44 protein-coding genes and 2 pseudogenes are annotated in these 57,493 nt (G+C 40.3%); 16 read left to right on the plus strand and 30 right to left on the minus strand.

Features of this window, described 5'->3' with window-relative positions; all coding sequences use genetic code 11:
* Positions 1-152: IS3 family transposase (locus HMPREF9957_RS12745; RefSeq protein WP_000499236.1), on the plus strand; the 152-nt coding region annotated here is incomplete at its 5' end.
* Positions 153-453: 301 nt separating this feature from the next.
* Here HMPREF9957_RS12745 and HMPREF9957_RS13615 read toward each other — a convergent pair.
* From HMPREF9957_RS13615 to malQ, 3 genes are all read right to left on the minus strand, one after another.
* Entirely contained in the window at positions 454-660 is a 207-nt protein-coding gene (locus tag HMPREF9957_RS13615; RefSeq protein WP_000265675.1) for a hypothetical protein, read from the minus strand.
* Between the two features lie 243 nt (positions 661-903).
* Positions 904-3,162 carry a glycogen/starch/alpha-glucan family phosphorylase gene (gene glgP, locus HMPREF9957_RS09110; protein WP_000950149.1) on the minus strand — a complete coding sequence of 753 codons (2,259 nt, stop codon included), beginning with the start codon at positions 3,160-3,162 and terminating at the stop codon, positions 904-906.
* A gap of 25 nt (positions 3,163-3,187) precedes the next feature.
* Positions 3,188-4,705: a 4-alpha-glucanotransferase gene (gene malQ / locus HMPREF9957_RS09115; protein ID WP_000747304.1), complete on the minus strand. Its 1,518-nt coding sequence runs from the start codon at positions 4,703-4,705 to the stop codon at positions 3,188-3,190.
* 553 nt (positions 4,706-5,258) lie between these two features.
* Here malQ and HMPREF9957_RS09120 point away from each other — a divergent pair.
* The 5 genes from HMPREF9957_RS09120 (at position 5,259) to HMPREF9957_RS09140 (ending at position 10,718) form a co-directional block, all read left to right on the plus strand.
* Positions 5,259-6,530 carry an extracellular solute-binding protein gene (locus HMPREF9957_RS09120; protein ID WP_000095473.1) on the plus strand — a complete coding sequence of 424 codons (1,272 nt, stop codon included), beginning with the start codon at positions 5,259-5,261 and terminating at the stop codon, positions 6,528-6,530.
* Between the two features lie 109 nt (positions 6,531-6,639).
* Complete coding sequence (locus HMPREF9957_RS09125) at positions 6,640-7,932, plus strand: sugar ABC transporter permease (RefSeq protein WP_000414962.1); 1,293 nt, start codon at positions 6,640-6,642, stop codon at positions 7,930-7,932.
* 1 nt (position 7,933) lies between these two features.
* A complete protein-coding gene (locus tag HMPREF9957_RS09130; protein WP_001065648.1) occupies positions 7,934-8,776 on the plus strand; it encodes a sugar ABC transporter permease in 843 nt (280 codons plus the stop codon).
* Between the two features lie 145 nt (positions 8,777-8,921).
* On the plus strand, positions 8,922-9,722 hold the full coding sequence (locus HMPREF9957_RS09135; RefSeq protein ID WP_000938254.1) for a DUF1189 domain-containing protein: 801 nt from the start codon (positions 8,922-8,924) through the stop codon (positions 9,720-9,722).
* A gap of 9 nt (positions 9,723-9,731) precedes the next feature.
* Complete coding sequence (locus tag HMPREF9957_RS09140; RefSeq protein WP_001145441.1) at positions 9,732-10,718, plus strand: LacI family DNA-binding transcriptional regulator; 987 nt, start codon at positions 9,732-9,734, stop codon at positions 10,716-10,718.
* Between the two features lie 28 nt (positions 10,719-10,746).
* Here the strand turns inward: HMPREF9957_RS09140 and HMPREF9957_RS09145 are convergent, their stop codons facing one another.
* The 12 genes from HMPREF9957_RS09145 to hisS all read right to left on the minus strand — a co-directional run bounded on the left by HMPREF9957_RS09145 (position 10,747) and on the right by hisS (position 19,087).
* Positions 10,747-11,688, minus strand: coding sequence for a YitT family protein (locus HMPREF9957_RS09145; protein ID WP_000806276.1), 942 nt, complete (start codon positions 11,686-11,688; stop codon positions 10,747-10,749).
* A complete protein-coding gene (aspS, locus tag HMPREF9957_RS09150) occupies positions 11,666-13,429 on the minus strand; it encodes an aspartate--tRNA ligase (RefSeq protein ID WP_000830863.1) in 1,764 nt (587 codons plus the stop codon). Before aspS ends, HMPREF9957_RS09145 begins: the two co-directional genes overlap by 23 nt.
* Positions 13,430-13,583: 154 nt before the next feature.
* Positions 13,584-13,814 carry a hypothetical protein gene (locus HMPREF9957_RS09155; protein ID WP_000832195.1) on the minus strand — a complete coding sequence of 77 codons (231 nt, stop codon included), beginning with the start codon at positions 13,812-13,814 and terminating at the stop codon, positions 13,584-13,586.
* 17 nt (positions 13,815-13,831) lie between these two features.
* Complete coding sequence (locus tag HMPREF9957_RS09160) at positions 13,832-14,473, minus strand: CPBP family intramembrane glutamic endopeptidase (protein WP_000771203.1); 642 nt, start codon at positions 14,471-14,473, stop codon at positions 13,832-13,834.
* A gap of 9 nt (positions 14,474-14,482) precedes the next feature.
* On the minus strand, positions 14,483-15,181 hold the full coding sequence (locus HMPREF9957_RS09165) for an ABC transporter permease (RefSeq protein WP_000488845.1): 699 nt from the start codon (positions 15,179-15,181) through the stop codon (positions 14,483-14,485).
* Complete coding sequence (locus HMPREF9957_RS09170; RefSeq protein ID WP_000621675.1) at positions 15,174-15,998, minus strand: ABC transporter ATP-binding protein; 825 nt, start codon at positions 15,996-15,998, stop codon at positions 15,174-15,176. Before HMPREF9957_RS09170 ends, HMPREF9957_RS09165 begins: the two co-directional genes overlap by 8 nt.
* A gap of 10 nt (positions 15,999-16,008) precedes the next feature.
* On the minus strand, positions 16,009-16,752 hold the full coding sequence (locus HMPREF9957_RS09175; RefSeq protein WP_000728781.1) for a DUF3169 family protein: 744 nt from the start codon (positions 16,750-16,752) through the stop codon (positions 16,009-16,011).
* 11 nt (positions 16,753-16,763) lie between these two features.
* Entirely contained in the window at positions 16,764-16,952 is a 189-nt protein-coding gene (locus HMPREF9957_RS09180) for a hypothetical protein (protein WP_001046131.1), read from the minus strand.
* Positions 16,939-17,127, minus strand: coding sequence for a hypothetical protein (locus HMPREF9957_RS09185; RefSeq protein ID WP_001057637.1), 189 nt, complete (start codon positions 17,125-17,127; stop codon positions 16,939-16,941). Before HMPREF9957_RS09185 ends, HMPREF9957_RS09180 begins: the two co-directional genes overlap by 14 nt.
* A complete protein-coding gene (locus HMPREF9957_RS09190; RefSeq protein WP_001176233.1) occupies positions 17,127-17,333 on the minus strand; it encodes a helix-turn-helix transcriptional regulator in 207 nt (68 codons plus the stop codon). The genes HMPREF9957_RS09185 and HMPREF9957_RS09190 overlap by 1 nt, the downstream gene beginning before the upstream one ends.
* 9 nt (positions 17,334-17,342) lie before the next feature.
* Entirely contained in the window at positions 17,343-17,756 is a 414-nt protein-coding gene (locus HMPREF9957_RS0102525) for a hypothetical protein (protein ID WP_419992009.1), read from the minus strand.
* 50 nt (positions 17,757-17,806) lie between these two features.
* Entirely contained in the window at positions 17,807-19,087 is a 1,281-nt protein-coding gene (gene hisS / locus HMPREF9957_RS09195; protein WP_000775853.1) for a histidine--tRNA ligase, read from the minus strand.
* 167 nt (positions 19,088-19,254) lie between these two features.
* On the opposite strand from hisS, the gene HMPREF9957_RS09200 reads away from it, so the two are divergent.
* Positions 19,255-19,596 (plus strand): metal-sulfur cluster assembly factor, encoded by a 342-nt coding sequence (locus HMPREF9957_RS09200; protein WP_001204052.1) that lies wholly within the window; start codon positions 19,255-19,257, stop codon positions 19,594-19,596.
* A 60-nt stretch (positions 19,597-19,656) separates the two neighbouring features.
* Here the strand turns inward: HMPREF9957_RS09200 and ilvD are convergent, their stop codons facing one another.
* The gene (ilvD, locus tag HMPREF9957_RS09205; protein ID WP_000137343.1) at positions 19,657-21,360 is read right to left on the minus strand and encodes a dihydroxy-acid dehydratase; all 1,704 of its coding nucleotides are present in this window, start codon (positions 21,358-21,360) and stop codon (positions 19,657-19,659) included.
* A gap of 184 nt (positions 21,361-21,544) precedes the next feature.
* On the opposite strand from ilvD, the gene HMPREF9957_RS09210 reads away from it, so the two are divergent.
* The 8 genes from HMPREF9957_RS09210 (at position 21,545) to HMPREF9957_RS09240 (ending at position 26,788) form a co-directional block, all read left to right on the plus strand.
* Positions 21,545-22,552 (plus strand): SPFH domain-containing protein, encoded by a 1,008-nt coding sequence (locus tag HMPREF9957_RS09210; RefSeq protein ID WP_000136834.1) that lies wholly within the window; start codon positions 21,545-21,547, stop codon positions 22,550-22,552.
* A 2-nt stretch (positions 22,553-22,554) separates the two neighbouring features.
* Entirely contained in the window at positions 22,555-22,755 is a 201-nt protein-coding gene (locus HMPREF9957_RS0102530; protein ID WP_000796544.1) for a type II toxin-antitoxin system antitoxin, read from the plus strand.
* 151 nt (positions 22,756-22,906) lie between these two features.
* A complete protein-coding gene (rpmF, locus tag HMPREF9957_RS09215; protein ID WP_000290417.1) occupies positions 22,907-23,089 on the plus strand; it encodes a 50S ribosomal protein L32 in 183 nt (60 codons plus the stop codon).
* A gap of 15 nt (positions 23,090-23,104) precedes the next feature.
* On the plus strand, positions 23,105-23,254 hold the full coding sequence (rpmG, locus tag HMPREF9957_RS09220; protein WP_001265622.1) for a 50S ribosomal protein L33: 150 nt from the start codon (positions 23,105-23,107) through the stop codon (positions 23,252-23,254).
* Positions 23,255-23,847: 593 nt separating this feature from the next.
* The gene (locus HMPREF9957_RS09225) at positions 23,848-24,174 is read left to right on the plus strand and encodes a PadR family transcriptional regulator (RefSeq protein ID WP_000273854.1); all 327 of its coding nucleotides are present in this window, start codon (positions 23,848-23,850) and stop codon (positions 24,172-24,174) included.
* Positions 24,161-24,754, plus strand: a complete 594-nt coding sequence (locus HMPREF9957_RS09230) for a DUF1700 domain-containing protein (RefSeq protein ID WP_000198700.1) — start codon at positions 24,161-24,163, stop codon at positions 24,752-24,754. Before HMPREF9957_RS09225 ends, HMPREF9957_RS09230 begins: the two co-directional genes overlap by 14 nt.
* A complete protein-coding gene (locus tag HMPREF9957_RS09235) occupies positions 24,747-25,661 on the plus strand; it encodes a DUF4097 domain-containing protein (protein WP_001229051.1) in 915 nt (304 codons plus the stop codon). Before HMPREF9957_RS09230 ends, HMPREF9957_RS09235 begins: the two co-directional genes overlap by 8 nt.
* Before the next feature lie 62 nt (positions 25,662-25,723).
* Positions 25,724-26,788, plus strand: coding sequence for a DUF6574 domain-containing protein (locus HMPREF9957_RS09240; RefSeq protein WP_000808450.1), 1,065 nt, complete (start codon positions 25,724-25,726; stop codon positions 26,786-26,788).
* A gap of 69 nt (positions 26,789-26,857) precedes the next feature.
* Here HMPREF9957_RS09240 and HMPREF9957_RS09245 read toward each other — a convergent pair whose 3' ends face one another.
* The 3 genes from HMPREF9957_RS09245 to HMPREF9957_RS09255 all read right to left on the minus strand — a co-directional run bounded on the left by HMPREF9957_RS09245 (position 26,858) and on the right by HMPREF9957_RS09255 (position 29,594).
* On the minus strand, positions 26,858-27,718 hold the full coding sequence (locus tag HMPREF9957_RS09245; protein ID WP_001140373.1) for a DUF4299 family protein: 861 nt from the start codon (positions 27,716-27,718) through the stop codon (positions 26,858-26,860).
* Between the two features lie 121 nt (positions 27,719-27,839).
* Positions 27,840-28,826, minus strand: coding sequence for an oxygen-dependent tRNA uridine(34) hydroxylase TrhO (gene trhO / locus HMPREF9957_RS09250; RefSeq protein ID WP_001030009.1), 987 nt, complete (start codon positions 28,824-28,826; stop codon positions 27,840-27,842).
* A 444-nt stretch (positions 28,827-29,270) separates the two neighbouring features.
* Positions 29,271-29,594 (minus strand): IS1096 element passenger TnpR family protein, encoded by a 324-nt coding sequence (locus HMPREF9957_RS09255; RefSeq protein ID WP_419992010.1) that lies wholly within the window; start codon positions 29,592-29,594, stop codon positions 29,271-29,273.
* Positions 29,595-30,243: 649 nt separating this feature from the next.
* On the opposite strand from HMPREF9957_RS09255, the pseudogene HMPREF9957_RS09260 reads away from it, so the two are divergent.
* Positions 30,244-30,417, plus strand: a pseudogene (locus HMPREF9957_RS09260) (IS630 family transposase); the annotation flags it as partial.
* A gap of 154 nt (positions 30,418-30,571) precedes the next feature.
* Here HMPREF9957_RS09260 and HMPREF9957_RS13335 read toward each other — a convergent pair.
* The 11 genes and pseudogenes from HMPREF9957_RS13335 to HMPREF9957_RS09310 all read right to left on the minus strand — a co-directional run.
* Complete coding sequence (locus tag HMPREF9957_RS13335) at positions 30,572-38,065, minus strand: MiiA motif-containing surface protein (protein ID WP_369665127.1); 7,494 nt, start codon at positions 38,063-38,065, stop codon at positions 30,572-30,574.
* Positions 38,066-38,070: 5 nt separating this feature from the next.
* The gene (locus HMPREF9957_RS09270; RefSeq protein WP_004242529.1) at positions 38,071-42,102 is read right to left on the minus strand and encodes a DUF1542 domain-containing protein; all 4,032 of its coding nucleotides are present in this window, start codon (positions 42,100-42,102) and stop codon (positions 38,071-38,073) included.
* A gap of 708 nt (positions 42,103-42,810) precedes the next feature.
* Positions 42,811-43,215 (minus strand): annotated as a pseudogene (locus HMPREF9957_RS0102550) (flagellar assembly protein H domain protein); the annotation flags it as partial.
* A gap of 8 nt (positions 43,216-43,223) precedes the next feature.
* Positions 43,224-44,126, minus strand: coding sequence for an Rpn family recombination-promoting nuclease/putative transposase (locus HMPREF9957_RS09275; RefSeq protein WP_000603337.1), 903 nt, complete (start codon positions 44,124-44,126; stop codon positions 43,224-43,226).
* Between the two features lie 206 nt (positions 44,127-44,332).
* Positions 44,333-46,021 (minus strand): alpha-L-fucosidase, encoded by a 1,689-nt coding sequence (locus HMPREF9957_RS09280; protein WP_000251204.1) that lies wholly within the window; start codon positions 46,019-46,021, stop codon positions 44,333-44,335.
* Position 46,022: 1 nt separating this feature from the next.
* Entirely contained in the window at positions 46,023-49,811 is a 3,789-nt protein-coding gene (locus tag HMPREF9957_RS09285; RefSeq protein ID WP_001250580.1) for an Ig-like domain-containing protein, read from the minus strand.
* 289 nt (positions 49,812-50,100) lie between these two features.
* The gene (locus HMPREF9957_RS09290) at positions 50,101-50,985 is read right to left on the minus strand and encodes an SPFH domain-containing protein (protein ID WP_004235732.1); all 885 of its coding nucleotides are present in this window, start codon (positions 50,983-50,985) and stop codon (positions 50,101-50,103) included.
* A 145-nt stretch (positions 50,986-51,130) separates the two neighbouring features.
* Positions 51,131-52,282 carry an iron-containing alcohol dehydrogenase gene (locus HMPREF9957_RS09295; RefSeq protein ID WP_000190396.1) on the minus strand — a complete coding sequence of 384 codons (1,152 nt, stop codon included), beginning with the start codon at positions 52,280-52,282 and terminating at the stop codon, positions 51,131-51,133.
* Between the two features lie 145 nt (positions 52,283-52,427).
* Positions 52,428-54,194, minus strand: coding sequence for an L-fucose isomerase (locus tag HMPREF9957_RS09300; protein ID WP_000614275.1), 1,767 nt, complete (start codon positions 54,192-54,194; stop codon positions 52,428-52,430).
* 12 nt (positions 54,195-54,206) lie between these two features.
* On the minus strand, positions 54,207-54,935 hold the full coding sequence (locus HMPREF9957_RS09305) for a class II aldolase/adducin family protein (protein WP_000076086.1): 729 nt from the start codon (positions 54,933-54,935) through the stop codon (positions 54,207-54,209).
* Between the two features lie 14 nt (positions 54,936-54,949).
* Positions 54,950-57,493, minus strand: a 2,544-nt coding sequence (locus HMPREF9957_RS09310) for a glycoside hydrolase family 98 domain-containing protein (RefSeq protein ID WP_025170713.1), incomplete at its 5' end; no start/stop codon positions are given.

A 57,493-nucleotide genomic window follows, 5' to 3' on the forward strand; every position in this document is an offset into this window, starting at 1 on the left:
AAATGTTTTACGGTTATGAGAAGTCGTTTCAGTCGCTTAAGCAATTGGAACAAGCTATTGTAGACTATATTGATTACTACAACAATAAACGAATTAAGGTAAAACTAAAAGGACTTAGCCCTGTGCAGTACAGAACTAAATCCTTCGGATAAATTAATTGTCTAACTTTTTGGGGTCAGTACTCAAAAACCTTGATACTATGCGTTTTGTTATAGTTTCCATACACATTAAGTAGAAATCTTTGAAACCAGTTCTTTTAATAACCATTGAATACCATATAGTACATTTGCCCCAAATATGATATAGGCCGTATAAATCAAGTATTTCGATTTTTCCCGCCTCAAAGAATAAATCTTGTACAAAATAGATAAATTTAAAATAATAAATAACAGAGACAAAATCTTCCCCCAAAAATCAATCATAAAAGTAGGCAGTCAAGCATAGTTCTAATCTTTATTTTCGATTCGAGATAACAAACTTATCAATAAATAGCAAGTGATATAATGCAAGTGTAATTCCAAATAAGCACCCATGATAAGAGATTTCTTGATGGGTAAGGGGGAAAAGAGTATCATTACCCGCCAAGAGGCATGTCAAAATAACAAATAAAATCCAAAATAAATCCGTCCATTTATATTTTGAAAAATATTTTTTCCACATAAAAACACCTTCTTTCCTACAATCATATTATAACAATTTATGTAAGCGAATACAAGAGATATGAGGTAATCAACTACGAAGAAATATAAGGCTGAAGACAGTAAAAACCAGCATTTTAAGCCTTAACTGTATCTAGGATTTCCCTATTTTTAGACAGAATTAACCAAAATCCACAGCATTTAAAAAAGCGAATTTCAATCGAAACTCGCTTTTTTACAAAATGTATTAGTATAAATTTGTATCTTAGTTCAAGTGCCAGATATCTTCGTTATACTGAGCAATTGTACGGTCAGATGAGAAGAACCCTGCTTTAGAAATGTTAACGATGACTTTATCCAACCATGCGTCACGGTCTTCGTAGTCAGCCAACATTTGCTCTTTCACTTTGATATAGTCTTCCAAGTCAAGAAGAGTCATGAACCAGTCTTTGTTGATCAATTCATTGTAAAGACGTTCCAAGCGCTCTTTGTTTCCAGCTGCAAGAACTGCATCGCTAACGATGAAGTCAACCAATGGTTTGATAGCTTTACGAGCGTAGAATTCGCTTGATTTGTAAGCTGCTTTTGCGTAAAGGTCGATAACAGTTTCTGAATCTTCACCGAAAATGTAGATGTTTTCGTCGCCAACCAACTCAGCGATTTCCACGTTAGCACCGTCCATAGTACCAAGAGTCAAAGCTCCGTTCAACATAAATTTCATGTTACCAGTACCTGAAGCTTCTTTAGAAGCAAGTGAGATTTGTTCTGAGATATCACATGCTGGGATAAGGAAGCTTGCTGCAGTAACGTTGTAGTTTTCAACCATAACTACTTGCAAGTGTGGAGCTACTGCTGGATCGTTAGCAATAACTTCTGACATGCAAAGAATCAAGTGGATGATGTCTTGAGCGATTGTGTAGGCTGGAGCTGCTTTACCACCAAAGAAGATTGTGATTGGGCGAGCAGGGATGTTACCAGCTTTGATATCAAGGTATTTGTGGATCACGTACAAAGCGTTCATTTGTTGGCGTTTGTACTCGTGAAGACGTTTGATTTGGATATCAAAGATAGAGTTTGGATTGATTTCCACACCTTGGTGTTCTTTCAAGTGACGAGCCAATTTACGCTTGTTGTGAGCCTTGATGCTTTCCAATTTTTCTTTGACAGCTGCTTTGTCTTCATAAGACAAGAGTTTTTCAAGCTCATCTGCTTCATGGTGCCAACCATCTCCAAGAATCTCATCCAAGTAGTGAGACAAGCTTGGGTTAGCATGCATGAGCCAACGACGGAAAGTGATACCGTTTGTTTTGTTGTTGAATTTTTCTGGGTAAAGGTCGTAGAAAGCTTTCAACTCAGAGTTCTTCAAGATTTCAGTGTGGAGTGCCGCTACCCCGTTAACACTGTATCCGTAGTGGATATCCATGTGAGCCATGTGAACACGTCCGCTCTCATCGATAATTTGAACAGCTGGATCTTTGTATTCTGCTTTCACGCGACGGTCCAATTCTTCGATGATTGGTACCAAGTGAGGAACCACTTCTTGCAAGAATTCAAGAGGCCATTTTTCAAGAGCTTCAGCAAGAATTGTGTGGTTAGTGTAGGCAGTCATGCTACGAACGATTGAGATTGCTTCGTCAAGCTCGATACCACGTGCAGTCAAAAGACGGATCAATTCAGGGATAACCATTGATGGGTGAGTATCGTTGATTTGTACAACTGCGTAGTCAGCAAGGTCATGCAAGTTGCTTCCTTTTTCGATTGCTTCGTCAATGATCAATTGCGCACCGTTTGAAACCATGAAGTATTGTTGGAAGATACGGAGCAATTCACCTTGACGGTCACTATCATCTGGGTAAAGGAAGAGAGTCAAGTTGCGAGCGATATCTGTCTTGTCAAAGCTGATACCGTCTTTAATAATAGAAGAATCAACTGAATCCAAGTCAAACAAACGCAAGCGGTTCTTCGTTTCTGTCTTGTAACCAGGAACATCAATATCATAAAGAGTTGATGTCAAAGTAAAGTCTGCAAATGGCACTTGGTAGCTACGGCTTGAGCGAACCAACCAGTTTTGCTCTGTCAACCATGCATTTGGAATTGTTTCTTGTTGGTTGTTTTTAAGAACTTGTTGGAAAAGACCAAAGTGGTAGTTAAGACCAACACCGTCACCATTCAAACCAAGAGTCGCAATTGAGTCGATAAAGCAGGCAGCCAAACGTCCCAAACCACCATTACCAAGAGATGGTTCCAATTCAACTTCTTCAACTTCGATCAAGTCTTTACCTGCAGCAGCAAGTTCTTTTTTGACATCGTCGTAAAGACCAAGGTTGATCAAGTTGTTTGACAAGAGTTTACCAATCAAGAACTCAGCTGAGATGTAGTAAACTTTTTTCTTACCAGTGTTAACTGGTTTTTGGCTACTTGCAAGCTTGCTGTAGTTAAGAAGAGCAAGGTAAAGCTCTTCATTGCTACATTCTGCAATGGTTTTATTGTAACGATTTTGTACAAATTCTTGTAGTGATAACATGTTTAAGATGTCTCCTGATATTGTATTATTTCTTTAATTCTACCAAATTTTCATTAATTCGGCGATAGATTGTTGTCAAGTCAAGCAAACCTTCCTCGACAGCTGGTGTCAATTGTTCTTCAGTCATACGCCAAGACCAGTTTCCACCAAGGGTAGATGGGAAGTTCATACGAGCTGTCTCATCCAATTCTAGCAAATCTTGCATAGTTGCAATTGCCATGAAGCTAACTGATGAAAAGACTGTACGAAGCATAGCATGTGGCACTGTTTCATACTCTTTACGGTTAGTGTAGCGAGCCATGTACTCACGAGTCGCATCATCAATCTCGTTACGGTACCAACCAAGAACTGTATTGTTATCGTGAGTTCCTGTGTACATAACTGAGTTAGCAGGTGCCAAGTGTGGGCTATCGATACTTTCGTCTTCTGGGTTGAAGGCAAATTGAAGAATCTTCATTCCTGGGAAGCCAGTACGTTCACGCAATTCGATAACTTCGTCTGTCATGAAACCAAGGTCTTCTGCGATGATGTTTAACTCACCAAGTTCTTCCTTAACGGCTGCAAAAAGCTTGTATCCTGGACCCTTCACCCACTCACCAGGTGCTGCTGTATCGGAACCAGCAGGGATTTCCCAGTAAGATTCGAAACCACGGAAGTGGTCGATACGAACGATATCGTAGATTTTGAAGCTTTCACGCAAGCGTTCAATCCACCATTTGTAGCCGTCTTTGTCCATTGCTTCCCAGTCATAGATTGGGTTACCCCAAAGCTGACCAGTTGCAGAGAACTCATCTGGTGGGCATCCTGCGATGCAAGTTGCTTTACCGTTGACATCTGTCTTGAAGAGATGTGGATTTGCCCACATATCGCTTGAATCTTCTGCTACGTAGATTGGCATGTCCCCAACGATTTCGATGTGGTTGTCGTTAGCATAAGCTTTCAATTTCAACCATTGTTGGAAGAAGAAGTACTGAGTCACACGGTGGTAAACCAACTTGTCTGCTAATTGCTCACGGTAGCTTTCAAGTGCTGAAGCTTTACGAGCACGAGCATCTGCATCTGGCCATTCTGTCCAAGCAAGATTTTCAAAATGCTCTTTGATAGCCATATACTCAGCAAAGAGCTCAAGCCATGATTGGTTGCCTTGAGCAAATTTCTCAAAATCTTTAACATCTCCGACTTCAAAGAAACGTTTCACCGCTTTTTCTAAAAGAGGACGACGTGCATAGTAAATCTTAGCATAGTCAACTTCAGACGCATCGCTACCAAAGTCAACTCCTTCAAGGTCACTTGCTTCCAACAAACCTTGCTCCACCAAGATATCCAAATCGATAAAATGAGTATTTCCTGCAAAGGCTGAGAAAGACTGGTAAGGAGAATCCCCGTAACTAGTTGTTCCTAGTGGAAGGATTTGCCAGTAACGTTGTTTTGTACGAACCAAGAAATCAACGAAGTCGTAAGCACTTTGACCAAATGATCCGATTCCGTATGCTCCTGGAAGAGAAGAGATGTGCATCAACACACCACTTTGACGTTTTTTCATAATAGCACCTCATGTGTTAAAATTAATGGAACGTTGCGTATTTTTGCAGACGCAAACGTTTGCGCTACTTATAAGTATACTCCTTTTCAAGCATAATTGCAAGCGTTTTTAAAAAACTTTTTTGATTATTTTTAAGGAGACTAACCCATTTTAGCAAAGATAACTTAAAACCATCTAATCCTAAAGTTTGACTCTCACGGGACAGTCTACAAAGCGCAAATCTTCCTTTAGAAAACTTTGATTTATATGCAAGGAGGCACAAACGTCTATAGAAAATAGATAGGAATTAGAAACAGGGAGATAGCCCCTCCTGATTTCCCTCTTTAGACAGATTCCATCTATTTTTTATTAAAAATACTGTATTCTTATCTATTTCACACTTTTCTTCTATTAAAAAGCAAAATCATGCTATCAAATCAAGCTTAAAAATTTTTTAAAATTTTTGACAAAAACACTTGCAACCGTTTTCTATTTGTGCTATACTAAGCTCATAAAGGAAAACGTTTGCGTTTCCTTATCAATAAAACTTGTTATTCTTTAGGAGGAATACACTATGTCATCTAAATTCATGAAGAGCGCTGCGGTGCTTGGAACTGTTACACTTGCTAGCTTGCTTTTGGTAGCTTGCGGAAGCAAAACTGCTGATAAACCTGCTGATTCTGGTTCATCTGAAGCGAAAGAAATCACTCTTTACGTTGAGGACCAATACAAAGCTTATGCTGAAACAGTAGCTAAAGCTTATAAAGAACAATCAGGAACAACAGTTAACATCAAATCTGGTGACCAAATGGGTGGGCTTGACAAACTTTCTCTTGACAACCAATCAGGTCAAGCTCCTGACGTTATGATGGCTCCATACGACCGTGTAGGTAGCCTTGGTACTGACGGACAACTTTCAGAAGTGAAATTGAGCGACGGTGCTAAAACAGATGATAAAACTAAATCTCTTGTAACAGCTGCTGACGGTAAAGTTTACGGTGCTCCTGCCGTTATCGAGTCACTTGTTATGTACTACAACAAAGACTTGGTAAAAGAAGCTCCAAAAACATTTGCTGACTTGGAAAACCTTGCTAAAGATAGCAAATACGCATTCGCTGGAGAAGATGGAAAAACTTCTGCTTTCCTAGCTGACTGGACAAACTTCTACTTTGCATACGGACTTCTTGCTGGTAACGGCGGTTACGTATTCGGACAAAACGGTAAAGACGCTAAAGACATCGGTCTTGCCAACGACGGCGCTATCAAAGGTGTAGAATACGCTAAAACTTGGTATGAAAAATGGCCTAAAGGTATGCAAGATACGGAAGGAGCTGGAAACCTAATCCAAACTCAATTCCAAGAAGGTAAAACAGCTGCTATCATCGATGGACCTTGGAAAGCTCAAGCCTTCAAAGACGCTAAAGTAAACTACGGTGTTGCAACTATCCCAACTCTTCCAAACGGAAAAGACTACGCAGCATTTGGTGGTGGTAAAGCTTGGATCATCCCATCAAGCACTAAGAACCTTGAAGCTGCTCAAAAATTTGTAGACTTCCTTGTTTCAACTGAACAACAAAAAGCCTTCTACGATAAAACTAATGAAATCCCAGCTAACACTGAAGCTCGTTCATACGCTGAAGGTAAAAATGATGAGTTGACAACAGCTGTTATCAAACAGTTCAAGAACGCTCAACCAATGCCAAACATCTCTCAAATGTCAGCTGTTTGGGACCCAGCTAAAACAATGTTGTTTGAAGCTGTAAGTGGTAAGAAAGATGCTAAAACAGCTGCTAACGATGCTGTAACATTGATCAAAGAAACAATCAAACAAAAATTTGGTGAATAAGAAATTTGTTCAAGGGGGGTGGAAATCAAATCCCCCTTTGAATTTATCAACGAAAACACAAATAGTTTAGGTTTTATCTAGAAACCAGTATCCTATGAAAGGAGTTATTATGGAAAAGCAACAACCTAGTAAAGCAGCCCTGCTGTCTATCATTCCTGGGTTAGGACAGATTTACAATAAACAAAAGGCCAAAGGTTTTATCTTCCTTGGTGTAACCATCGTATTTGTCCTTTATTTCCTAGCACTTGCAGCCCCTGAATTGAGCAACCTCATCACTCTTGGTGACAAGCCAGGTCGTGACAATTCCCTCTTTATGCTGATTCGTGGTGCCTTCCATTTAATCTTTGTAGTTGTTTATGTACTCTTTTATTTCTCAAATATTAAAGATGCACATACAACTGCTAAACACATTAATAATGGTATTCCAGTAGCACTTACCTTTAAAGAAATGGTCAAAGGAATCTATGAAAATGGCTTCCCTTACCTCTTGATCATTCCATCTTATGTTGCCATGACCTTCGCGATTATCTTCCCAGTTATCGTAACCTTGATGATCGCCTTTACTAACTATGACTTCCAACACTTGCCACCAAACAAATTGTTGGACTGGGTTGGTTTGACAAACTTTACAAACATTTGGAGCTTGAGTACCTTCCGTTCTGCCTTCGGTTCTGTTCTTTCTTGGACTATCATTTGGGCTTTATCTGCCTCAACTTTACAGATCGTGATTGGTATCTTCACAGCTATCATTGCTAACCAACCATTTATCAAAGGAAAACGTATCTTTGGTGTTATTTTCCTTCTTCCTTGGGCTGTCCCAGCCTTCATCACTATCTTGACATTCTCAAACATGTTTAACGATAGTGTCGGAGCTATCAACACTCAAGTTTTGCCAATCTTTGCTAAATTCCTTCCTTTCCTTGATGGGGCTCTTATCCCTTGGAAAACAGACCCAACTTGGACTAAGATTGCCTTGATTATGATGCAAGGTTGGCTTGGATTCCCATACATCTACGTTTTGACCTTGGGTATCTTGCAATCTATTCCTAACGACCTTTACGAAGCAGCTTATATTGACGGTGCTAATGCTTGGCAAAAATTCCGCAACATCACTTTCCCAATGATCTTGGCTGTTGCAGCACCTACTTTGATTAGCCAATACACCTTCAACTTTAACAACTTCTCTATCATGTACCTCTTCAATGGTGGAGGTCCTGGTAGTGTCGGAGGTGGAGCTGGTTCAACCGATATCTTGATCTCATGGATCTACCGTTTGACAACAGGTACATCTCCTCAATACTCAATGGCGGCAGCTGTTACCTTGATTATCTCTATCATTGTCATCTCAATCTCTATGATTGCATTCAAGAAACTACACGCATTTGATATGGAGGACGTCTAAGATGAATAACTCAATTAAACTCAAACGTAGACTGACTCAAACCCTTACTTACCTCTACTTAATTGGCCTATCAATCGTAATTATCTATCCACTTTTGATTACCATCATGTCAGCCTTTAAAGCAGGTAACGTCTCAGCCTTTAAACTAGATACTAATATCGACCTCAATTTTGATAACTTTAAAGGCCTCTTCACTGAAACCTTGTACGGTACTTGGTACCTCAATACTTTGATTATCGCCTTGATTACCATGGTTGTTCAAACAAGTATCATCGTACTTGCTGGTTATGCCTACAGCCGTTACAACTTCTTGGCTCGTAAACAAAGTTTGGTCTTCTTCTTGATTATCCAAATGGTGCCAACTATGGCCGCTTTGACAGCCTTCTTCGTTATGGCGCTTATGTTGAACGCCCTTAACCACAGCTGGTTCCTCATCTTCCTCTACGTTGGTGGTGGTATTCCAATGAATGCTTGGCTCATGAAGGGCTACTTCGATACAGTGCCAATGTCTCTAGACGAATCTGCAAAACTAGACGGTGCAGGACACTTCCGCCGCTTCTGGCAAATTGTTCTTCCACTTGTTCGCCCAATGGTTGCCGTACAAGCTCTCTGGGCCTTCATGGGACCTTTCGGGGACTACATCCTCTCTAGTTTCTTGCTTCGTGAGAAAGAATACTTTACCGTTGCCGTAGGTCTCCAAACCTTCGTTAGCAATGTGAAAAACATGAAGATCGCCTACTTCTCAGCAGGTGCTATCCTCATCGCCCTTCCAATCTGTATTCTCTTCTTCTTCCTACAAAAGAACTTTGTTTCAGGACTTACAAGTGGTGGCGACAAGGGATAATTTATCCCCGCCACCCTTTTTCATTTTGAAGCTTGTGACTATAAAACTATCCTTGTAACAAGCAATCTTTCTCCTAGACTTGAAATAAAGCGCATTTCTCTATATAATAATACTCATATAGAAAACACCTTTTAGAAAGATACCTATGCTTCCATATCCATTTTCCTATTTTTCAAGTATTTGGGGATTTCGTAAGCCCCTGTCCAAACGTTTCGGGCTCAACTGGTTTCAGCTTCTCTTTACCAGTATCTTCCTTATCAGCTTGTCTATGGTACCCATTGCCATTCAAAACAGCTCGCAGGAGACTTATCCGCTAGAAACCTTCATCGATAATGTCTATGAACCTCTGACAGATGGGGTTGTCCAGGACCTCTCTGAGCATGCTAGAATTGTTGATGGTAAATTAACTTATACAGGAACAGCTAGTCAAGCGCCTTCTCTTTTAATCGGTCCAAGTCAAAGTAAGGAGTTACCTAAGGACTTGCAACTGCATTTCGATACGAATGAGCTCGTCATCAGCAAGGAAAGTAAGGAACTGACCCGTGTCTCTTACCGAGCGATTGAGACTGAGAGTTTCAAAAGTAAAGATAGCTTGACCCAAGCCATTTCTAAAGACTGGTACCAGCAGAATCGTGTCTATATCAGTCTCTTCCTAGTTCTCGGTGCAAGCTTCCTCTTTGGTTTGAATTTCTTTATCGTCTCTCTAGGAGCTAGTCTTCTCCTTTATATCACTAAGAAATCACGCCTCTTTTCATTTAGGACCTTTAAAGAGTGCTACCATTTTATCTTGAACTGTTTAGGATTGCCGACTCTGATTACGCTTATTTTGGGATTGTTTGGCCAAAATATGTCAAACCTCATCACTATACAAAACATTCTTTTTGTCCTTTATCTGGTCACTATCTTTTATAAAACGCATTTTCGTGATCCAGATTACCATAAATAGGAGATTTTTATGCCCGTTACGATTAAAGACGTGGCCAAGGCTGCTGGTGTTTCACCTTCAACCGTAACCCGTGTTATTCAAAATAAATCAACCATTAGCGACGAAACAAAAAAACGCGTTCGCAAGGCTATGAAGGAGCTCAATTACCATCCCAACCTCAATGCTCGCAGCTTGGTAAGTAGCTATACTCAGGTGATTGGTTTGGTTCTTCCTGATGACTCAGACGCCTTCTACCAGAATCCTTTCTTTCCATCGGTTCTACGTGGCATCTCTCAAGTCGCATCTGAAAACCACTATGCCATTCAGATAGCAACAGGGAAAGATGAGAAGGAGCGTCTCAACGCTATTTCACAAATGGTCTACGGCAAGCGTGTAGATGGGCTAATCTTTCTCTATGCCCAAGAAGAAGACCCTCTCGTAAAACTCGTAGCAGAAGAACAGTTCCCCTTCCTTATCTTAGGTAAATCTCTATCTCCTTTCATCCCACTTGTCGACAACGACAATGTTCAAGCTGGTTTTGATGCAACCGAATATTTCATCAAAAAAGGCTGCAAACGCATTGCCTTTATCGGAGGAAGTAAAAAGCTCTTCGTGACCAAAGACCGTTTAACAGGCTATGAACAGGCGCTTAAACATTACAAACTTACCACTGACACCAATCGCATCTACTTTGCAGACGAGTTTCTGGAAGAAAAGGGCTATAAATTTAGCAAGCGATTATTCAAGCACGATCCACAAATTGATGCTATCATCACAACCGATAGCCTCCTAGCTGAAGGTGTTTGTGACTATATTGCCAAACACCAGCTGGATGTCCCTGTTCTCAGCTTTGACTCGATTAATCCTAAGCTCAATTTGGCAGCCTATATAGATATCAATAGCCTAGCCCTCGGACGCACTTCTTTAGAAACTATTCTCTGCATCATCAATGATTCTAAAGAAAATAGACAAATCTGCTACCGTCAGTTAATCGCCCACAAAATTATTGAAAAATAAAAACCAGCTCGCGCTGGTTTTTTTATCACTAATTTTCTGTTTCAACGAATCGTCCCAGAATATGAACATTCTCAGATACAGAGACAAAGGCGCCTGGATCCACCTGTTTCATAATCTGTTTAAATTCATTAAACTCTGCACGTGTAATGACAGTAATTAAAACTGCCTTTCTCTCGTGATTATAGGTTCCTTCTGCATCGTGGATCATGGTTGCTCCGCGGTGCAATTTTTTATGGATTTTCTCAATTACTTTATCTGGATGATTGGTCACAATCATGGCCTGCATGCGTTTTTGCTTGGTAAAGACGGCGTCTGTCACACGGCTAGAGACAAAGATGGTAATCATAGAGTAGAGAGCGTATTTCCAACCAAAGGTCAAACCTGCTATCAGCATGATGGTCCCATTTACCAAGAAAGAAATACTACCGACATTCTTACCCGTTTTCTTGCGAATGGTCAGGCTGACGATATCCGTCCCACCACTGGAGATATTGTTGCGAAGAGCAAAACCAATTCCCAAGCCCATGACAACGCCCCCAAAAAGGGCATTGATAATGGGATCCTCCGTCAAGGTCGCCACAGGGACAAACTGGATAAAGAAAGAACTCATGGATACCGTGATAAAGGTAAAGACGGTGAACTTATGGCCAATCTGATACCAGGCCAAGACCATCAAAGGGAAGTTAATGGCGTAAAAGGTTAGCGAAATCGGAATATGAAAACCAAACCAGTGATTACTCAAGGCAGAGATAATCTGTGCCAAACCTGTCGCACCACTCGAATACACATGCCCCGGTTGGAAAAAGAAATTGACCGCTACTGCTGATAGAAATCCATAGACCAGAGAGGCCGAAATCTTCTCGTCATACTTCTCACGAGAGATGCTTTGTAAGACACGTAAAATTTTTATCTGATGAGCAAAGCGGCGCAGATAATAGCGCCACCGCTTAATTCGTTTTGCTTGTTTCATCTTCTTCTACTTGTAAGCTGAGTTCCTCTAGTTGTTTGAGAGCTACTGTTGAAGGAGCTTGTGTCATTGGATCACTTGCCTTGTTGTTCTTAGGAAAGGCAATGACTTCACGGATATTTTCTTCTCCTGCTAAGAGCATCACAAAGCGGTCAAGCCCAATAGCCAAACCACCGTGTGGTGGGAAACCATAGTCCATGGCTTCAAGAAGGAAGCCAAACTGGTCATTTGCTTCTTCTGCTGAGAAACCAAGAGCCTTGAACATGCGTTCTTGAAGGTCTTTTTGGTTGATACGAAGGCTACCACCACCAAGCTCATAACCGTTCAAGACGATATCGTAAGCAATGGCACGAACCTTAGCCAAATCACCTTCTAATTCGTGAGCAGTTTCTTCCTGTGGAAGTGTGAATGGATGGTGGGCGCTCATGTAGCGGCCTTCTTCTTCAGACCATTCAAACATTGGCCAGTCAACCACCCAAAGGAAGTTAAATTTATCGTTATCAATCAAGCCAAGCTCTTTGGCAATACGTCCACGAAGGGCACCAAGAGTTGCATTGGCCACTTCAAGCGTATCTGCCACAAAGAGAACCAAGTCCTTATCTTCAAGAGCAAGCGCTGTTGTCAATTCTGCTTGGATGCCTGTCAAGAACTTGGCAACTGGTCCGTTTAATTCTCCATCCACAACCTTGACCCAAGCAAGACCTTTGGCACCATACTGTTTGGCTACTTCTGTCATCTTGTCGATGTCTTTACGTGAATAGTTGTCCGCAGCTCTTTTGACTACAATTGCTTTTACAGCAGGTGCTTCTGAAAAGACTTTAAAGTCTACACCTTTGACCACTTCTGTCAAGTCCTGAAGCAACATGTCAAAACGGGTATCTGGCTTGTCAGAACCGTAAAGAGCCATAGCGTCATCATATTTCATACGAGGGAATGGTAGCGTTACTTCGATGCCTTTTGTTTCCTTCATCACGCGGGCAATCAAACCTTCTGTGATATCTTGGATTTCTTGCTCAGTAAGGAAAGACGTTTCCAAGTCGACCTGGGTAAACTCAGGCTGGCGGTCACCACGCAAGTCCTCGTCACGGAAACATTTGACGATTTGATAATAACGGTCAAAACCAGCATTCATCAAGAGTTGTTTCGTGATTTGTGGACTTTGAGGAAGAGCGTAAAAATGCCCTTTATTAACACGAGATGGCACCAAGTAATCACGCGCCCCTTCAGGAGTTGACTTAGAAAGGAATGGTGTCTCCACGTCGATAAACTCCAACTCATCCAAGTAATTTCGGATAGAGTGGGTCACCTTAGCACGAAGTTTGAGATTTTCCAACATTTCTGGACGACGAAGGTCAAGGTAACGGTAACGCAAACGTGTATCGTCATTAGCCTCAATACCATCCTTAATCTCAAATGGTGTTGTCTTAGCTGTATTAAGCACTGTCAGAGCTGTCACGTTTAACTCAACTGCACCAGTTGGCAACTTATCATTGGCTTGCTCACGCGCAGCGACCTGACCAGTCACCTCGATAACAAATTCGCTACGAAGGCCTTCAGCTGTTGCCATAACCTCTGCAGATACTTTTTCAGGGTTGATAACCAACTGCATGATTCCTTCACGGTCACGAAGATCGATAAAGATCAAACCACCAAGGTCACGACGACGGCCAACCCATCCTTTCAAGGTTATTTCTTGTCCAATGTGTTCCTCACGAACACGACCAGCATACATACTACGTTTCATTGTTTCTCTCCTCTTTTATTCTGTTACTATTTTACCATAAAAGCGCAGGCTCTTCATGAAAATCAGCAGAAAAGTTTGCCTGTCTTTAAAAATCCAGTGACGACCATAAAAATTAGCGCCCATACAAAAATCCGATGAACTTCACCGGACTCTTTTATTTTGAATTGTTGCCTACTTTACGCTTTTCAGCGATTTCAGCTGCCTTTCGAGGCAAGACAATCTCCGTTGTGTAAGCTGTCCCAAAACGCCAGATACCAGCAATAGGGGCAAAGACCACTGCTAGGTGGCTATAGAAGAAATCACCTTTGAAGGCATAAGCTAATCCCCCAATGATGAAAAATAGAACGACTGCTTGAATCACTGCTAATAAAATTACTCGTTTCATGTGACCTCCTGACTCTATTATAGCATGAGTATCATCAAAAAGCCGACTAAATTATTCAAAGCGTGGAGAGAAATACTGTAGACCAGACCTTTTCTGCTAATATAGGCCAATCCCAAACTAAAACCAAGGCTAAAATAGACAAAAAATTGTTGCACATCACCTGGGAAATGAATCAAGGTAAACAGAACACTGGATACCAGAAGAAAAATCAGAGTTTGTTTACTATTGTCCTGCTTAGGAAAGAGATAGCGTGCCAGCATCCCTCTAAAGATAAGTTCTTCCGTCAAAGGAGCAAAAATAACGACCGCAAAGAATGAGAAAAGTGGTTGAGACAAGGTCAAGTCTATCGCTATTTGCTGATTTACTGAAGGATCATTTGGCAAGAAAAACTGGACAACCAGAGATAAGAACCAAACCAAGGCAGGAAGCCAAATAAATCGGTTGAAGCCACTCTTCTCAATACGAACAGGACCTTTCTGATACCATTTGTAAATGCCGTACACATAAACTCCAGCCAAGGCCACATAGAGCAAGGTCACAGCATAGGGTGAAGCGCCTAAGGCAAGCGACGTAGTCGCGAGCACCTGAATGAAGCCATAGATGAATAAAAAGGATAGAATGGCTAGAAGAAACCAGCCAAGGTTTTTAAGTAGTTTCATAAAGTTCTCCTATCTTGCTTTATAGCTGTTTTTCAATACAAAGAGGTTTGCTATTCCTAACACAAGTACCCAGGCAAGTAACATACCAATATTAGAAAAAGATATTTCTCCACCTTTTTTATTTAAAAGATTTACAATAGGACCAACGAACGAGTAATCCAACACTTTCTGAACCGTATCATTTTGAGAAGCAATCATGGGTAAAATAGAGACAATTAACATAGGAAAGATACTATAGACTTGCGCTTTAGATTGAGTATCTGACACCCCACCGATTAGAAGGTTGAGAAAAATAATACAAATAGTTGCTAGGAGCAAATAGATAGCATAGGCAAATAAATAACCAGATACATCTACTTTAAGATAGATGGGAAGTACAATCATAGCAACCAACATTATCAAAATAGGTAGAACGAGCATACTAATAGTATATTCTGTTGCTGTCACACCACTTAGAATGAGTGATTTGAGATTTCGTTTTTCCTTATCTTCTGCCATCATAATCGATACCATATAACCACTTCCCATGCTCAAGACCATCGTCAAGCTAGCAGATAGTAAAAATAGGCTCAATTGTCCATTCTTATTTGACAATTCATTATATAGAACAGCAATACCAAAAGGCATCAATAAAGTTGCTAACAAAGATGAATTGCTAATAAGGACTTGTAATCTTAACCATAGTAGTGCATTTAATTTTCTAAACATCTAACTTTTCTCCTGTCAATCTGATAAAGATTTCTTCTAGTGTCGGCTCACAAGAGTGAACCACCATCAAATCTGTCGTGTCTAAATGTGGCAATTCTTCAAATGGAACTATCTGTTCTCGTCCATCGTTATAAACCACATGTACTTTCTTATCCACATGGTACTTCTGGATAATGTCTTGTGGACTTCCATACTCTATTAAATTACCCTTATTTAAAAGAGATAAGCGATCACAAAGCAGAGTTGCTTCATGCATATCATGCGTGGTCAGAAAGATAGTTGTCCCCGCCTGCTTTAATTCTTGAAGTAGGGTATGAATCATCTTAGATGTTGTAGGGTCTAAGCCACTGGTTGGCTCATCTAGAAAGAGAATCTTAGGTGCATTCAGAAGGGCACGGGCTAAGAACATTCGTTGTTTCATTCCAGTAGATAGTTTTTCTGCGATGATGTCTTTAGCATCTGCCAATCCAACCTGTTGGAGCACCTGATTTACTCTATCTGACTTGAGACCATATAACTTAGCGTAAATGAGCAGATTTTTGTAAAGACTCATCTTTTCATAAAAACCACTGCCATCACTAACAATACCAATTTGTTCCAAATCATTTGAGGTTAAATCTTGAGAATTCTTGCCTAACAAAACTGTTTTACCTTGATCTGCAGCCAACTGACCTGTTAAGACATTGATCATGGTTGTTTTACCTGAGCCAGAAGGGCCAAGAAAACCAAAGATTTCTCCCTCCTTAATCTCAAAAGAAATCTGATGAAGAGCTTTTTTGCTCCCAAAACTTTTGCTTACATTTTCAACACGAATCATAGAAACTCCTTTATTTGAAATAACGTTTCACCATAGGTAACTGCATCACATTAATATAAATATGGATGGCTCCTACAAGCAAGAAGGCTAGTAACTGAATCTCTCCTGTCAGTAAAGAAAAGAGAGCAATCAGAAAGTAGAGACCTGGCAAGACATAGTTATTTAATTGGAATAAAATCCGAAAACTCTGTTCCAAATTAGCCTTGCGCTCCCCTTCATCGTAAGAATCGAAATGCTCCAAGATATCCTTTGGTGTAGAGAAAAACACCAAACCAATCTGACGAACAATCGCAATAGTCTTAAAAAGATAATTTTGAGCATTGAAAACCAACACTAATCCCAAAAAGGAAAGGGATAAGGTTATATGGCTTATATCGAGTACAATTACTTCACTTCCTGAAATGAAGAGAGCCAATAAAATCGCTACGCTTGCACTATTAAAAGCAATAGTTCCAAACTCGAGATTCCGATACATCTGCACATAATAGGCTTCATTCAGATCATCATCCATTTCCTCTTGATACAAGGAGTGAAATTTTCTGCTTTTCTTTAGGAAATTGAACGTCAAAAGAAGACTAATGAAACCTATCAGTAAACAAATAGCTGATATCCATGGTATCAAGACTTTCACATCTAACATAATTTCGTGGGATTCGGCACGTGCCTTAAACATCCCTACAAACATGCCCAAGAAACCTCCCAAGACAACAGACATTAAAAATAACAACAATCCACGTTTATTTTTCTTTTTCATATTCATTCTCCTTATTCACTTGCTAGATTTTTGGATTTCTTTTCAATCCAGTCAATTACTGGGATGAGGGCAAAATAGGCCCAAATAAATTGGTCACTTTGATATGGATTAAACCAGCCTAAGTCCATCCCAATCAATAGAAACACGCTGACTAATAGAGCTATGGCAACTACATAATAGATTACTTTATACTTGTTCATCATTTTTCTCCTTTTTCTTCAACCGATTGAAAATGGACAAGAGGACTAAGTTAATCCAAAACAAATACTTACTTTCAACAAAATAGAACCAACCCAGTAATGTTCCAATCATAGCAAAGGCATTCACAATAAGGGCAAGAACACTCATATAATAAACCACTCTATACATGTTCATCACTCATCTTCCTCCAAGCGAAATACCGATTCGACTGTTTCATTGAAAATCTGAGATATTTTCAAGGCAATCACAACGGACGGGGTGTATTCGTCCCGTTCTAATAGGCTAATGGTCTGTCTGGAAACCTCTGCTAGCTTAGCTAGTTCGGTTTGATTGAGGCCATCGCGAGCCCGCAGCTCTTTTAGACGATTTTTTAGTTGCATGTTACACACCTACTTTCCGTCAAATTCAACGGTTTGGATATCCTCAATGCGTTGTAGTTTGAATTTTTCTTTTCCTTTTTTATCAACACGACGTAGTTTGACCCATTCCTCGTCAACATCTACAACTTCCCAGTTGTCTGTTCCAAAAACTTGTCCAACGATTGTCGGTGTTTTCCCAATCAATTCTTTTAAAATTCTTGACATTTCTTTATTTCCTTTCTGTTTTTGCTCAATTCTTTTGATTTTATTCTCTAGTTTCTTGACCTTTTGGGAATGGTAGATATAATACATAATCACAAGAGGTACAAATCCTAATGCCCACATAATCGTTCCTTTCTCCTTTTCTCTTAACTTGCTTATATTGTAACACATCTTTTTCTTTTTGACAAGCATATTTGTCAAAAAGTTTATTATTTTTGTCATTTTGCAAAAGAAAAAGGTCAGGATTGGGTTCCTGACCAGTCTTTCTGTTATTAAAATCCTAGTTTTTCAAAGATTTCTGAGAAGTTTTGGCTGATTGTCTCAAGTGACACTTGCAATTCTTCTCGGGTTTGGTTGTTCTTGACCGTTACTTGTCCGCTTTCGACTTCGCTCTCTCCTAGGGTGATAAGGGTCTTAGCAGCAAAGACATCAGCTGACTTGAACTGAGCTTTGAGCTTACGGTTGAGGTAATCACGCTCTGCTTTGAATCCTTGTTGGCGAAGGGCTTGTACCAACTCCAAGGCCTTGACATTTGCCCCTTCTCCTAAAACTGCTATATAGACATCTAGGGCGTTTTCGATAGGGAGGGCCACACCTTGCTTTTCAAGAATGAGAAGCAAACGCTCTACACCAAGTCCAAAGCCAAATCCAGCGGTTTCTGGGCCTCCAAAGTAAGCAACCAAACCATCGTAGCGACCACCCGCACAGACGGTCAGGTCATTGCCCTCAATCTCAGTGATAAACTCGAAAATCGTGTGGTTGTAGTAGTCCAAACCACGCACCATATTGGTATCGATGATGTAGTCTACTCCAAGATTTTCCAACATCTGACGCACAGCATCAAAATGAGCCTGGCTTTCTTCATCAAGGAAGTCCAAGATAGAAGGCGCATTCTCTACAGCTACCTTGTCTTCTTTTTCCTTAGAGTCCAAGACACGGAGAGGATTTTCCTCCAAGCGACGCTGGCTATCCTTAGACAAGGTCTCCTTGAGCGGTGTCAAATAGTCAATCAAGGCTTGGCGGTAGGCCGCACGACTCTCAGGATTGCCAAGAGTGTTGAGGTGCAATTTGACACCTTGGATACCGATTTCCTTCAAGAAATGGGCTGCCATCGCGATGGTTTCCACATCGGTAGCTGGATTGCTAGAGCCAAAGCACTCAACCCCAATCTGGTGAAACTGGCGCAAACGCCCTGCCTGTGGACGCTCATAACGGAACATCGGTCCCATGTAGTAGAACTTGCTTGGCTTTTGCACTTCTGGGGCGAAGAGTTTATTTTCCACATAGGAACGGACAACGGGCGCAGTTCCTTCTGGACGGAGGGTAATATGACGGTCACCCTTGTCATAGAAATCGTACATTTCCTTGGTTACGATATCCGTTGTATCTCCGACAGAGCGACTGATAACCTCGTAATGCTCAAAAATAGGCGTGCGCACTTCTGCATAGTTGTAGCGCTTGAAAATCTCACGGGCAAAGCCCTCAACGTACTGCCATTTGGCAGATTCAGCAGGCAAAATATCCTGCGTTCCTTTTGGTTTTTGTAATTTCATAGGGAATCCTCTTTAAACTTAATAGTCTTATTTTACCATAAATAGAGGGATTAAAACAGTGAGAGAAGAAAATCTCAAGAGAGTCTTTTCAGAAAATTTATCAAAAACTTGCCAAATTGTCAGAATTATGAGAAAATAGAGGATATTTATCACGTGGAGGGACTGTAATGAGAGACGATATCAAAATCAATGACCGCGCTTTAGCCTTGCAAGACCAAATTATCGAAAAACTAGAGAAGGTTTTTGATACAGATGTGGAATTGGATGTGTACAATCTAGGGCTGATTTATGAAATCAATCTAGACGAAACAGGCCTCTGCAAAATTGTCATGACCTTCACCGATACTGCCTGCGATTGTGCCGAAAGCCTGCCTATCGAAATCGTGGCAGGTCTGAAACAAATCGAGGGTATCGAAGATGTCAAGGTTGAAGTTACCTGGTCGCCTGCTTGGAAAATCACACGAATCAGTCGCTACGGCCGTATTGCCCTTGGACTGCCACCTCGTTAAGCAGGTAAATTACTTTTGAAGATGAAAAAAAGCAAGCCGAAGTTGGCTTGCTTTTTGAGTTTATTTTTTACCTGACTTGTCCATATTCCAGAAGTCTGTCACGGCTCCGCGTGAAGCAGATGATACGATATGGGCGTATTTACCGAGGACACCACGGCTGTAAAGTGGTGGCAAGGTTGTTTCTGCCTTACGTTTTTCAAGTTCTTCTTCAGATACGGCCATGGAAATTTCTTTGGTATCTTGGTCAACCGTAACGATATCGCCTGTACGAAGGTAGGCAATTGGTCCACCATCCTGAGCTTCAGGAGCGATATGTCCAACAACCAGACCATAAGTACCACCAGAGAAACGGCCATCCGTCAAGAGGGCAACCTTATCTCCTTGGCCTTTACCAACGATCATTGATGAAAGTGACAACATCTCAGGCATACCAGGACCACCTTTAGGTCCAACGAAACGAACAACGACTACATCGCCATCAACGATTTCATCTGTCAGAACGGCCTGAATAGCATCTTCTTCTGAGTCAAAGACCTTAGCTGGACCAACGTGACGACGCACTTTAACACCTGATACCTTGGCAACCGCACCGTCAGGGGCAAGGTTCCCGTTCAAGATGATAAGCGGACCGTCTGCACGTTTTGGATTTTCAAGTGGCATGATAACTTTTTGACCTGGTGTGAGGTCTGCAAAGTCAGCCAAGTTCTCAGCAACAGTCTTACCAGTACATGTGATGCGATCTCCGTGAAGGAAACCATTTGCCAACAAGTACTTCATAACCGCAGGGACACCACCGACTTCGTAGAGGTCTTGGAAGACATACTGACCAGAAGGTTTCAAGTCGGCCAAGTGAGGCACACGTTCTTGGATCGTATTGAAGTCCTCAAGTGACAAGTCAACATTAGCGGCATGGGCAATAGCAAGCAAGTGAAGAGTGGCATTTGTAGAACCACCGAGAGCCATGGTTACAGTAATGGCATCTTCAAAGGCTTCACGAGTCAAGATATCTGACGGTTTGAGACCGAGTTCCAACATCTTAACAACAGCACGTCCTGCTGCTTCGATATCTTCTTTCTTATCAGCTGATTCAGCTGGGTGAGATGAAGACCCTGGCAAACTCATACCGAGAACTTCAATAGCAGTCGCCATGGTATTAGCAGTGTACATACCACCACAGCCACCAGGTCCAGGGCAGGCATTACATTCAAGACGTTTCACGTCCTCAGCCGTCATGTCACCGTGGTTCCATTTTCCGATACCTTCAAAAACAGAAACCAAGTCAATATCTTTGCCATCAAGATTTCCCGGTGCAATAGTTCCACCATAGGCGAAAATAGCTGGAATATCCATATTAGCAATAGCAATCATAGATCCAGGCATGTTCTTGTCACAGCCACCGATAGCAACAAAGGCATCCACGTTGTGGCCACCCATAGCCGCTTCGATTGAGTCTGCAATGATATCACGAGATGTCAAAGAGAAACGCATACCAGGCGTTCCCATAGCAATCCCGTCCGCTACAGTGATAGTTCCAAACTGCACAGGCCAAGCACCTGCCGATTTGACACCTTCTTTAGCCAATTTCCCAAAATCATGCAAGTGAATGTTACATGGTGTATTTTCCGCCCAAGTCGAAATCACTCCCACAATCGGTGTTTCAAAGTCCTTATCTGTCATACCAGTCGCACGAAGCATAGCACGGTTTGGCGATTTAACCATGCTGTCATAAATGCTACTGCGGTGACGTTTATCTAATTCAGTCATTTGTTCCCTCCCATTTCAGTTTTTACTATTATAGCACATTTTAAAGGCAATGAACAGAAGAAAATTCTTGAATTTTCAGAAAATTCTATACAGCAATCTTTTCTTTAAAAATATTCCATTTATTTCTTGACTTTATAAATTAACGTGATATCATTTAGATATCAAATAATAGGAGGTCATTCTTATGACTGAAAAACTAATCAATTCAAAACCAAATGGTGTATTCGCATTGATTCTCATTGAGTTGACAATCGTACTTGGTATCTTTATATTGATAATGGGTGCTGGTTCGGAAAACATTTTTGGAATTATTATCGGACCTTTACTAATCGTAATTGCAGCGCTAACTCATGCTGGTTTAAAAGTTGTCAAACCTCAAGAAGCTCTGGTTCTGACACTCTTTGGTAACTATACAGGTACCATCAAAGAACCTGGTTTTTACTTTGTCAATCCCTTCAGCGTAGCAGTCAACCCTGCAAACCACACTCGACTTGGACAAAGTGGTGATGTTAGCACAAAATCTCCTTTGTCAGGAATGAAATCATCAAATGGCAATGATGTAAACATTGAAATTGGTAAGAAACAGATTTCCCTCAAGGTTATGACCTTGAGCAATTCTCGTCAAAAAATCAATGATTGCTTAGGAAATCCTGTAGAAATCGGGATCGCGGTAACTTGGAGAGTTGTTGATACAGCCAAAGCAGTCTTCAACGTTGATAACTACAAAGAATATCTTTCATTGCAATGTGATAGCGCCCTCCGTAACATTGTCCGCATCTATCCTTACGATGTGTCTCCTAATGTGGATACTACGGGTGACGGCCAAGCCGATGAAGGTAGTCTCCGTGGCTCTAGCGAAATTGTTGCTAACCGTATTCGCGAAGAAATCCAAAGTCGCGTTGAGGATGCTGGCTTGGAAATCCTTGAAGCACGTATCACTTACCTAGCTTATGCACCAGAAATTGCTGCTGTCATGCTTCAACGCCAACAAGCATCTGCCATTATTGATGCCCGTAAGATGATTGTGGATGGTGCTGTAGGAATGGTTGAAATGGCACTAGAACGACTCAATGAAGGGGAATTGGTAGAGCTTGACGAAGAACGAAAAGCTGCCATGGTTTCAAATCTCCTTGTCGTTCTTTGTGGCAATCATGATGCACAACCAATTGTCAACACAGGAAGTCTTTACTAAAGATGGCTGAAGCTAAAAAAAAGCAGATCCCCCTTCGACTCTCAACAAAGTTATACGCTGCACTCGCATCATGGGCAGAAGACGACTTCCGATCAGTCAATGGGCAAATCGAGTATCTCCTCACAGAATGTGTCAAGCAACGGAAGAAAGACGGAAAATACGTATCAGAAACCATTGACGAACCATTTGAGATTGATATTTAACACCTTCTCCTGTCTGCTAGGACTGACAGGAGAATTTTTTCATCTTTTTTTGTCAAGTAACTTTACTTTACAAAAAAAATGTGTTATCCTAGTATAGTTGATGAAAATCAGTAGATTGAATCGAATATAAATACCTAAAGGAGAAATCAAAATGGCAGTACCTGCACGTCGCACTTCAAAAGCGAAGAAAAACAAACGTCGTACACACTACAAAGTAACAGCTCCATCTGTAAACTTTGACGAAACTACTGGAGATTACTCACGTTCTCACCGTGTATCACTTAAAGGATACTACAAAGGACGTAAAATCGCTAAAGCTGCATCAGCTGAATAATAGAAGGGAGATACCATGCGCGTAAATATTACACTTGAACACAAAGAATCTGGTGAACGCTTGTACCTTACTTCTAAAAACAAACGTAACACTCCAGACCGTCTTCAATTGAAGAAATACTCACCAAAACTTCGCAAACACGTTGTGTTTACAGAGGTTAAGTAAGCATTCAATACGAATCAATACAGAAGAAAAACGCTATTCAAGCGTTTTTTCTTTTTGTTAATTTCAATACATTTCAATAAAAATCAACCGAATCACTACCTTTTTCACTACCTTTTTTGAAATAAGAATATTGATTCAGACAATTAAAAGCAAGAGGAGAAGAGGCTGGGCAAAAAGTCTTTAATACTCAATGAAAATCAAAGAGCAAACTAGGAAGCTAGCCACAGGTTGCTCAAAACAGTGTTTTGAGGTTGTGGATAGAACTGACGAAGTCAGCTCAAAACACCGTTTTGAGGTTGCAGATAGAACTGACGAAGTCAGTAACCGTACTACGGCAAGGCTAAGCTGACGTAGTTTGAAGAGATTTTCGAAGAGTATAAAATCAGAAAAACACATAGTATCAATCCTTGAATGAACTGCACCCTAAAAGTTAGACAGAAAAAATCTAACTTTTTGGGGTCAGTACAAAGCCTGCGTTTTTTATATATAAAAATTTTACACATTTCTCTTGACAGGGCTTTCTTTTAGATGTACAATGTATGTGTAGAAAAATTATATATAAAAATCTTATACATTAGAAAAGGAGGTTTCCCATGTACTTCCCAACATCCTCTGCCTTGATTGAATTTCTCATCTTGGCCGTACTGGAAAAAGGGGATTCTTATGGTTATGAGATTAGCCAAACCATTAAGCTGATCGCTAATATCAAAGAATCCACACTCTATCCCATTCTCAAAAAATTGGAAGGCAATAGCTTTCTGACAACCTATTCTAGAGAGTTCCAAGGTCGCATGCGCAAATACTACTCCTTGACAAATGGTGGTATAGAACAGCTCTTGACCCTAAAAGATGAATGGGCACTCTATACAGACACCATCAATGGCATCATAGAAGGGAGTATCCGCCATGACAAGAACTGAATACCTGACTCAGCTAGAACTCTATCTCAAAAAACTGCCTCAGGCTGACCAAATTGAAGCCATGGACTATTTCAGGGAACTCTTTGACGATGCTGGAGTCGAAGGAGAAGAAGAACTCATTGCCAGTTTGGGAACTCCCAAAGAAGCAGCCCACGAAGTTCTATCCAATCTTCTCGATAAAAAAATCAATGAAGCACCCGCTCAAAAGAATAACCGACAAATTTTGCATATCGCCTTGTTAGCTCTCCTTGCAGCACCCATCGGTATTCCTCTGGGAATCGCCATCCTCGTGTCCCTGTTCGCAATCCTTGTGGCAGCCTTGACTGTCATCTTGGCTTTCTTTGCGGTTTCCATACTTGGTATCATCGGCGGATTCCTATTTTTAGTTGAAAGTTTCACTGTCCTCGCCCAAGCCAAATCAGCCTTTATCTTGATTTTCGGTTCTGGTTTACTGGCTATCGGTGCTTCTTCACTAGTCTTACTAGGTATTTCCTATGTAGCCCGCTTCTTCGGCCTACTCATTGTTCGCCTGGTGCAATTTGTTCTCAAAAAAGGAAAGAGAGGTGACCAGCATGCGTAAATTGACAAAAGGATTTCTCATTTTTGGTGTGGTGACTACCATTATCGGCTTTATCCTGCTCTTTGTAGGGATCCAATCTGACGGGATTAAGAGTCTGCTTGCCATGTCCAAGGAGCCTGTCTATGATAGTCGGATGGAAGAGTTGACCTTTGGCAAGGAAGTCGAAAACCTAGAGATTACTCTCCATCAACACGCACTGACCATCACAGACTCTTTCGATGATCAAATCCACATTTCTTACCATCCATCTCTTTCTGCTCACCATGATCTTATCACAAATCAGAACGATAAAATGCTGACCCTCACTGATAAGAAACTGTCTGAAACTCCATTTCTCTCTTCTGGAATTGGCGGGATTCTCCATATCGCAAGCAGCTACTCTCGTCGTTTTGAAGAAGTTATTCTCCAATTACCAAAAGGAAGAAGTCTAAAAGGGATTAACATCTCAGCCAATCGTGGACAAACCACCATCATAAATGCCAGCCTTGAAAATGCGACCCTCAATACCAATAATGCCTATCTCCTCCGAATTGAAGGAAGTCGTATCAAAAACAGTAAACTCACAACCCCTAATATCATTAATATCTTTGATACAGACCTTACAGATAGTCAGCTAGAGTCAACAGAACATCACTTCCACGCTGAAAATATCCAAGTCCATGGTAGGGTTGAACTGACTGCCAAATATTATCTCAGAATCATCCTAGACCAGAAAGAGAGCCAACGAATTAACTGGGACATCTCAAGCAACTATGGTTCTATCCACGAATTCACAAGAGAAAAGCCTGAATCAAGAGGCACGGAATTAAGCAACCCTTACAAAACTGAAAAAACCGATGTCAAGGATCAACTCATTGCTAGATCTAATGATGATATTGAACTAATATCCACACCAAGCAGACGTTGACAAAAACGCTTACATCTGCTACTATGGAAGCATATTTATCTAACTAAAAAGGAGGTTCTACCATGAAACAAGAATGGTTTGAAAGTAATGATTTTGTAAAAACAACAAGCAAGAACAAGCCTGAAGAGCAAGCTCAAGAGGTTGCAGACAAGGCTGAAGAAACGATAGCCGATCTCGATACACCAATTGAAAAAAATACTCAAGTAGAGGAGGAAGTCTCTCAAGCTGCAGTCGAACTGGAAAACCAGCAAGAAGAGAAAATTGAAACTCCTGAAGGCGGTGAAGCGAGAACAGAAATAGAAGAAAAGAAAGCATTAGATTCTACTGAAGAAGATCCAGACCTTTCTAAAGAAACAGAAAAAGCCACTATAGCTGAAGAGAGTCAAGAAGCACTTCCTCAGCAAAAAACAATCTTGAAAGAGCCTCTTCTTCTCAGTAAATCCTTAGAAAGTCCTTATATCCCCGACCAAGCTCCAAAATCTACGGATAGATGGAAAGAGCAAGTACTTGATTTTTGGTCTTGGCTAGTGGAGGCTCTCAAATCTCCTACAAGCAAGCTTGAAACAAGTAGCACACACAGCTACACAGCCTTTCTCTTGCTCATTCTGTTTTCTGCATCTTCCTTTTTCTTTAGTATCTACCATATCAAACATGCTTACTATGGACATATAGCAACTATGCATAATCACTTCCCTGAACAATTTGCTTCATTAAATCTCTTTTCGATTATCTCTATCCTAGTAGCGACAACGCTCTTCTTCTTTTCATTCCTCTTGGGTAGTTTCGTCGTGAGACGATTTATCTACCAAGAAAAGGACTGGACGCTGGAAAAGATTCTCCAACAATATAGTCAACTCTTGGCAATTCCAATCTTCCTCACTGCCATTGCTAGTTTCTTTGCCTTCTTTGATAGCCTACGATTTTCAGCCCTTTTGTGTGTGATTAGCATTGGAATCATTCTGCTTGCTAGCCTTCATATCATTACAAGACCGAGTCAAGCAAGTGAAAGCGACTCTTTCTATCAGTTATTCTTGTCTGTCCTTGTGAACGGAGTCATTATCCTCCTCTTCTTTGTAGCTGAAGTGGCACTGATTGGAGATTATCTTCGTATCTTGGCCTTTCTTTAAACTTCAATCCTGTCTTTCATGGCAGGATTTTTCTATGCCAAAAAGCAAGTCGATTGACCTGCTTCTACTTTACTCTTCTTGTGCTAATGTTTTAAAATCTTTGTCTAAGATGGGTTGAACTTCTAATTGATTGGCGTCTAGTTGGTGGTAAGATGCTGATGGTAGTAACTCTAGGAATTTTGTATAGTCCAAGCGGGCAATGGCTTCATAGTCTTCTGGTTTAGAGCCATCTCCTGTGATTTGAACCAAGTCAATTTCCCACTGGACTTCCTTATCCACCAATTGCTCAATATAGGCTGCAGGTACAAATGGTTCTCTCGGTAAAACGGTCTTGACCCCTTGAGCCAGATGGTAAACACCATGCACTTGCCCTTCTCCATCCTGATAAAAGGAAACTCTTGCAAAGTAGGCATCGGTCTCTTGAACCGCACGTACACGTACTTCAAACTGAGCCAAGCCATCTGCCTCTAAAAAGCTTTTCAAATCCTCATGACTAAAGAAAATAGGATTAAAAATTCCTTGGCAAATCGTAAAACGAGCTACAGTGTCTGTCAGATAGGCTTGAATACTTGCTTGGAAATAAGCTTCAAAATCAAAACCATCTAGTCCTTCAATCTCAGTTCCTGTATAAGCAAGCAGAGCATCTAAAAATGACTTGATAATCTGCCAGTCTGTCTTCGTTAGTAGGTCAGGAAGATCGACACGATAGGCCTTTTGACCATCAGCATAACTGACCTTAAAGAGAAATTGTGACTGCCCCACTATCGCACACTCGATAGACTCGAGACGGTTAAGAGGCTGACGGAGATAGACTGCATCATAGCTATGTGACTCCAAGCCATCTACCAAGGCCAAGATCGACTTGGCAGTCAAAATCTCCTGTTCTCCTAAAATGCTCTGTTTATTTGGAATAAAAAATGTTTTCGCCATAACTGGACTCCTTTGAAATCGTTTACATACAGTATACCTTATTTTTCTGAAAGATACAGAAACAAACTTTAGATTTTTGAGTACAAAGCATAGAAAAACAGCCCCTAAGGACTGTTTGATCTTATACAGTAGCTGCTTGATCCAAGCTTTCACCGATAGCGGCTAGGCGCTCGATCACTTCAGCTTGTGTCAATTCATTTTCTGAAACATAGCGGTTACGTGGGTGAACACGGCACTCGTGTGAGCATCCACGAAGGTACTTGTCTTCATTTTCTTCTGATGTCAAGATACGACGGTTACAGAAGGGATTTCCACAGTTGACATAACGTTCACATGGTGTTCCATCAAACCAGTCTTTCCCTACGATAGTTGGGTTGATATGGTTGACATCAACGGCGATACGCTCGTCAAAGACGTACATTTTCCCATCCCAAAGCTCACCTTGAACTTCTGGGTCTTTACCGTAAGTTGCGATTCCGCCGTGCAATTGGCCGACATCTTTGTAACCTTCACGGACCATCCAGCCTGAGAATTTCTCACAGCGAACGCCACCTGTACAGTAAACCACGACGCGCTTGTCCATGAATTTTTCTTTGTTGTCACGAACCCACTGTGGCAATTCACGGAAGTTGCGGATGTCTGGGCGGATAGCCCCACGGAAGTGTCCTAGGTCGTACTCATAGTCGTTACGTGTGTCAAGGACAACGGTATCTTCGTCAAGAAGGGCTTCTTTGAACTCTTTTGGAGACAAGTAAGCACCTGTTGTTTCAAGTGGGTTGATATCGTTGTCAAAGTCGTTGTCTTCCAAACCAAGGTGGACAATTTCTTTCTTGTAGCGAACGAACATCTTCTTGAAGGCTTGTTCATTTTCTTCGTCAATCTTGAACCAGAGGTCTTCCATACCTGGGAGGCTGTGAACGTAGTCCATGTATTTTTGAGTTGTTTCATAGTCACCTGAAACTGTTCCGTTAATTCCCTCGTCAGCGACTAGGATACGACCTTTAAGGCCGATTGATTTACAGAAAGCCAAGTGGTCTGCAGCAAATTGCTCTGCATTTTCAATTGGAGTATAAAGGTAGTAAAGTAAGACACGAATATCTTTTGCCATAAGATTTGTTCTCTTTTCTATTCTTAAATTTTCTAAATTTTTTATTTATCCATACTAGTATACCTGCTTGAGAAAACGAATGCAATTTATTTGACTGGAAATTGTAGAGGGTTCTCGAAATTTCCTGAATGGTTAAATAGTGATAAGAAACACGGATATCTATGTTTTTTGTTTCAAAAAATCACTGCCTTCCCCAGACAAGCCTGAGGAAAACAGTGATTCAGTTTTTAGGAATTAGGAATGAATACACGAAATCAATCTATACTCTTCTAAAATCAAAAAGCAATCTAGGTAGGCAACCTTTTCATAGATTTATTTCTGATTTTGTCAATATTATCTAAAGCCTCAAAAAGAATGTTAATCTATCTGTGGTTAGTCCTGTAGTTTACTTTTTGATTTCTGTTTAGCACTAGTGGATTATTTTTTGTTTCTCAACTACCCACTCTACCATTCTTCATAGTCAAAACCATCATAATCTGGATATTGTTCTGGTGGCGTTCCAACCGAACGTACGAGATAAGCTTCTTCGTCCTCTGTTTCGATTTCTCTCAGCACTTGACATTCGAAACGCCATTCATCACCGAAGTCGAAAATAAACTTAAATTTTTGTTTGACATTTAGGATATCCAGATAGATATTTTCTGTGTAACGTTCTTCAACATCGTCACTGACAAAGCTAAGAAAGTGAGAATCTGCATGACTCCACGCAACATTATCCATGAAAAATGCATGAGCATGATCACTTGCAAAATCAAAACTCCATAAAATCACATCTGCTAGTTCCGCTAACGTTTTTGTTTTTGGAATCTGTATATGTCGGTAGCAACCTTTTTAAAATTTGACGGAAATGACCCAGGCTTCTACAGATGCTGATTTTTCAGCCTCTATTTCTTGTTTTACTAATTTTAAGTGTACCATAATACCTCCAATAGCTAATCGATAGGGTTGCGCCTAAGAGACATTCCCTCTCAGTCATTTTAACATAAGTTTGTCTAACTGTGGTATTTGAAACTAGATAATCCCTCTGTTTCACGCGAAACACCCTGCGCCAAGCAAGGTGTTCTTATACTAAACAAAAATCATGATGCTGGGTAAAAAATATTTAAAATTAGAAAACACATATTGTCACGTGTTGAAAAATCTTGATACTAGCCGTTTTATTGTGAAAAATTTACTTCACTTTTTCCTGAAGTTAAGTTTTATCCAGCCTCTGTACCAGGGCTATAAGTCCAAATTACCAGCCGGCACTTAAAGACGCTGGCTTTCACGTTATTGTTTAGGTCTCATTGCTCCTGACGCGTCATTTACCTCTTAAAGAGGCTTGTGGTATTATAGTGAAATTAAATCTGAATAAATCAGTCAGGAAAATCCAATCAATTTCTAGTAATGTTTTAGAAGTCATAGTGTACTATTTCAGACTCAACTCACTATATTATATGAAAAGTTTGGGTATAAACTTTTACCACTTCCTCCCTACTCACCTGAATACAACTCTATCGAAAAAACATCGGCTCATATCAAAAAGGTATTGGTAAGTTGCAATACTTTTTACAAGACTCTTTTGTCTTATTCTTGCTTCAATTTATTGTAGTCACATCATACTGTTCTTAATTCAATCCACTATAGTCACATAATACAAAAATCTCCTAGCAGACTTTCCTGCTAGGAGATTTTCTTATGAGAGGTACTTATTTAAGCTTTGAAAATCGGATTTATTATTTGATGTTTATCAAACAATCTACCAATTAAGCTTCTTCGTCTTCTTTACGACGACGGCCTGCAAGACCAAGACCAAGTAAGGCACTTGCGGCAGCTGCTACCATAGCTACAGTAGAATCTGCTGTACCTGTATTTGGCAATTCTTTAGCTGCTTTACGCGTGTTTGCTGTTGCTTGGTTGGCATTTGCTGCTTGAGCAGTAGCTGGAGCTACATCTGATGTTTGAGCAGCTTGGTCCTTAGCTGGGCTTGTATGGTCAGTTGATGGAGCAACTTTCGCCATGAAGTCTTCGATACGTTTAACCATTGCATCCACTTCTGCTTGACTTGCGTCTGCATTAGCAAATACTTTCTTAGCGTCTGCCAATAAGCCAGTCGCTTCTTTTGCAGTTTCTGCATCAAGCTTAGCTGATTCTTTAATGATCAATTCATCTAATTGATGGATACCACCTTCTAACTTCGCTTTATCCACTTTTGCGGCAGTGTTATTAGCTGCGTTATTGCCTCCACCATTTGATGGTACATATGGACGTTGTTTGAATGCGTCATCTCTTGGAATTGCTAATACTTGGCCTTCTTTTGTAACGATTGTTACATTTCCAGCTTTATCGATGTTAACTGCTGCTTCTTTCTTACCATCTTTTTCGATTGTTGCATTACCATCTTTGTCGATTGTAATTTTCACTTTACCATCTTTAGATGCGTAAATTGTATTACCTTCATCATCAGTTGATTTCTCTAGAGTGCTAATATCGAATTCTTCAAGATCAGTGATAGCACCTAGAACTTTGAATTGGAATTTCGCTTTTTCTTCTGGAGTAATATTAGCAAGGTCTGCTACCTCTACTTTACTCAAGTCGATATCAAGATTATCTCCACCGTGTTTAGATTTAGAAACAGCTTCTTTATCTTTCACTAGTTGTTCTTTAGAAATTGTTGCTGTCGAACCGTCTGGCATTGTTACTGTTGCGTTTCCTTTATCGTCTACTACTACAGTTGCGCCTGGGTTGACTGCTTCAATTGATTTCTTAACAGCGTCTTTTTCGTCTTTTGTTAAGTTTTCTTTATTTCCAACTAATGTACGGATAGCTGGTGTTTTCACTTTAGCAGTCTTAGCTTCGTCAGCAAATTTTTCTGCTGGGATTACTAAGTCTGAAGCTGGGATGTTAAGAACTGTTCCGTCACCTTTGGTTACTGTTGCGTTTCCTTGGTCATCTACGACTACGGTTGATCCTGGGTTTACTGCTGCTACAGCTTTCTTAACAGCTGCTTTTTCTTCATCTGTAAGTTTAGTTGGATCTGCTACTACAGTCTTAGCTGCTGGTGTGTTTGCATCGTTACCACCATTTGGTTTCGTAGCATCATCTTCAACTTTAACTAAGTCTGTTGATGGGATAACTGAAACATTGCCATCTTTCACTACAGTTGCATTTCCTTTGTCATCTACTACAACTTCAGCACCTGGATTTGCTGCTTTAACTTTGTCTGCGATTGCTTTCTTCTCAGCTTCAGTTAAGGCATTTGGATTTGCTACTTTTGTCTTAGAAGCTGGTGTAACTGCATTGTCTTTAGCTTTGCCATCGTTCACATCTTTTTCAGATTTTGTTAAATCTGATGCTGGAATAACTGCTGTATTTCCGTTTGGAAGAGTTACTGTTGCGTTTCCTTGGTCGTCTACGACTACAGTTGAACCTGGATTTACTGCTGCTACTTTAGCTGCAATTGCTGCTTTCTCATCTTTTGTTAATGAGTCTGGATTTGCTACTTTTGTCTTAGAAGCTGGTTTAACAATGTCATTTCCTGCTTTTGGTGCCTTTTCTGCATCTGCATTCTTCGTTAAGTCTGCCGCTGGAATGACCGCTGTCTTACCATTTACTGTTACTGTTGCGTTTCCTTGGTCGTCTACTACAACTTCAGCACCTGGATTGACGGCTGCTACTTTAGCTGCAATTGCATCTTTCTCATCTTGTGTTAATGAGTCTGGATTTGCTACTACAGTCTTATCTGCTGGTTTAACGATGTCGTTTCCTGCGTTTGGTTTAGCTGCGTCTGATGCTGTCTTAGTTAAGTCTGATGCTGGAATTACAACTGGTTTTCCATCTTTAGGTGTAACTGTTGCATTTCCTTTGTTGTCCACTACAACTTCAGCACCTGGATTTACTGCTTTAACTTTAGCTGCAATTGCATCTTTCTCATCTTGTGTTAATGAGTCTGGATTTGCTACTACAGTCTTATCTGCTGGTTTAACTACGTCGTTTCCTGCGTTTGGTTCTTTAGCCGAATCTGCTGTCTTAGTTAAGTCTGATGCTGGAATGACTGCTGTCTTACCATCTTTAGTTACTGTTGCGTTTCCTTTGTTGTCCACTACAACTTCAGCACCTGGATTTACTGCTTTAACTTTTTCTTCGATTGCTTTTTTCTCTTCTGGAGTTAGAGCATTCGGATTTGCTACTACAGTCTTATCTGCTGGAGTGTTTACATCGTTTCCTGCATTTGGCTTAGCTGCTTCTTCTGCTGTTTTCACCAAATCTTTCGCTGGGATAACCACTGCCTTACCATCTTTAGTTGTTACTGTTGCATTTCCTTGGTCATCAACAACTACAGTTTTAGCTTCTGGATTCACTTCTGCAACTTTGGCTGCGATTGCATCTTGCTCGTCTTTTGTTAATGATTCTGGATTTTCTACAACTGTCTTGTCAGCTGGTTTAACTACGTCGTTACCTGCGTTTGGTTCTTTAGCTGAATCTGCTGTCTTAGTTAATGCCGCCGCTGGAATTACCGCTGTCTTACCATTTACTGTTACTGTTGCGTTTCCTTTGTCATCTACTGCTACAGTTGCACCAGGGTTAACTGCTGCTACTTTAGCCGCAATTGCTTTCTTCTCATCATCAGTTAATGAGTTTGGATCTGCTACTACAGTCTTATCAGCTGGTGTGTTGATATTGTTTCCTGCATTTGGTTTCGCTGCTTCTTCTGCAGTTTTCACTAAATCAGCCGCTGGAATTGTTGCAATATCACCATCTTTAGTTGTTACCGTTGCATTTCCTTTGTCGTCAAATGCCACGTTAGCTTCTGGATTTACCGCTTTGATTGCGTCTGCAATCTTAGCTTTATCTTCGTCTGATAAATGATCTGGATCGCTTACAACTACTTTATCTGCTGGTGTATTTACCTTATTTCCTGCATTTGGTTGTTTAGCTTCTTCTGCATTTTTCACTAAATCTTTTGCCGGAATTGTTGCTGTAGCTGTATTACCATCTTTATCTACTACAGTTACTGTAGCATTTCCTTTATCATCTACGAAGATCGCTTTTGCATCTGGATTTACTGCTTTAATCTTAGCTTCAATCGCTTTTTTCTCTTCTGGAGATAATGGTTTAGTTGGATCTGCTACTACTACTTTATCCGCTGGTTTGTTAATGTTATTTCCAGCTTTTGCATTTTTAGCTTCTTCTGCTGTTTTCACTAAATCTTTTGCTGGAATTACAAAGCTTCTACCATCTTCTGTAGTTATCGTTGCATTTCCATTGTCATCAATAACCACCGTTGAACCTGGGTTCACTTCCTCAACAGCTTTCTTAATAGCGTCTTTATCCACGTTAGCTGGATCTGTTACTAACACTTTGTCAACAGGTTTCTTAATTAAATCTTGTTTCTCAGGTTTTAATAGATCTGCTTTTGGTTTCGCTAAGGCTTCTACAGGAATTGTTGCGATGTCTCCATTTGCATTCTTAACAGTCGCATTTCCTTTTGCGTCAAATACTACTGTTGCTCCTGGGTTAACTTCTAAGATGTTTTTCTCAATTTCTTGAATATCTTCCGCTGTCAATTTATCTCTGTCTTTCACTAGCACTCTGTCTGCTGGTGAATTGATTTTATTTCCTGCATTCACTTTAGCTTTATCAGCGTCAGTCTTCGTTAAATCAGCTACTGGAATTGTTGCAGTTTTACCTTCTGGTGTTGTTACTGTCGCATTTCCATTTTCATCTACGAATACTGTTGAACCTGGATTTACACGTTGAACTTTAGCAGCAATTTTTGCTTTAACATCATCCGTGATTTGTCCATCTTTAACAAATACGCCGTCTGCTGGTTTGTTAATAACGTTACCTGCTTTTGGATCGCTTAATACTTCATCATCAGTTTTCACTAAATCATCCGCTGCGATTACTAATGTCTTACCATCTGTAGTTGTTACTGTTGCATTTCCTTTATCATCTACAAATACTGTTGAGCCTGGGTTAACTTCTTTAACTTTAGCTGCGATTTTTTCTTTGTCTGTTGGTGTTAGTGCATCTTTATCAGCAACTACTGTTTGATCGATAGGTTTCTTAACTGGATTTTGTTTAGCTGGATCCAATAGATCTTTTTCAGCATTTGATTTCACTAGGTCACTTACAGGGATTGTCGCTGTAGCTGTAGTTCCGTCTTCATTCGGTACTGTTACTGTTGCGTTTCCTGCTTCGTCAAATACGACTTTAGTTCCTTCAGGGTTTACCGCCTGAATTGCTGCAGTAATCTTAGCTTTTTCAGCATCAGTTAATTCAGCTGGATTTGCTACTACTGTTCTTTCTGCTGGAGTATTTACTTTGTTTCCTGCTGTTGCAGTTTCTTTAGCACCTGGATCTTTCACTAAATCTTCCACAGGAATTGTTGCTGTCTTACCGTCTGGTGTTGTGACTGTTGCGTTTCCTTTGTCGTCAACGAATACAGTTGCACCTGGGTTTACTGATTCTACAGCTTTTTGGATTTTAGCTTTAACTTCATCTTTCTTATCTCCAGTTAAATCTGCTGGTGTTGCTGAAACTTTATCCGCTGGTTTGTTGATGTTGTTTCCTGCGTTTGCTCCTTCAGCTTCTTTTGCAGTTTTCACTAGGTCAGATGCTGGGATTACTTCAGTTTTACCGTCTGGTGTTGTGACTGTTGCATTTCCTTTGTCATCTACAACTACTGTAGTAGGTTTAGTTGGGTCTGCACTTGGATTTACTTTTTCTACAGCTGCTTTGATTGCATCTTTTTCAGCTTGAGTTAATTTGCCTGCTTTCTTAACAAGTGTTTTGTCTGCTGGTTTCTTAACTGCATCTTGTTTGTCTGGGTTCGTTAAGTCAGCTGCATCTTTTGCTAAATCAGATGCTGGAATTGTTGCTACAGCTCCATCTTTCGTTGTTACTGTTGCGTTCCCTTCTGTATCGAATGCTACTGTTGCACCTGGGTTAACTTTAAGAATTTCTGCTTTGATCTTATCTTCATCAGCCTTGATATTAGCAGGATCTGTTACAACCACTTTCGTTGCTGGAGTGTTTACTTTGTTTCCACCATTTACTTCATCTTTAGCTGCTGGATCTTTTACTAAGTCTTCAACAGGAATTGTTGCTGTTTTACCATCTGGAGTAGATACTGTTGCATTTCCTTTGTTGTCAACGAATACTTTAGCATCTGGGTTAACTGCTTTAACTTTAGCTTCGATTGCTTTAATGTCTTCAGGAGTTAACGCATCTTTGTTTGCAGATACTTTATCAGCTGGTTTGTTTACGTTGTTTCCTGCTTTAGCATCTTTAGCTTCTTCTGGAGATTTCACTAAGTCAGTTACTGGAATTGTTGCTGTTTGTCCGTCTGGTGTAACTACAGTTGCGTTTCCTTTGTCGTCTACTACTACTGTTGAACCTGGGTTTACTGCTTGAACTTTAGCTTTGATTGCTTCAATATTTTCAGGAGTTAAGGCATCTTTATCAGCAACTACTTTGTCTGCTGGTTTGTTGATGTTGTTTCCTGCTTTAGCAGTTTCTTTGTCAGCTTCTTTCTTCACTAAGTCAGCTTTTGGAATTACTACAGTTTCACCACCTGGTGTTGTTACTGTTGCGTTTCCTTTGTCATCAACTACTACAGTTGAATCTGGGTTAACTGCTGCTACAGCTGCTTTAATAGCATCTTTAGCCGTTTGAGGTAATGTTGCATCTGAATTATCTACTAGTGCCGGATCAACTACTACTTTGTCTGCTGGTTTGTTTACAGCATCTTGTTTCGCTGGGTCAGCTAAGTCAGCTTTAGGTTTTACTAAATCGCTCGCTGGGATTGTTGCAGTTTTCGGTTGTTCACCTGGTGCTGCTGGAATTGTTACTGTTGCATTTCCTTTTTCGTCAAATACTACGTCAGCACCTGGGTTTACTGCTTGGATTTTAGCTTTAATAGCTTCTTTTTCTGGCTCTGTTAATTCAGCTGAGTTTTCAACCACTACTCTATCTGCTGGAGTATTTACTTGGTTTCCACCAGTTACATCGTCTTTGTCAGCTTCTGTCTTCACTAAATCAGCTACTGGAATTGTTGCTGTTTTTCCTTCTGGTGTTGTTACAGTCGCATTTCCATTATCATCAACGACAACTGTTGCACCTGGGTTTACTGCTTCAACTGCTGCTTTAATTCTAGCAAGTTCAGGATCTGTTAATTCAGCTTTATCTGCTACTTGTACTCTGTCTGCTGGGTTGTTGATGTTGTTACCAGCTTTTGGATTAGTTTTTTCGTCAGCACCTTTAACTAAATCATCAGTATCGATTACTGCTGTTTTTCCTTCTGGTGTTGTTACTGTAGCTTCACCTTTTTCGTTAACTGTAATCACTGAACCTTCTGGGTTAACCGCAGCGATTTTCGCTTTGATTGCTTCACGTTCTGGTTCTGTTAAAGCATTTTTATTTGCTACTACAGTTTGTGAGTTTGGTTTGTTGATGTCATCTCCACCATTTGCTTTTTTAGCTTCTTCTGGTGTTTTGAATAAGTCTGATGCTGGAATTGTCGCAATTGTTCCGTCTTTAAGAACTACTGTTGCATTTCCTTCAGTGTCATAGTTAATAGCTTGAACTTTTTCGTCGCCACCATTTAATTTTTTCAGTTTTTCAGCTGCTTTTGCTTGAAGGTCTGCATTTGTAGCATCTCCAACCAACTTATCCGCTGGCTTACGAACTCCTGCATTACCTGAATCACCTTTTGCTGCATCTGCTAATGTACGTACTAATTCTGATGCTGGGAATGCTGCTGTATTTCCTTCTGGAGTTGAAACAGTAACTGTTCCGTTATCATCCATTGTTACTACTGCGTTAGGGTTAACGTCACGAACAGCTTGTTTGATTTTTGCTTTTTCAGCATCTGTTAAATTCGCAGGATCTTTAACGATAACTTTATCCACTGGACGGTTAATGTTGTTACCACCAGTTGGACTATTTAAATCATCCGCAGATTTTGTTAAGTCTGCTTGTTCTAACGGTACAGTTTTACCATTTGGTAAAATTACACTCGCACTTCCATTAGGATTTACTGTTACAGTTGCACCTGGGTTTACAGCTTCGATAGCTTTTTGAAGTTTAGCTTGTTCGTCAGCATCTAGATTTGTTGGATTTTTAGCAACTAATTTATTACCTGGTAGACGTGCAGAGTTGATTGCTTTAATTGCTTGTTCACCTGCTTTTTTAGCTTTATCAACGTCAGCATTTTTCTTAGCACCATTAATTGCTTCTTCTGATGCTTTTTTAATTTCATCTACTTCATCTTGAAGTTTTTCTTAGCTTCTGGTGATAATGTGTTGTCTGCTTCAATCTCTGCTTTTTTATTGTTTGCTACACCTTCTACTGCTTGATTCGCTTCTGGTTTTTTCGCTGGTTCTTTTGCTAAAGCTGTAATAGCCGCTGCCCCATCAGTACCTACTGTATTGATTTCACCTTGAATTGTTCCAGCCTCTGCTTCTGTATCTGCATTATTTTTCTTAGCATTAATTTCTTCTTTTTTAGTATCTGCAATTTCCTTAGCTCTGTCTTTAACTTCTTTTTTCTCTTCATCAGTTAAGTCAGTACGATCATCGATTTCTTTTTCTTTCGCTTTTAATGCTTCATCGATTTTATCTAATGCTGCTTGTTTACCGATTGGATTAATTTTACCAATTGCAGTCGTACCATCAGTTTTTTCAGTATCAACTGCCTTTTGTGCTGTTGTTGCTTCTACTGGAGTTGGTGCAGTATCTGGTTGTTCATTAATTTTAGCAATTGCTTTATCTGCTTCTACTTTAGCAGCAGCTTTTGCAGCTTCTTTTTCTTTTTGAGTTAAATCTTCACGTTCATCAAGTGCGGCATTTTTAGCTTTTAATGCATCTGTAACAGCTTGTTTAGCAGCTTCTTTCGCTACTGGATTTACTTTTGCTACAGCCGCAGTACCTTCATTTTGCCCCGCATCAATTGCTGCTTTATTTGTAGCATCATCGATTTTATCTAATGCCGCTTGTTTATCTTCATTAACTTTAGCCTTAGCTTTTTCTATTTCAGCTGGAGATAAGTTAGCATTACCTTCGATAGCTTTAATTTTCTCATCAGCTTTAGCATTTACTGCATCGATTGCTGGTTGTTTGTCTAATTTCACAACTTTCTCTACAGGAATAGTATCTTTAGAACCATCTTTATAAGTTACTACTAAATTTTCACCATCTTGTTCAAGAGTTTCAACTACTTTTGCAGCAGCAGCCTTGTCTACTGCTGTTCCTTTTTTATCTTCTAAGTTTTTATCTTCATTTTTCTTAGAGTATTCTAATTGAAGATTTTCTTTAATTTTGTCTAACTCAGTTTGTGGGATATTTGCTTTATCCGTAATCACAACTTTTTCTGCATCCGCTAATTCTTTAATGTCATATTTTGCTGTTTGAGCTTTTATGACTAGTGCAAATGCACCTGGATCACTTGCATATGAATTTCCTTGTGCTCTATTAACAATTTTCCCACCATCCATATCTGTAGATGTCGCATAACGAGTTACTACACGATATTCTCCGTTTTCATCAGTCGGGAATTTAGATGCTACTAATCCAGGAGTATCTTTTGTCATTTTACCAGTAATTTTCACAATTGCTGGAGTTGCCTCCGTGGCAGTAGTTGCTGTTTCTCCATCAATTTGCGTGAAAGTGGTTCCATATTCATTGTTTATAACATTTGGATTAGCTTTGTCTACTGGATTAAGCGCATTATTCCCACCTTGTAAAATTGTGGCTGATTTAATTTTTCCTGAATCATCTGTAAATTTAAGATCTATATCAATATCTTCATTTGCGTATACGTAAATGTCTTTTTTACCATCTACAGAGTATGGGATACTTACTTCAGGTACTTTGTTTTCGCGGACGATTACTTTATGAGTATATTCATCAGACTCTTTCCCTTGGCTATCTACTGCTTTGTAAACAACTGTGTGTTCTCCTGCTTCTGAAGTATCCACTTCTCTAACACTTGTGTTTCCATCTACTGAGATTACTCTTGCATGCACTCTATCACCTAGAGTTACATCTGGTTGATCATCTTCATGGTCAGTCACTTTCACTAAAGATAAAAGATTTAGTTGAGAATTTGTAATAACTGTTGTTGTATCCTCTCCACTTACTGAAGCTACAACTGGTTTTTCATTCGTAACTGGTGTTGATACTTTTCCTGCTTTACTACTATGTGTTCCGTCATTATTATGACTAATAATTCTTACTACACCTTCTTTGATGTTTTTCTTCATTTCAAGTGTAATAGTATTGTAGAATTCACCTTTAGTAACTGATTTAATCGCCACTTTATCTACATCTTTATCAGCAACTTTAATCCCAAGATTTTCTGCTACTTCTTTATCGCGTTGAATATCAATTTGAACTTCTTTTCCAGTATCTTTATCGTGATACCAGAAGTATGAAATCCCTGCATCATGTGGTACTTCTAATACTACTTCTTTACTTCCTGCTACCACACTTGCTTTATCTTTTGAAGCATTTGATGGTAATACTTTTGATGCACCAATAGATACATAAGTGTTTGTTGAAGCTGTTTCAATGCCATCTTTCGTTTCGAAAACTTTTACTGGATTTTTAGGTGCAAAGAAGTTTTGCGCTCTAGAGTTTCCTCCAACTGGTACGTTACTGTTTAACCCATTTTCAAGTGTCACAGTCCAATTCCCTGAAGCATCTACAGGAATATCAGTAATTTCTTTCAATAATTCACCATTTTCCACACTTTCTACCTGAATAGTAATTTTTGAACCTGGTGTCCCTGTTCCTGTAATTGTATTATCAGTTGATAATATAGATTTTTCACGCGGACCTCCTGAAGCTGGGTATGGCATGTTTACAGTTGGTGCATTTCCACTCTTAATTAACGTGCCCTTTGGAATTGTATCTGTTGAACCGTCTTTATAAGTTACAACAAGATTACTACCAGAGTCAGTGACAGTGTCAACTACACTAAGAGCATTATCAAGTAAAGTTCCTTTTTTACTTTCTAATTGTGCATCATCGTTATTCTTTGAGTATTCAACCTTAAGCCCATTTTTAATATTCGCTAATTCTTCCGCTGTTAATTGTGCTGCATTAGCTACTGAAATTTTATTATCATTTGATAAATTTACCACATCATATTTATACGTTTGAGGTTTAACGATAACATTAAATGAACCTGGGTCAGTATTAACAGCTGCTCCTGCCGCCTTATTTTCAATAAAATTACCCGCTTCGTCTGCCGCAGTTACAAAACGCCAACCTAATGTAAGCCCAGTAGTTTTGGCTTTTTCTAACTGTTCTGCGTTCAGTTCTCCTCCTGGTACACCTGTATAATGAATTACTGCTGGATTAGATTCTGAAGCTTCTGTTTTAGTTGTAAATTCATTGACAGTGTAACCATATTGAGCATTTAACTTACCTGGTTCTCCTGTTACTGCAGTAAAGTCTTGATTCCCACCTCTTTTAACTGTGGCACTAGCAATAAATCCTGAATTATCTTTAATTTTAATATCAAAACCTGTAGACTCTGCACCATAAACGTAGACATCTTTACCATTTGAAAATGGAATCTCTGCCGTTGGTTTTTCTGTATCAGTCTCAGCTCTAAATGCATTATTTTTATCTAGTGCTTTGCCATTACGTGAATCATGAGAACCTGTGTTTTCGATTGAGTTAGATTCTGATTTAGGTTCAGTGTTTTCTGCTTTTTTACCTAGAGTTGGTTGTCCGTTAGTAGTGTCTCCTTCTGGAGTTTCTTTTGGTTCTTTTGGTTTGTTTTTTAACCCTGAACTAACAAACGTCACTAGTTTCTGATAAGCCTTTGTCAATTCATCTTGAGTAGTTGCAGAAGCGAGTGTAGACTCAGCAGAAGCCAATTCACCATTCAAAAGAGCAAGGCTCTCCTCTGTTTTATTAGCATACGTACCTGCAGAAAGTTTTGATTTAACTTCTGAAATGTAGTTTTCAAGTTGCTTTTTGTCCAAAGCTGGAGTTGTTACTTCTGGTGCAGCTGGTTTTGCTGGTTCTTCTACGACTGGTTGTGCTGCTGGAGTGCTTTCTGCTGGAGTTGATGGGGCATCAAGAGCTGGCGCTAGAGCTTCTACATCTGGTGTATCTTGTTTACTTAGCTCATTAGCTGATACAGCTCCATTTCCCAAGAACATGAACAGGGCAGCAACTGCTACACTGGCTGCTCCAAAACTATATTTACGGATTGAGTAACGTGTGACCTTTTCACGGTGCAAGCGTTCAACACGACTCATAGGTGATTTCTTATCCACTTATTGTGTTCTCCTTAAAAATATTTTTTTATGTCCATATCTACATGCAAAGATTCCTCGCCATGGGCGAGGTTTTGCATATGATACTTTACTTCTTCATTGTACATGATAAGTGATATATATGCAAGCTATATGCTTATCAAATTCGCCAAAAAAAAAAAAAACATTTTCAGACAATTTTCACAATTTGTTCGTTTTTATAACCAAAATTATGAATTTTTTAACTTTAAAATCAGGAAAATGTTTTGATTTTATATATGTTATTATGTTGTATTAAAAACCAAAATTCGGAAATGAATTTGAATAAAATCTTTTTATTTTGAAAAGAAGATAACTTTGATACCTAAAAGGAACTATTCTACTATTTTTAAACAAAACATTAGTAAAATAAATATACAAAAATTTTTAGGTTTTTTGGCTTTTTTTCTTCCAAAAAAGAGAACCTGTCAGTTAAATGCCCAGATTCTCTGATAGCTTTCTAGCAGAGCCCAACAGAACCAGACCCTATCTCTCATATGCACTATTCTCTTAAAATTCAAAGGCTAAACACGCCAGAGGCGCCTCACCGTAGAAATATGATTGACTTCCACATCCTAATTACGACCTAAAAGTGTTAGCAGTCTCTTGATCGTCTGCCTGTTGCAACTAATAACTAAAGCTAAAATAAAACATGCTACCTCATTTTGGCAACATGTCATCTGTTCCTATTTACAGCAATGCCTCAAATTCAGCGACAGGCATGCCTAATTGCTCACTCGCAACCTCGGAAGTCAAAAGACCTTGGTGGACCATATCCAGAAAGGCAAAAAGTTTCCCACGCTCTAAACCTTGTTCAATACCTTCTGCTCGACCACGTTCAAGTCCACGCTCCAGTCCCTGTTCAATACCTTCCGCCCTAGCAGTTTCCAAGGCATAGTCCTGCGCTAACAATGCCTGTTCTTCTCGCCTGCGTTGTTCACTAAACATTTTCCTGTCCTCCTCGGACCAGCTCTTGTAGTCCAGCAGTTGGTCTGCTTGGCTGATGGCTCGCTCGGGGTGCTGGGTAAAGGGTTTATTCCCGAAAAACTCCAACCACGGTTTGCGAATCTTGTCCTTGCTGGTTTCTCTGTATTTGTTAGATCTTATTTATGATGGTTCTTCAATAGCGCTTCAAACTCCGCGACTGGCATGCCTAATTGTTCACTCGCAAATTCAGAAGTTAAAACATGTTGGCGTACTAAATCAATAAAGGTAAAGATTTGTCCTTCAGCTTTCCCCTGTTCAATACCTTCTGCCCTAGCAGTTTCCAAAGCATAGTCATGAGCCAATAATGCTTGTTCTTCACGCATACGTAGTTGACTAAACATTTTCCTGTCCTCCTCGGACCAGCTCTTGTAGTCCAGCAGTTGGTCTGCTTGGCTGATGGCTCGCTCGGGTTGCTGAGTAAAGGGCTTGTTGCCGAAAAACTCCAACCACGGCTTGCGAACCTCGTCTTTGCTGGTTTCTCTGTATTTTTTTAATTCCAAGAACGCCATCTTAACCAGATGGTTTTCTTGTCCGTTATTTGTGATGGTTAAGACTTCACCTGTCGTGTCCTCGCGCATACTAAAGCTATGGAAAGCCAAGTCATCTGAGAAGTAGTTACTATCCACAATGGCAATGGCATATACTGGTGCGATATGTTTGTAACTCAGATGAGTATCACCTTCTCGCTGACGAATTTTTTCAAGGTTTTGATTGACCTGACTACACAGATAAGCCCACAGGCGATTGATGAAAAAATTCTGATGATGTACCTGAATCTCAATAATTACTTGAGTGCCGTTATCCAACTCTGCCAAAACATCTATACTGGTATAGAAATCCTGTGCCGAGTAGGGCAGAGAAGGCAAGACGTGAATGTTGCTTCCCTCCAAAATGGTCACATTTTTTGCTGGTAAATCCAACATATCGCGAATAAATTGACAAGTGATTTCTGGATTGCTAAAGATTTTCTTAGCTACCAAGTCATTGGTCGGGCTAATGCCCGGATGTCTTAGAATCATCCTTTTCCTCCTTTTATTATACCACAGTTTTATACTCAATGAAAATCAAAGAGCAAACTAGGAAACTAGCCGCAGGCTGTACTTGAGTACGGCAAGGCGACGTTGACGTGGTTTGAATTTGATTTTCGAAGAGTTTTAAATCTAGGTTTGCTAGATTTACTGCTACTATCTATTTATTCGGAAAAGAAATGAATTGTGAAGATATTTTATCTCGTTTCAACTAAAATATGAGCTTGATCCATCAGTTGTCCATCAACAGTCAGATTCAGATAGAAATCCAAGGTCTTATCAGCAGCAAAGTGCAGAGTTGGTAGGCACAAATCTTTTTTGTTTTCCCCAGCTTGGAATTGAAGGACTTGAATTTCGTCCTGATAGGCGACACCATGGACACCTGTCCCCGGTTGAATCGAAATCTTAGCCTCTAAAGGAGTATTACTTTCGCTACGTTCAATCCTAAAATGAAGAGTCTCTCCCTTTGCTACAGCTAGACTTTTTTCTGCAAATGCTAGTCCCTGAACAACTTCTTTTTTTGATAAGCTAGGAGTTTTATAGAGGGAAATCTTGGTCAATACAGGAATAGATTGTGCCTCGGTAATCATCACGCGCACCTTTTGCGCCTCTACTAGCGAACATCGCAAGAGGCGCTTATGACCAATTGTAAAGCCCCTACCAAATTCCTGCCAGACGCCGTCCACCTCTATTTGCACATGAAAAGCAGCGATTCGTTGCCCTAGTTTCAAATCTTCTCTTAACTCAATTACATCAAAAGTTTTAGGAGAACCTAAGTCGAGTTCTAGCTGGATGGGCAAGTCTACATCGCTTGCCCAAGAGCTGGTCTTAAGGCCATCTATCAAATGGTGACAGGCAAAGTCTGCGGAAAGAGCAGGACCAGATACCTTAGCTCCCAGAGCCAAATCTTCTTTATAGAGCTCATTGCGATAAACGGCAAATTCATAAAGTCGTTCAATATCCTTTGCATCAAATAGCCCATCTTGATTCGGCGGAATATTAAGCAAGAGTGGAGTTCCCCTACCCACCGAGTGAAAGTAGATTTCGACCAACTCCTCAAGAGACTTAGGATCCTGATCCTCATGGTAAAACCAGCCTGGACGGATGGAAACATCTGCCTCTCCGATTGAAAAAATCATGCCTGAAGAATCTCCATGCTGAAGATAATCCAGCTCTGCTTCTGTTCCTAGTTTGTCAGGATTCACCTTTTGCCACAGTGGATCACCTGCATACCCTCGTTCATTGCCAATCCAGCGGATACTAGTGCCTTCTGTTGAAAAAATCAAGCAATCGCCCTGCAGTTCACGAATGGTTTCAAACCATTTTTCAAATTCATAATTAACCTTTTGAGCCCCCTCTCCTCTGGCACCATCCATCCAGACCTCAGCAAATTTCCCTCCATTTCCATAGGCAGGATTTGATAAAATCTCCTTCAGCTGTGCCAGATAATAGGCATTATAGTCCGCTTCTCGGTCCACATGATAGAGGGGACTATGGGCATCCCAGGGTGATAGGTAGACCCCCATATCCATATCAAACTCTGTGGCAGCTTGGGATACTTCAAGGAGCAAGTCCCCCTCTCCATTCCTCCAAGGACTGGCCTTGACCGAATAATCCGTATAAGCCGTCGGATAGAGGACAAAGCCATCATGGTGCTTGATCACCAAAATCAACTTCTTAAAGCCCGTTTCCTTGAGCACACGAACCCACTCACGTGCGTCTAACTGTATCGGGTTAAAGCGTTCAGGATCCTCCTGACCTGTCCCCCATTCCTGGTCATAAAAGGTATTAGGTCCAAAATGGATAAAGGCTGCTAGTTCATCCTCTAAATACGCTAACTGGGCCTGACTAGGCAAGGGTCCATGCGGTTTTATTTCTCTTACCATACTACTTCCTATCTACATTTTTCTTTACTTTTTTGGCATACACTTGCAATTCTGTTAAGGCTAGAGGGCTTGCCAAGTTTTCAAATCGAAGACGAAGGGCATAGGTCTCCACCTTATCAAATTCAAAACGAAACTCTTCATCCTTGTCACTTGAAACTTTTCTAATAGCTAATACAGGTCGCCAATTCTCCTCTTGTTTGAGCAGAGAATCCTTATCCAAATGATTGGGAGTCCGAGGCAAGCTAGGCTCATTCCCTATGTAATAATCAATAAAGCTAGGCTCCGCTACCACGTATTCTTGATTCTCAACATAATACAAGGTCAGGTTATCCACAAATCGCGGTTTTAAAATCCCTGCATCTCCAAAAAGAATGCCGACGCTGGCTTGCTCTGACTTGGTAATCCAAGTATTGGCTGTCGATTTTTTCCGAGCAATGACCTTGTCATTGAGGTAAGAGGCTGGGTGATTCGGTTCTGAGTGGGAAGCAAAGACCAGAGGCAGGTTAGACCCTGTCCATTGATTGGAAATAACTTCCCCATCTACACTGACATCTGTCACATGAATGGTGACTGTTGCTGGCAACTCACAGCCCGCTACTTGACCTGTAAGAACATATTCTCCTACCTGAGCATAGACTTGAGGTTCGAGTTCATCCCAAGTAACCTTGGCCGTATCTCGTCTGCCATCTGATAAGACTAGCTTGACCCGGTCTGGTAAGTGTGGAGCTTCCTTGACAAGCGTCCAAACACTTTCAGGCTCAATAGCGCAAATCCCTTGAACACAAACCTGAGCCGAAGCCTTTAGATCCAGCCCCTCAAGCTGACCAGATACCATAAATTCATGAAATTTTTCCAAATCTTCTTTAGGAATTTCCTCCCAGACAACCTTGACTCGTTTTGCATCGCCTGACTCATAGTCCACCAAGACCGAGGACGGAAGCTGTGGATAAGTTCCCTTAGCTGTATACAAGCGAAGTGGTCGCACAGAAACTGCCTGCCCTAGTGAGGTATTTTCTGCGACCTGCAAGTGAGTTTGATAGGTTTTCCCTTGATAAATGGCACGGATAGCCAAGTCACCTGCAGACATGCAATGAAGCACTCCCTGCTTGATAATGGCGTGGGCACTGCCACTCGTCTCCCAAATCACTTCACTATTCCCCACCTTGTTCACAGGGTTATCCACAGTTTGTGGATAAAGTCCAATGGCTGGGGAATCCCCTTCTTGTAATCCTGCCTGCTTGTCCACTCGAATCTCAAATAAGCGCTGATTTTTCACTGGTTGGGTAGCCAAAGCCTCTCCCACTAAGATATCAAAACTTGCTGGCTCTAGACCTCTAGCACTAGCTTTTACTCTGACTTGGCCTGCCTGCTCCAAGCTCTGAACTAAGAGGACACCTCTGCCATGAAAGGCTTTCCGCTTAAACCGACCATTTTTCTGGGCTTGGTAACGTTCACGACTGGCCTGCCTGCCATTATCCACACCTACAATGCGAGCAGGGCCTTCAATTTTGAAATAAAGCTGATTGGAAGCAGTCGGCACCCAATTTCCATCCTTGTCCAATACATCAAAATAGAGATAGAGGAGGTCTTGCCCATCTGGCTCCAGTTTTGATTTCTCGGCATGTAACCCGATTTTGGTTGGCTTACCTGCAGTCACCACCCTATCTTCTGCCACAAGCTGACCTTGACGGTCATAGGCCACAGCGCGCAATTCTCCCGGTTGATAGGGCAAACGCCATTCAAGATAGAGCTGGGCATAACCTTGTCCCTCTTGGTATTTTCTGCCATCTGAAGTCCATTTTTCCTGAAAAGTCTTCCTGCCTTTGGATTTTCCATTTAGAAATAGCTCTACAGAACCAGCATTTGAATACACTCGAACAGGGATATCCCCATACTTATCCACAACTTGTTGATAACTCTTGTGGATTTCCCAATTCCAGTGAGGTAAGATATGAACCATGGGATGCTGATCTAGATCCACCCACTGACTTTGATAGAGGTAATAGTCATTTTTAGGAATCCCTGCTGTGTCCACAATCCCAAAATAGGAACTCTTTACAGGCGTGTCATTTTGGTTGTGCCAAGGAGTCGGTTCGCCGATATAGTCCACTCCTGTCCAGATAAACTGACCCGCATAGTCTAGCCGATTTCTATCTGCTATCCAAGAAGCCGTCGCCGTCTTCCCCCAAGGAACCCGGTCATTGCCATAGTCTGACTGTTCAAAATTCCGCACGCGGCGATTATCTCCAACCCATTCCTTAGCTGGGCGAAAATAGCTATCACGCGTCCTTGTAGCCGATGAGGTTTCAGAGCCGTAAAGTCGCCACTTGGGATGTCTTTTGCGAATCCCATCAATATTGTCTTCCGAGTAATTCAAACCCACCACATCCAGCAAATCAGCAATCTTTTCATGACCTCCAGAACCATCTCCGAAGCGGAACTGATCCATTCCCATGGTCACAAAACGGCTATCATCAACCTCCTTGACCCTTTCTAGCAAGCGTTTGATAGTCTTCAATGAATGAGAATCGCCATTTGCTTCGCTGACTTCATTTCCCAAGGACCACATAAAAATCGCTGGATTGTTCTTACCACGTTCAATCATAGTGCGCAAATCATAATCTGACCAGAAATCGCCTGCTTCCGCTTCTGGATGAGTCGCTTCTTCCTCAAAAAAGCGACCATAGTCATATTCTTTCTTGCCTCCATACCAGGTGTCAAAGGCTTCTTCTTGGATGAGTAGCCCCATTTTGGCAGCCACATCCAGCAAAATACTACTAGCTGGATTGTGGGTAATTCGGATAGCATTGACCCCCATTTCCTTCATCTGACGCAAGCGCCTCTCAGCAGCTGACCTGTTTTCCACAGCTCCCAGCGCTCCATAGTCATGGTGCAGACAAACTCCATGAATCTTCAACCAGCGACCATTTAGAAAGAAGCCCTTATCCGCTTGCCAATCCATATAGCGGTAACCAAAGGTCTCCTCTTCTTCATCAACTAAAATTCCATTTTTGTAAAGGTGAGTCTTCAATTGGTAAAGGTGAGGATGATCAATATCCCAAAGCAAGGGTTGAAAAATTGATATTGCTTGTTGGAAATGATGTTTGTCCCCAGCTTCAATCACTACAGAATCTGTCGCCTGCCAGTCTGAAACCTGTTGTCCATCATACCAGATACCCTGTTCCAAATACACCGACACAGACTGAGCTCCATCATTTGAAACCTTACTTGTAAGCTGAGTTTCCACCCATCCATCTCTTTGTTCCTTGAGCTTGGGACTTCCTATCCTAATCCCATATAAATCCAGATGAACTGCATCTGTAATCAACAATTTTACTTCCCGGTAAATACCGCTACCAGAGTACCAACGACTGCTAGGTTGCTGATTTTCCACAAAAACCGCAAGCTGGTTGGCCGTCCCATCATTTCTTAGATAAGGCGTGATATCATAAGAAAAAGGTGTGTAGCCATTGGGATAATAACCCAGCACTTGCCCGTTGATATAGACTTGGGCATTCATGTAAACCCCATCAAAGAGCAAACGCACCGAAACAAGACTGGCATCTTCTTCCAAGTAAAACTGTGTCCGATACCAAGCCTGACCCCCGTTTAACTGGCCACCCTCATTTTGCGCTGGCGAATACTGGTCAAAATCATTGTAAATACTCCAGTCATGTGGCACTTGAATGGCCTGCCAATTTCCCCTCTGAAAATCCGACGCCAAGGCCTCTTCCTTCCCCACCTCTTGGCTAAAAAACCAGTGATTTCGTAAAACTTCTTCTCTTCTCATACAAGCATTCCTCTTTAAACGACTCGATTTACTTGACTATAGCACAAAACAAAAGCGCTTTCAAGATTTCCTCCATCACTCCCTAAATACTCAGAAAGGATTCTATAATTTGTGGAAAAGTCTTTTAATCCTCAAGCCTAAAAGTCAACGCAAAAAGAGCCTGTTGCCAAGCTCTTTGTACTCAATGAAAATCAAAGAGCAAACTAGGAAACTAGCCGCAGGCTGTACTTGAGTACGGCAAGGCGACGCTGACGTGGTTTGAATTTGATTTTCGAAGAGTATTAGTCTATTATTTCTTCTCAGCGCGGAGAGCTGACAAGATTTGTGTACGGATATCATCCACACCATTTGGCGTATTTGGTAAAAAGATAGTTTGATTTCCTTTAGAAGCAAAGGTATTCAAGGTATCCAAATACTGGTTGGTCAAAAGGATGGACATGATTTGTTCTTCTGTCATGCCAACATTGGCTTCCTTGAGTTCAGTGATAGACTCTGCCAATCCATCCACAATCGCCTTACGTTGTTGGGCAATCCCCACACCATGGAGGCGGTCTTTTTCTGCTTCGGCTTCAGCTGCAGTGACGATTTTAATTTTATCAGCTTCCGCCAATTCTTGCGCTGCGACCCGCTTGCGCTGCGCCGCATTGATTTCATTCATGGATTGCTTGACTTCTGCATCTGGTTCAACCTTGGTTATCAAGGTTTTCACGATAATATAACCGTAAGTAGTCATTTCTTCCGCCACTTGGTGTTGGACTTCAAGGGCAATCTCATCTTTTTTCTCAAATAATTCATCCAAGGTTAATTTGGGAACAGAAGAGCGAAGAGCATCTTCGATATAAGATTTAATCTGAGATTCTGGACGCATGAGTTTATAGTAGGCATCTGTCACACTCTGCTCGTTGACACGGTACTGAGTCGCCACATTCATCATAACGAACACATTGTCCTTGGTCTTAGTCTCAACCACAATATCGCTTTGCAACAAGCGCAACTGAATCCGCGCTGCAATCGAGTCAATTCCAAAAGGCAATCGAATGTGAATACCGCTATTGGCAACCTTTTGGTATTTCCCAAAGCGTTCAATAATCGCCACCGACTGCTGACGAACCACATAAACTGTACTCAGTGTGACTATCACCAATAGGAGCACACAAACCACCACAAAAATCATCAAAAATGTTGCCATTATCGTGACCTCCATCATTATTTTTCCTGTATTATAGCACATTTAAAGGAGGCTGTGCAGTTTTTACTACGATTTTTCCTGAAATGTCAATAATTAGAGGTGAATTGTCACATTATCGTCTAATCTCTTGCTAAAACAACTCTTTATAAAAGGCAATCGTTTCTTCTAAGGTTGGCATAAATGGATTTCCTGGTGCGCAGGCATCAATCAAAGCATTCTTAGAAAGGTATTCAAAGTCGAAATCTTTTTCTTCAATACCAAGTTCAGTTAATTTCTTAGGAATACCTACTGTCTCAGAAAGCTTCTCAATCTCAGCAATTGCATAATCGGCACATTCTTGATCTGATTTACCTTCTACATGAAGGTCCAAGGCTTTAGCAACATTGCGAAAAGCTTCTGGTACACGTTTAGCATTTTCACGTTCTATAACTGGTAGCAACATAGCACAGCAAACACCGTGTGGCAAATTATATACTGCACCGAGTTGGTGAGCCATTGAGTGAACATAGCCCAGACCAGCATTATTAAAACTCATACCACCAAGGAAGATGGCATTGACCATACCTTCACGCGCTTCAATGTCGTGTCCATTTGCTACAGCACGAGGAAGATATTCCTTGATAAGCTCAATTGCTCCAATAGATAGTTTCTTAGTCACATCATAAGCACCGGGTGTTACCAAAGCTTCAACAGCATGAGTCAGAGCATCCATACCAGTAGCAGCAGTCAAAGCTTGAGGTTTTGAAATCATCAATTCAGGGTCATTAACAGAGATAAGAGCAAGGCTATTCTTGTCAACCATTACCATCTTAACCTTGCGTTCTTCATCGGTAATCACATAGTTAATAGTAATTTCTGCAGAAGTTCCTGCCGTTGTATTGATAGCCACAACTGGCAAGCCTTTTTTAGCAGACTTATGAAGCCCTTCATAATCCTGTGGTTTTCCACCATTTGTAGCCATGATAGAGATACAACTAGCTGCATCCTGTGGAGACCCACCACCAAGACTGATGATAAAGTCACAGCCATGTTCTTGCAAAGCAGCTACCCCATCTGTGACATTCTTACAAGTAGGGTTTGGCTCTACATCGCTAAAGATGACATATTCGATTCCTTCTGTATCTAGCGGTTTTAAAACCTTAGGCAAAATGTCACTGCTTTCGATAAACTTATCTGTCACCAAAAGTGCCTTTTTATAGCCAAGTTCCTTGATATAAGGACCTACTTCATTTACAACACCTTTACCAATAAGGTTGACTGCCGGAACATAAAATGTAGCCATATAATTTTCCTCCTGCGCCTTTGCGCCATCTATTTAACATCATTATATTACTTTTTGTATTCGTTTTCAATTATTTGTGAATTATTTAACAAATCTTTTTAAAAGGATAGGAGGGACGTAAGTTCACCTCCTATATAAACAAGTTTTATTTATGTAGTGGTCCCAACAACTGACATGCACGATAGTCTGCTGATTCTAGATCTTCTGTTCCAAATAAGGACCAATTTTTAGGTCTAAAGATATCTTCCTCAGGTACATTATGCATATTGACAGGAATTCTCAACATAGAAGCCAAGGTAATCAAGTCTGCTCCAATGTGTCCATATGTTATGGCTCCGTGATTAGCTCCCCAATTATTCATGACGTCATAGACAGACTTGAAAGCACCTTTTCCTGTCAAACGTGGAGCAAACCAAGTAGTTGGCCATCCTGGATCTGTACGATTATCTAAAGTATGGTGAACATCTTCAGGAAGTTCAAGTGTGTAACCTTCTGCAATTTGTAGCACTGGACCAACCCCTTTTAGAAGATTGAGACGTACCATTGTTACTGGCATATCCCCCTTCGTCAAGAAACGAGTTGAGAATCCTCCTCCACGGAAGTATTCGCGGTTCGCTGGTGGGAAGTCTGTATTTTCAAGCATAGCCTGCACTTCACTTTCTTCCAACTCCCAGAATGGTTTAATAACAGGTTTGCCATCTCGAGTAGCTTGACCTGTACCATCCAATGTACAAGAACCTGAGTTGATTAGATGTAAGAATCCAGCTGCAGCACGCCCCTCTAAAGTATGTCCCGTTACACGTTTAACAGCCTCTGGACTCCAATAAGTACGCACATCAGCAAAGATTTGTGGGGTATTCGTCAATAAGTAATTAAAGAGCATAGACACACCATTTAGTGAATCATTCTCTGTCGCAAATACAAATGGTTTTCGAATACCATTCCAGTCAAACTGAGTATTGAGGAAAGTTTCCATAAAATCTCCATTTGGAAAATGGTCTGTCCACTGACGTTGACCTTGGAAACCAGCTACTAAAGCGTGGTGACCAACTGCTTCTTCCTCAAAACCAAGCTCTGCTAAACGAGGATTTCCCTGCATAAGATCTCGACCAATCATGAACATTTTTACCACAAATTCCCATTGTTTTTCTTTCTCTTCTTTAGAAAGAATCAAATCTTCACGATTTCGGTCAACGCCTTCTTTGATATGTTCTTTTACCCAAACCATAGCACGTTCGAACTCTTCTGGGTCATAAATACCACGGTCAATACGACGTGTAAATTCCGTCATATCTACAGATTCATTTCTCATTCCTAGGTATTCTTGGAAGAAATCTGGATTCACAATAGAACCACCAATCCCCATTGAAACACTACCCATTGATAGGTAAGCAGTGTCTCGCATCAAGCCAGTTGCAATAGCTGCACGCGCATAGCGTAAAAGTTTTTCTTTGACATCTCCTGGAATATCTGTATCATTAGCTTCCTGAACATCTCTTCCATAAATCCCAAAGGCTGGAATACCTTTTTGAGCATGTGAAGCTAGAACAGCTGCAAGATAGACAGCCCCTGGACGTTCTGTCCCATTAAATCCCCAAATAGCATGAGGAATATCTGGAGACATATCCATAGTTTCACTACCATAACACCAGCATGGTGTGACTGTAATTGTTGCACAAACATTTGACTTTTTAAACAACTCATGTGAAGCTGCTGCCTCTGGTACACGGCCAATAGTAGATGGAGAAATCACGCATTCCACAGGTTCTCCATCTGGATATTTCAATGTACTTGAAATAAGATTTGCCACACTTTTAGCCATGTTCATTGTTTGCACTTCAAGTGATTCGCGTACACCTTGACGACGACCATCAATAGTCGGACGAATACCAATACGTGGATGTTGAATCATAATACTTTCCTCTTATTTTTCTGTTTCTTTTATACTACCATCGCCATTATATTTACGGTAGCCTGGGTGACGACCTGTAACCTTATAATTTTCTCGCATTGAGAATAGACGTTCTAAAGTCGGACGAGCAATTTCTTGTTCTTCAATACCTTTTGTAGACAGTAACATTCTTCCGTGGAAGGTTGTTTTTGCTACTAATTCTAAAGTTTCCATACGGTAGTATGCTGTAATGACATCGCTTCCGACAGTCAGAGCTCCATGATTTTCTAATAGCATGACATCATGATCTGGTAGATAAGGTGTAATTGCTTCTGGCACTTCCATTGTAGACGGAACTCCAAATGGAGTTATAGGAATTGCCCCAACCACAATCGCGCTCTCAATTAGTGAATAAGTATCTAAAGGAATATGTGCAAGAGCAAATCCTGTTGCAATCGGTGGATGCGCGTGAACAACCGCACGGACATCCTCACGTTCTTCGTAACAACGAATATGCATTTTAATTTCACTAGAAGGGCGGTAATTACCTTCTGCTTCTAAAATCTCTCCTTTGAGATTTAACTTCACCAGCTTTTCTGGAGTAATGAAACTTTTGCTGATGCCAGTAGGAGTTGCAATAATGATATCCTCATCTAATCGAACAGATACATTCCCATCGTTTGCAGCAACCCAACCAAGTTGCCACATCTTATGACAAACATCACAAATCTGTTCACGAATTAATTTTTCATCTTGAGACATAAACTCACTCCTTTCTAAAAATGAAGTTCGAATTCAAGATTTCCGTTACTGTTAATGGTAATAGTAACTGTATGATTTTCCTGATCAAAATTGAGAGATGGCTGATCATAGGAATTATTTGTTCCTGTTAATGAATGAATAGTAGGAAGTTTATCTATACCTCTTAATACTATCTTTGTAACCCTTTTCTCTCCAAACTGAGTATCTTTGATATAATGTTCATCAATCCACTTAATCGCACCTTTTTTGGTCAATTGTGGTAGTTTCCTTGCCTGATTTGCATCTTGAGCATTAGACCAAAGTGAATCTTTATTTGTTCTAAAATTATTTAAATTCACTTTCAAGCCATTATTTATTTTCTCAAAAATACCATAAGTATGAGGCTCAAATTCAACATCCATTTCCAAAGAATTAAATTTTAATTTTCCAGTCTGTTTAACATTCTCATTTACCTTATAATTATAGACAAACCATCTATTATCTAATTTCTGAGCAAAGATATCTCCTTCATAATTCGTAGGATACAGCTTATTCAAGTATTCTTTTCTAGCCTGAGTAGAGCTAAATTCTGGGGAAGTGATCTCCTTAATCTGAATACGATTACCAGAAACAGACTCTTTCAATTTATCTGTTTTTAAAATACCTGGAATAGCTGGAATAACATTATAACGACCAGTCATGTATAATGGAGTTTGTTCTCTATCAGTATTTACGTTTACAAAGAACTTACCATTTCCTTTATTTGAATAGTCTCCATGTATGAATACTTTTGTATCCTCAAGTACCTTTTCTTTAGATGGTGCTGGATGTGCTATTACATATCTAAAAAATTCTTTTATTACTTCGCTAAAGAGTAAGCTTTCTTTATTATTTACACCATAGGTATAAGCTGGATGTTCAAAATTATAAACTACACCTCCATTAAGGTAAACCCCTAAAGCCTCTTCTCCTAGCATAGACTCTGGTTCAGTCAACCATTGTCTATCTCCTTGACTTTTTCCGATATTACCAGTTGCAAACAGTTTCCATTTACCTGTCTCATACCACTTCCAAGTATCCATCAAACCACCCCATTGATAAGTATGATTTGATAGCCAAAGTCCCTTCATATAACTTTCTGTAGTTGAATCATTTCCCTCGGCAGCAGGTGTATTTTTGAACATGAAAATAAGGTTCTTCCAGTACTTATCAACAGATTTCTGAAATGCTATCTTACCGTTTTTTCCAAATGCTTTTTCTATTGCAGAACCATTATTTTGTTCAGCCCATATAAAATATCCTCCATTTTTAGCTGATACTTTTAAGTAATCTGCCGCCTTATTTTCAATATCATTTGCCCAAATCCAATAATTCTCTGTACTGAAAATACCATGCAAATTTGGATATTTTTGATACATTTTATCAATCCAGCTGGTACTTAACCAATGTGCCGAAGTATAATAAGGCATATTACCAGCAGTGTAAACCGTCAGAATAACTGGAATTGGTTCATTTTTTCCAGTCTTAGGATTTACATATTTCGCTGCTTCTTCTAACATATGTTCATAAAAATCTCTAGCAGCTCCATCTCTTTTAGGAAGATCATCTGGATGTAACTGTATAACAGTATATGGTTTTAAGTCATCTGGTATATTCTCCCACTTCCCTGTTAATGTATCTCCTCCCCAAAAAGTATATTTCCCTTGGTTAAACTCTTCTCCGTTAGCATATAAAGGCATCATAAGTAACGGATGTTCATTATTAATTTCACGACGTTTATCAACTTCTGACCAATCATTAGGATTCTTAAATTTACCATTTGCCATAAACATGGCTCCACCTAAAACCAATTCGTCAGCCCATGTATGTTTTCCTGAATATGATTTAAGTTCTATCGTCTGTGTATCTTTTGGAATTTCAACATCAACCAGAAATGCCGATGTATCATACTTAATTCCTTTCGGATATTTTGAATCTGATGAGTAAATGACTTTACCATCCGCAACAACTTCAAACTTTTGAATATCTGCGTAATCTGAATTTAAATGATTGGCGCTCCTATCAATTCCGACATAGGAAATAAATCTTGTAACATTAGCACCCGAAACATCATATTTTATACTAGACGGGTTACTTGCTACAGTTCCCAATCCTTTATTAAATTCTATTTCCTTCCCGTCAATTAATAATTTTATTTTATTATTTGCACCGTTATTACCAGGTGTAAACGGTTTATCTTTCTGAACTGTTTTTGATTTATCGTCATCACCATGAGTAGCATCAACCCATTCTAAATCAGAAAGATATACTCCTCCATTAATTCCTTTATTAAGAAGATCTGGAGTTATAGTTTGAGTACTAACAGTTTTAATAAGTTTAGCATCAGCAAATACAACTTCATCACCCCATGTATGTTCTCCTGAGAATGATTTTAAGGATATTTTTTTAGCGTTTTGTGGAATTGTCACACTAATAAATTGTGCCTGGGTATTATATCTGAATCCATCTGGATTAGTTACATTACTGGAATAAACTACTTCTCCATCTATTTCTATTTCTATTTTATCCACTACTGCGTG

Origin of the sequence: Streptococcus mitis SK1080 (assembly GCF_000220085.1) — a bacterium.
GTDB lineage: Bacteria > Bacillota > Bacilli > Lactobacillales > Streptococcaceae > Streptococcus > Streptococcus mitis_K.

What these genes read in the sequence shown, in the direction of transcription:
- malQ (WP_000747304.1), bottom strand. Translation starts at nt 4,705, where the DNA reads ATGAAAAAACGTCAAAGTGGTGTGTTGATGCACATCTCTTCTCTTCCA.
- HMPREF9957_RS09210 (WP_000136834.1), top strand. Translation starts at nt 21,545, where the DNA reads ATGACTGAAAAACTAATCAATTCAAAACCAAATGGTGTATTCGCATTG.
- HMPREF9957_RS13615 (WP_000265675.1), bottom strand. Translation starts at nt 660, where the DNA reads ATGTGGAAAAAATATTTTTCAAAATATAAATGGACGGATTTATTTTGG.
- HMPREF9957_RS09225 (WP_000273854.1), top strand. Translation starts at nt 23,848, where the DNA reads ATGTACTTCCCAACATCCTCTGCCTTGATTGAATTTCTCATCTTGGCC.
- hisS (WP_000775853.1), bottom strand. Translation starts at nt 19,087, where the DNA reads ATGAAATTACAAAAACCAAAAGGAACGCAGGATATTTTGCCTGCTGAA.
- HMPREF9957_RS09300 (WP_000614275.1), bottom strand. Translation starts at nt 54,194, where the DNA reads ATGATTCAACATCCACGTATTGGTATTCGTCCGACTATTGATGGTCGT.
- HMPREF9957_RS09190 (WP_001176233.1), bottom strand. Translation starts at nt 17,333, where the DNA reads ATGCAACTAAAAAATCGTCTAAAAGAGCTGCGGGCTCGCGATGGCCTC.
- aspS (WP_000830863.1), bottom strand. Translation starts at nt 13,429, where the DNA reads ATGAAACGTAGTATGTATGCTGGTCGTGTTCGTGAGGAACACATTGGA.
- glgP (WP_000950149.1), bottom strand. Translation starts at nt 3,162, where the DNA reads ATGTTATCACTACAAGAATTTGTACAAAATCGTTACAATAAAACCATT.
- HMPREF9957_RS09245 (WP_001140373.1), bottom strand. Translation starts at nt 27,718, where the DNA reads ATGGCGAAAACATTTTTTATTCCAAATAAACAGAGCATTTTAGGAGAA.
- HMPREF9957_RS09165 (WP_000488845.1), bottom strand. Translation starts at nt 15,181, where the DNA reads ATGTTTAGAAAATTAAATGCACTACTATGGTTAAGATTACAAGTCCTT.
- rpmG (WP_001265622.1), top strand. Translation starts at nt 23,105, where the DNA reads ATGCGCGTAAATATTACACTTGAACACAAAGAATCTGGTGAACGCTTG.
- HMPREF9957_RS09140 (WP_001145441.1), top strand. Translation starts at nt 9,732, where the DNA reads ATGCCCGTTACGATTAAAGACGTGGCCAAGGCTGCTGGTGTTTCACCT.
- HMPREF9957_RS09305 (WP_000076086.1), bottom strand. Translation starts at nt 54,935, where the DNA reads ATGTCTCAAGATGAAAAATTAATTCGTGAACAGATTTGTGATGTTTGT.
- HMPREF9957_RS09170 (WP_000621675.1), bottom strand. Translation starts at nt 15,998, where the DNA reads ATGATTCGTGTTGAAAATGTAAGCAAAAGTTTTGGGAGCAAAAAAGCT.
- HMPREF9957_RS09230 (WP_000198700.1), top strand. Translation starts at nt 24,161, where the DNA reads ATGACAAGAACTGAATACCTGACTCAGCTAGAACTCTATCTCAAAAAA.
- HMPREF9957_RS09280 (WP_000251204.1), bottom strand. Translation starts at nt 46,021, where the DNA reads ATGGTAAGAGAAATAAAACCGCATGGACCCTTGCCTAGTCAGGCCCAG.
- ilvD (WP_000137343.1), bottom strand. Translation starts at nt 21,360, where the DNA reads ATGACTGAATTAGATAAACGTCACCGCAGTAGCATTTATGACAGCATG.
- HMPREF9957_RS09175 (WP_000728781.1), bottom strand. Translation starts at nt 16,752, where the DNA reads ATGAAAAAGAAAAATAAACGTGGATTGTTGTTATTTTTAATGTCTGTT.
- HMPREF9957_RS0102530 (WP_000796544.1), top strand. Translation starts at nt 22,555, where the DNA reads ATGGCTGAAGCTAAAAAAAAGCAGATCCCCCTTCGACTCTCAACAAAG.
- HMPREF9957_RS09240 (WP_000808450.1), top strand. Translation starts at nt 25,724, where the DNA reads ATGAAACAAGAATGGTTTGAAAGTAATGATTTTGTAAAAACAACAAGC.
- HMPREF9957_RS09145 (WP_000806276.1), bottom strand. Translation starts at nt 11,688, where the DNA reads ATGAAACAAGCAAAACGAATTAAGCGGTGGCGCTATTATCTGCGCCGC.
- HMPREF9957_RS09290 (WP_004235732.1), bottom strand. Translation starts at nt 50,985, where the DNA reads ATGATTTTTGTGGTGGTTTGTGTGCTCCTATTGGTGATAGTCACACTG.
- HMPREF9957_RS09235 (WP_001229051.1), top strand. Translation starts at nt 24,747, where the DNA reads ATGCGTAAATTGACAAAAGGATTTCTCATTTTTGGTGTGGTGACTACC.
- HMPREF9957_RS09125 (WP_000414962.1), top strand. Translation starts at nt 6,640, where the DNA reads ATGGAAAAGCAACAACCTAGTAAAGCAGCCCTGCTGTCTATCATTCCT.
- HMPREF9957_RS09120 (WP_000095473.1), top strand. Translation starts at nt 5,259, where the DNA reads ATGTCATCTAAATTCATGAAGAGCGCTGCGGTGCTTGGAACTGTTACA.
- rpmF (WP_000290417.1), top strand. Translation starts at nt 22,907, where the DNA reads ATGGCAGTACCTGCACGTCGCACTTCAAAAGCGAAGAAAAACAAACGT.
- HMPREF9957_RS09275 (WP_000603337.1), bottom strand. Translation starts at nt 44,126, where the DNA reads ATGATTCTAAGACATCCGGGCATTAGCCCGACCAATGACTTGGTAGCT.
- HMPREF9957_RS09155 (WP_000832195.1), bottom strand. Translation starts at nt 13,814, where the DNA reads ATGAAACGAGTAATTTTATTAGCAGTGATTCAAGCAGTCGTTCTATTT.
- HMPREF9957_RS09135 (WP_000938254.1), top strand. Translation starts at nt 8,922, where the DNA reads ATGCTTCCATATCCATTTTCCTATTTTTCAAGTATTTGGGGATTTCGT.
- HMPREF9957_RS09185 (WP_001057637.1), bottom strand. Translation starts at nt 17,127, where the DNA reads ATGAACATGTATAGAGTGGTTTATTATATGAGTGTTCTTGCCCTTATT.
- trhO (WP_001030009.1), bottom strand. Translation starts at nt 28,826, where the DNA reads ATGGCAAAAGATATTCGTGTCTTACTTTACTACCTTTATACTCCAATT.
- HMPREF9957_RS0102525 (WP_419992009.1), bottom strand. Translation starts at nt 17,756, where the DNA reads ATGACAAAAATAATAAACTTTTTGACAAATATGCTTGTCAAAAAGAAA.
- HMPREF9957_RS09295 (WP_000190396.1), bottom strand. Translation starts at nt 52,282, where the DNA reads ATGGCTACATTTTATGTTCCGGCAGTCAACCTTATTGGTAAAGGTGTT.
- HMPREF9957_RS09285 (WP_001250580.1), bottom strand. Translation starts at nt 49,811, where the DNA reads ATGAGAAGAGAAGAAGTTTTACGAAATCACTGGTTTTTTAGCCAAGAG.
- HMPREF9957_RS09180 (WP_001046131.1), bottom strand. Translation starts at nt 16,952, where the DNA reads ATGAACAAGTATAAAGTAATCTATTATGTAGTTGCCATAGCTCTATTA.
- HMPREF9957_RS09200 (WP_001204052.1), top strand. Translation starts at nt 19,255, where the DNA reads ATGAGAGACGATATCAAAATCAATGACCGCGCTTTAGCCTTGCAAGAC.
- HMPREF9957_RS09160 (WP_000771203.1), bottom strand. Translation starts at nt 14,473, where the DNA reads ATGAAACTACTTAAAAACCTTGGCTGGTTTCTTCTAGCCATTCTATCC.
- HMPREF9957_RS09130 (WP_001065648.1), top strand. Translation starts at nt 7,934, where the DNA reads ATGAATAACTCAATTAAACTCAAACGTAGACTGACTCAAACCCTTACT.